Genomic DNA, 56725 nt, shown 5'->3' on the forward strand with positions numbered 1-56725 from the left:
AGTGATGTGAAGATTACGAGTTGTGAAGCAGCTGAAAAAAATGTCGTTGGCTCGATCCGGATTTCAGAAGAGCTTTCGAAAGAAGCATTGGATCAGTTGGAGGAAAGACGCGAATCGTTGAAAGTAAACGGGCGTGTCACTGAAACATACCGCCGTATTGAAGTAGTAGAAGCTTTGCATATGCTTACTGAAAATACGGAACCAGGTGCAACGACACGCAGTTATTTTGCCTTGCTGGAGATGGAAGAAGAGATGGAAGTTTGATCATATCCCCGGATAAAGAAGAAGACTAAGCAACTCTCTTAACTTAAATTTTTAACCATTAATTACAGAATATTATGAATAATAATAGATATATAGTGAATTTAGTTTCATAAAAACAGCTGAGGAGTGGAGAATAATGACAGTTAACAACACAACAATCGATAAAGCAAAAGTAGCAACAGAAGGTATTATGCAAATTCCAACTTGGTGGACGTGCCCGCCAGGATATGAAGAATTGCAAGCAAAGGCACATGAAATTGGGAAAAATGAGCTGCTTCCAAGAGCTGCTATCTCGGATCAAGAAAGCCGTTATCCTCGTGAAAGTTTAACAAAAATTGCCGAAGCAGGATTTGGAGCAGCTACTTTACCGGCTGAGCTTGGCGGTGTTGGCAGAGGGCTTACTGGTTTTGCTGTATTAGCTGAAAGTTTTGCTCAATATTGTGCTTCTGCAACGATGTGCTGGGTTATGCATACAGCAGCAACGCAATTAATGTATGTAGCAGGAAATGAAGAACAGCATAAGCGTTTTATCCCTGATGTGCTTAAAGGAAAAGTGGGCGCTTTAGCTTTCAGTGAACCAGCAACGGGAAGTCACTTTTGGAATGTTGTTAGTACAGCACCGCGCAGTGGAAATGGTTATTTATTGAATGCAGATAAATCTTTTGTTACGAGCGCTGGAGAAGCCGATTGGTATATCGTGGCAACTACGTATCCAGAAAGTACAAATGATGATAAGTTAATGTTTTTAGTTACAGATAATAATCAAGACGGCATTACACAATACCCATACAATGCAATGGGACTACGTGGAAATTCCAGCGGTCCAATGAAGTTTAGAGACGTTTATGTTCCTGCGGAAAACCGTCTAGGCACTGAAGGCGGAATGAATTTCCACAATGATAATACACTTGATCCGTTGTTCTTATTAGGAACGGCTGCATGTTGGACTGGAATTGCACAAGGTGCTCTTAATGCAGCGATTGACGGTGCGAAGAAGAAAGTCCATGCAGATACTGGGAAATCTGTTGCTGGATACCAAGTCATTCGTCATGAATTGGCAAAAGCTCAAATTACGATCGACAGTGCAAGAAGTATGCTATATCGTACAGCTGAAGGTCTAGATCAAGCGATTGCAAATGGTACGCCGCTAGAGGAATGCCTTTTCCCGATTTGGCAATTAAAAACGCATGCTGCTGACATTGTTATTCAAGTAACAAACCAAGCGCTGCAAGTTTCAGGTGGTAGAGGTTATTTGACAGGTCAAGTAGAAAAATTCTTACGTGATGGCCGTGCCGGTGCGGTTATGGGACCAACTAACGAAATTTTACGTGAATGGATTGGTAAATCATTAATCGATGTTCCTTGGTTCGAGTAAAAAATTGATCCAATGGAGTTTAAGGTGAGACCTCTATATCGGAACCGAAGTATGCTGGTTCCGATATAGGTTTCAATTGAACAAATTTTCATCGTAAGAAGCTGTTTCTATAAGGAGGATATATAGATATGAAGTTACTGGGTATATCAGGAACGATTACAGGCATAAAACCATTTATTGTCGTTCAAAAAATATTGGATGAAGTAAAGCAAAACCATCCGGAAATTGAAGTCGAATTACTTAATTTAAGAGATTATGATATTCAGTTCTGTGATGGGCGTGATCCGTCAACATATACGGGCGATACGAAGAAAGTGATTGATATCGTTTCTTCAGCAGACTTTTACATTATCGGTACACCTATTTTCCAAGGATCGATCACAGGTGCACTGAAAAACTTGTTCGATTTAATTCATCCGAAAGATCTACGCAATAAAGTAATGGGGTTTATTGCTACAGGTGGAACGTATCAGCACTATTTAGTCATTGAAAATCAATTGAATCCAATTGCAGGATATTTCCGTGCTTACGTTGCACCGGGATTTGTGTATCTGCAGAATGATCATTTCAATCGTCAAAATGAGATCATTGATGAAGACGTGTTACAGCGTTTGACGGCTTTAGGCGAAGAAGTTGTTTTTATGCAAAAAGCATTAAAAGCGCCCAAGAGCGATTATCAGCCTACAGTATAAAGACACGATAAGCAGTTTGCAGAATAACCTCTTTTTCTAACAATTCAGCTGAGAAAAAGAGTGTTTTTCTTTTAGTTTTATGAAAGATATTCGGATTTGTTACTAAATGAAAACGTTTTAGTGAATAGGATTTTTCTGTACGCAGCCATAGGAGGAAATAGGATTTATATATTCTTAGAATTGGGTAAAGCTTAGTGGCAATGAAGAACTGTAGCAAACTCAAAAAAAGAAAAAAGTGAAACATCCATAAGCAGGAGGATAGACCCGCAGGATGTGGGTCTTACAGATGTTGTTCGTCTGTGTTCCTCTGTCCCTCACTCACCAAAGAGGAGCTTAGGTAAAAAGTGCCGCATCCTGCGACAAAAATTAAAACGATTTCATTTAGGAGGGCAATTAGTTTATGAGTTCATTGGCAACTGCAAAAAAGAAACATGGAGAAAAGACAGTACGTTGGGGGTTTATGTGGGCTTTATGGACAGCCGTCTTATGGGGGGCATGGTATATACCTGGATCAGCGATCTGGTATGAATTCCCTTTCGGTTCTATGGCTATGGCGACAAATGAAGAGTTTCTAACAGTCGCCGCTGTCATATCTGGTTTAAATGCCACGGCTGTTTTACTGTTTATGTTTATATGGCTTGGCGTGTTAGGGAAGTGGAAAGATTACGGTCGCACGATTGTTCATTTTAATAAAGTGACGAAATGGTACTTTATCGCTGCCATTTTCGGAGGATTGATGGCCATTTTCGGCAGCTTCTTGGCCATCGGCTTTATTGGTGGTGTGTTTGCGGCTGTTGCAGGGTTGATGTATCCGATTGTAGGCTCTATCTTAGCGAACAGATGGTACGGTGAAAAGATATCGCGGAGAGCGGCGATCGGCATCGGACTTATTGTGGTCGGGGGACTTGCCGTATTTGCTCCGGGTATTGTGGGAGAAATACAAAATAGTTCAGGTGCCTGGTTAGGCTATTTAGGCGGTTTAATGGCTGCAATTGGCTGGGGAGTGGAAGGAGCGATCGCTGGACGGGCGCTAGACGTTACAGATCCGGATGTCGGCTTAACACTTCGGTTTACAGGTGAAGTTTTCTGGTGGATAGCAGTCGTTTTACCTTTGTTTCTAATATTTGGAGATGTGCCTATTCTGACGATTATTGGCCAAACATTGACGTCGGGAGCGGCGCTAATCTGGCTGCTTTTAGCGGGTATCACGTTTGGTTTCTGCTATGTGTCATGGTACAAATCGTTCCCATTGATTGGTGTTGGAAGAGGACAAGCAATTGGCGACTTGTATGGGATTTTTTCAATCATTTTCATCAGTATTTTCACACTGACGATGCCAGAATGGAATTTCATTATAGGCGCATTGGTTGTTATTACTGGCGGGTTTGTTATGTTTACTGAAAAGCGGGACGATCTGGAAGTCCTTCGCGCAGTTCCTTCAGATAAGAGAGAGAAAGAGGAGGCGATCTAAATGCCTAAAATGCATCTTAAAGGAAAAATATTGCAAATCATACGTGATAACACCATGGGGAAATCGGAAAAAGGTATATGGGATTATGAGATAGCCAAACAAGTTCTGACAGAGTACGAGCTACAGGGAGCCTATGCGATGGGCAGCGTCCGGATCGCGCTAACGGATTTATTTTCAGGAGCGTTGATTGAAACGAGTGAAGAAAAGTTAGATAATGGTGAACACTTTGGTAAAGATAAAGTATTATTTAAATATTCACTTACAAGCTTTGGGGAAGATCGGATGAAGGATGCGGGAATCATTTAAGGTCAAATAAAAAAAGGAGTGGGTTATGTGCTAGAAATGAATGAATTTTGGGGCTTTGCCTCGGCTCCCTATTTAGCGATTATCGGAATAACTGTAATATCAGTCATATGTCTAGTTATAGCGAGGATATATGTGACTAAAATATAAGTCGTTGTTTGCTGATTGAGTAGAATAGGATAAAAGCCGTCTTAAAGAGAAATTTCTTAAGGCGGCTTTTTCTTATTTTTAAGAATTTGTTTAAGCTTTCTGAAAATAATAGAATAGGAAAGAGGAGAGAGCGTTCAAAAAGCGGAACCTGAAATAATTATGACTGTTGAGAAAGCGAGATAAGGGAGAGAGCAGTAGAATGAATCATAACGAAAAGACGATCTCGTCCATTGAAGCGGAGTGGCACTCACAATTAACGAGAATAGAAACGGCAACATTTGGCATGGGCTGCTTTTGGGGACCGGATGCACGATTCGGGCATTTGCCAGGGATTATCAGGACGCGTGTCGGCTTTGCAGGCGGCACAAAAGAAAGCCCGACGTATCGGAGCATGGGTGATCATACGGAAACCATTGAAGTAGATTTTAATCCGGAAATGCTTTCTTTTGAAGAGATTTTACATGTGTTTTGGAACAATCATACGTCAACGAACAGAGTGAATTATAAAGAGCGGCAATATATGTCTATTTTGTTTTATCATGATGAACAGCAGAAAGAAGCTATTTTGAACGTGAAAAAAGAGTTGGAAGACGAGCGAAAGGAAACGATCGAAACAGAAGTTGTCCCATATTCTGGTTTTGCATTGGCAGAAGCGCACCATCAAAAGTATTATTTAAAACGGTTTTCCATTGCGATTGATCTATTGAATACTCATTATCCATCTGTGGATGCATTTACTCATTCTACATTAATTGCCCGATTAAATGGATTCGTGAGAGAATTTGGCACGTTGAATGACATTAAAAACGAAGTCAGCGAGTGGAACATACGTGAAGATTCCCGGGAGATTGTGCTAAATATATTGAAGAACATCCGCTGGTAGAGAGGCACATGTAAAGGAGAGCGGCTTGCGCGAGGCAGGCCGCTTTTAGTTATGAATGATATTTTGGATAGACAGATAAAGTTATGATCGAATACGCCTTGGGACTTAGTTTGAAATATGGCTCTAGCTCATTACGAAACGTTTCAATCCCCGGTAAGATGAATGTAAGGTAACCGAGGAGGTGGAGAAAGTGAAAAGATGTTTGTTATTCGTTGTTGGATTGATTGCGTTCATTGTGTTACTAGCAATGATAGGTCCCATGATTTTATTGGGTGTCGGCGTTTTATTGTTGTATGTCATTTTTAAGCAGTTCATGAAAAGTGAATCGACTGCAGGGAAAATTGGTTGGGTAATTACGGCTCTGCTGCTTCTTAGTACGGTTGTGGCATCCAACATTTATGCGGTTATTGGTCTTGTAGCTGCTTATGCCTTGTATGTTGTGATCTCAAAGTGGAGAAATAATGATCATGTGTTAGAAGGGAAAATAGGAGAAGACGATGATCCGTTTACTAATTTTGAACGGCAATGGGCGGAACTGAATAAATAATAGACAGGAGATCTATCTAGATGAATCTATTTACGCGTATTAAACAATCGATTTCAGCGGACCTTCACCATATGTTAGACCGAAAAGAACAACAAAATCCAATTGCAGCATTGAACCATTATTTGCGCCAAAGTGAGCAAGAGAAGGATAAGGTAAGAACATTGATTGATCGACAGTATCGGCTGAAGGAAGAGTTTGCGAGGGAATATCGTCATGCAAAGGAGCTCGCGGATAAGCGTCTTGAACAAGCAAGTATCGCTAAAAAAGCGGGCGAAGAGGAATTGCATACATTTGCAATGAAAGAGTATGAAGATTATCAATCAAGGACAGAAAGAATGAAAGTGTTAGTAGAAGAGTCTGCACAGCAGTTAGAAGCATTAGAAGGAAAATATGAAGAAATGAAACATAAGTTAAAAGATATGCACGTGCGGCGAATGGAACTGATGGGGCGTGAGAACGTAGCACGCACGACCTATCGGCTTAACAAGGTGATCGCAGATGGATCAGGCAAACAATCTTCTCGATTTACTGAAATGGAACAATATATTGACGGGTTAGAGAGAAACGTAAATCAATCTTATGAGCACCATACATTTGACAGCAAAATGGCCAAGTTTGATAAAGATAGGCCAGTAGATGATCAAGCTGAGGCTTACTAACACATACCTTAACAGTTACGTTTACATGATGATCGATATATCCAAAGAGGGATAAATGTTATACTGAACAGACATAGTATGTAGTGTCTGTTCGATTACATATAGAAAGGGGATCTCCTCCATGTTTCAGCGATTGACGACGAATATGTTCAATTGGATCATGATTTTTGGGGTGATCCTCTTTATTATTGAAATTGTTTTTTTTGATGGCGGGATTCTTTTTTCCGCTTTGTTTTTTAGTGTAGTAACGTATGCTGGCTGGAAGAAATTAAGTCGCTTATGGGGAAAATGTTTCTTTTGGGGAGGCCTTATCAGTTTAATTATCGCTATTTTGAACATGATCGCTGTACGCTTCCTTTTTGTTATTGGCATTATTTTATTTCTTGTCCATTATGTGAAAACGAAAAAAGAAGCGGATCGAATTGGGCCGATGTTTCGTATACGAGAGGTAGAAGCGGCGGCAGAGACGATGATTCAACTAAAACCGTTATTTGATCATAAACTTTTTGATGATCAGAAAACGGAAAATACGGCTTATCAGTGGCGGGATGTGAATATACATGGAGGGTTTGGAGATCGGGTCATTGATCTAAGCAACACCGTTCTTCCGGAAGATACAGCTGTTATTTCAATCCGTCACATTATTGGAAACATCGAAATTTACGTCCCTTATGAAGTAGAAGTGAGCATTCATCACAGTTCTATTTTTGGCCGCGCCTATCTATTTGGAAACCATCATGAGAATTTAATGAATCAGTCCCTTCTATATCAGACAGAAAACTATCATTCAACCTATCCACGGGTTAAAATCATTACTTCTTTACTATCCGGGGACATCGAGGTAAAACGAATATGAGCATCATGATGCGTCATATGATCACTGCCGCTTTGTTCAGTCTATTCCTTTCGTTTATGATGATTAGTGTCACACTAGCCGCTTTTCCACCGAAAGATTGGTCGATCCTTTTCAAACACAAAATAGCGGATGTTTCTTTTTTATTTGTCATTTTTATCCTCCCCATTATTGCAGGAATAGTCATAGGGATATCCGCGGGTTGGTATTGGCGGCAGCGGCTGCATCGGATCGATCGACAGCTGGATGAACTAGTGAAAGGTCAAACGTATTCAACAAATGACGAACGATGCAAAGAATTGAAAGACATTCAACAACGGATGGAACAAGTGCAGGAGAAGTTTAGAAGCCAGGCAGAACATGCGCAGCGTTTGGCGACGGAACGAGCCATCGAACGGGAAAAAAGTCTGCAAGAAATCGTTATCCAGGAAAGGAACCGCCTCGCGCGGGAATTACATGATTCTGTTAGTCAGCAATTGTTCGCTGCATCGATGATGATGTCGGCCATTAATGAAACAGGCCTTCCAGAAAAGTCTCCCATTTATCGACAGCTGCAAATGGTCGAAACGATGATTCATCAGTCACAGCTTGAAATGCGGGCGTTATTGCTTCATTTAAGGCCAGTCGCACTAAAAGGAAAATCATTGCAAGAAGGTATGGAAGAACTGTTAGTGGAACTGACCGAAAAAGTACCGATGGAAGTGGATTGGAAGGTCGAAATATTCCCGATTGAAAAAGGAATAGAAGATCAGTTATTTCGAATTTTGCAAGAGTCTGTGTCAAATACGCTTAGACATGCGAAAGCAACGTCACTTCAAGTTATGCTGATTGAACGGGATAATACGGTTATTTTAAGAGTCATCGATGATGGAAAAGGATTTGACGTAGAAAATGTTCGATCAGGTTCGTATGGTCTTCAAAATATGCGTGAACGTGCCTATGAAGTAGGAGGAACATGTAAACTCATCAGTATACCAAATGAAGGAACACGGTTGGAAGTCAAAATTCCACGACTGAAAAAAGAAGGTGAGAATCATCATTAAAATAGTATTTGCAGATGATCATGAAATGGTCCGAATCGGTGTATCTGCTTATCTATCTTCACAGCCTGATATGGAAGTCATCGCTGAAGCAGACGATGGCGGAGAGGCTGTCCAACTCGCTTTATCCTTAAAACCAGATATCATATTAATGGATCTTGTGATGGAGAAAATGGATGGAATTGAAGCAACGAGACAAATTATTGACAAATGGCCTGAAGCAAAAATCATTATCGTGACAAGCTTTCTTGATGATGAAAAAGTCTATCCAGCCCTTGAAGCCGGTGCGACAAGTTATATGCTAAAAACATCAAAAGCGAGTGAAATTGCCAAAGCGATACGCGCCACTTATGAAGGACAATCTGTACTAGAACCAGAAGTGACAGGGAAAATCATGACACGAATGCGGGAAAAGCCGATGGAACAAATGCATGATCACTTAACCGATCGAGAAATGGAAGTTTTGCTGCTTGTCGCACAAGGGAAAACGAATCAAGAAATCGCTGATCAGTTATATATCGCGTTAAAAACAGTCAAAGTTCACGTCAGTAACATGTTAGGAAAACTTGACGTACAAGATCGAACGCAGGCCGTTATTTACGCCTTCAAGCATGATCTAATCCAATAAACATCGAGTTCCCTATATTTTGAAGGCTTCTAGTTCATAACTTGAAGCTTTTTCTTTTGCTGTCAAAACAATCTCTTCTATCTATTTAATAAAGAAAACGTGATGAATAGAAAAGCATGTAATGGGGAATAGATTGAAACATTACCGATGCAATCTAGGACCATCACTGGTTTCCATATTATGCCCCCCGCTTAATTATTGACAGATGTAAGAAAAGGTTATATAAGGAAAGCATCGTTCATTAAATAGTAAAGATACAATAAATGGAGGGATACGAGATGAAAAGGGTTAAAATTGCCGGTCTTTTTACGGATAAAAGTAGAATCATCGAATTTTTTTTAATCAAACATAACGGCCGGCATATTGCTGCACTTCCAGAAATGCATGTCTCATTTTATGTTGGGGATGGACGCGAAGCCGCGTTAAACGTGTTAACGGGACCGTTGTCTGCAGGAGATGCAGAAAAAATGTATGACACCATTTTGGACTATGTTTGTACTCATGGGACTGAGGAAATGGGTTTTGTCAGTTGGTTTGAAGAAAAATATGGACTCCCATGGTATACATTTAACGAGGGGATGCGAAAAGTGGGAGCGACGTTACGGGAAAGGGATCAGGCATTTAATCATGCCGTATCCAGGTACTACAAAGAAAAAAAGCTAGAAGATAAACGTCAGCCTGATTTAAGTAAATAAGAGTGGAAAGGGTACGGAAATATAAGCCCTCCCACAAAAAATCAAACAGTATCCATTTAGTTGTGTAAAGGGTACTTTTATTAGTGGGGATTCTAGCCCGTTATTATTTATTCCGAAAAGCCATTCTGCCGTTTAATATTTGATTAGGGCTTTTCAGCTGGAACATACCGGCGTCTGTGGAATAATCGATTTTTACTTTTTCATCATAAAAGACCAATTTTGGTTTTTCAACAAGAATGGGCATGTCATTCGTTTCAAGTAACACATCATGATCCTCGTCAGGCGCGTCCACATACCATAGCGTTGGGATACCGTTCAGCACACAGCCATTTCCTTCTGTGTCCCATTTTAATTTTAAAAAACCATCCTCTCGATTTTGTAACGCACGTATTTTTTCAGCTGCAGCTGACGTAATTGTAATCTCCATCGTTCTCCACCTTTTTTTCTTCAGTATACCACATTCATTTTTATCGCGGCCCAGTAGAGAGAGCCTTCCCGTATTTAAATCGGAAAGGCTTTTATGATGTGACGTTCTGTTTTCTCAATTAGCCATATGTTTTTTGATATCATCCTCTTTTCTCCTGAAAAATCATATGTATCCGAGCAGAATTGTCTGCCCGCTTCAAAAAAAGGACGATCCGGATGGGTATTCGGATCGTCTAAGTGTACACAATGAATCGGTGGGGTAAATAAATACAATAATGAAAATGATTATCATTATTGATTACATTTATTATCATAAACATCATTAGCGAATCTGTCAACAGTTAAATGAAAATGATTTTCAAAGTTATTGACGAGAGGCATATGTCATTTTACAATCAAAAGAAAATGTGATGGAGCTCTTTAGAGGAGTAATGGTGATAAGGAGATGGACATGAGATGAAAGAAAAAAAATCACTCATTGACACGCTGCTGAACGATACACCGCCTGACGATTATTTAAAGCAAGAAGCACATCAATTAAAGGAAATAGACGTGGGTGTGCAATCAGAAAAAGAAGAGTTGAAAAAGCCGTTTCTGCCGCCTGAAATGATGACTGTGGCTATCGTAACAGGGTTGGTCGGTGGCATGATGCTGGTCGTATATTCACTTATTTTTTTGGTTTTTTGATCAGAAGTAGAAAAGCCGCTTCCGTATCAAATTGGAAAGCGGCTATTTTCATAAAATGGGTGAGAGAAGCCGGGCAAGTGATTCGCCAATTCGTTTTGGCAATGTGCGGTGTTCATACCGCTCTCGGCTGATGGGAACGGAATCGGCAAAATCCTTTAAAAAATCCACTTCGACTTTTTCAACAGCCGGTGTCCGGTTGTATAAAAACGTCATAAGTTCATGATTAAGTCGGAAGCTGCGAACGTCGAAGTTAGCGGTACCAACGATGGCATGCAATCCATCAATCAGCAGTACTTTTGAATGAATAAATGAATCATCACGGTACGCAAATACTTTGACACCGGCACTTAATAAATCTTGAAAATAGGAATTCGTGCCGTAAAATGAAATTGCGCGGTCGCCTTTGCCTGGAACGATGACGCGCACGTCTTTTCCGCTGCGGGCAGCGACCCGTACAGCAGCGAGTGCTTCATCGTCCGGCACGAAATACGGAGATGCGATCCAAATGGACTTTTCTGCGGATTGAATCATTTCCAACATCGCATCGCGCACGTCACGTTCTGCGTTATAAGGCCCGCCATATACAGTTTGGACCATTTCATCCGCTTCGTGTGATTCAGACGGGAAATACCCTTCAAATCGAAAATCTTCTTTTAATTCATCAAGCAACGACGTTTTCGCGCTCGTCGCATGAATCCAGTCGGTAATAAACGATTCTTGCAGCTGCCGTACAGCCGGGCCTTTCATTCTCAAATGTGTATCACGCCACACTTCAAATTGCGGTGTGTTGCTGCGATACTCTTCGCCGACGTTTAATCCGCCAGTGAAGCCGGTATGTCCGTCGACGATGACCATTTTGCGGTGATTACGCAAATTAGCGGTGCGTGTAAACCAGGGCGACACGATCGGATCGAATGCATACGCTTCACCGCCTGCTTCTTTTAAAGGGCTCAAAAAAGATTCGGATAATCCAGATGAACCGAGTCCATCATATAAAAAGCGGACATGTACATTCGCTTCGGCCCGTTCAACAAGTGCATCACGTACGTTTGTTGAAATGTCATCTTCTCGGAAAATATAATATTGAATATGAATGTGGTGTTCCGCATGGCGGATTGTCTCCAAAATGGCGGGGAATGTTTCATCGCCGTTCGTTAAAATATCGACTTTATTGCCGGCAAGTGCTTCAAAACCGGTCATATTTTGAATGTTTTTTGCCTGAGGAACGAGAGCGGATATATCCCATTTTTCTCCGTGAAACCGCATGGATGTAATAAACTTCGTCGATTCTATAATAACCGATTTAGGAAGCCGCCGATTGCGGGGATCCCGTCCGAATACGGAATAGACAACCGCACCTGCGAGTGGAAAAACGAGCACAATCGCAATCCAGGCTACTTTTGAGTTCGTACCGCGTGAATCGAATAAAAGCAAATTGAATACGACAAAAATGGAAATGATTCCGGCAAGATATGTAAACGCGACGGACAATTCATTTGAAAAGTAACGGAGTCCCAAATAGATGAACGCAACAATGCTAATTAATACGATAAGCTGCACCGTTTTTTCTCTCATGGCCGAACACACTCCTCTCAACTTACTACTCAGTTTACCCTCTTTTTTTCAAAAGTGACAGTTGAAACTTTAAAAAAGGTACGGTATAGTGAAGAAGAATAAATGAATGAATATTCATTCAAAGGAGGACGTGAACGTGGTTCAGCACATTCAAAAAGCAGCGGTTATTGGATCTGGCGTGATGGGTTTGGGTATTGCCGCACATTTGGCGAACGTTGGTATTCCTTCTATTTTACTTGATATTGTCCCAGAAAATGCTGAAAATCGAAATGTTCTTTCTGAAAGCGCCATCCAAAAATTAGTGAACCAAAAGCCTGCACCACTTGCGTCCAAACAGAACGCGGCTCTTATAACAGCCGGCAATTTAGAAGATGATCTCACGCATTTAGCGGAAGCAGACTGGATTATTGAAGTGGTTGTAGAAAATTTGGACGTTAAGAAGACAGTGTTTGAAGCAGTAGACAGTTATCGAAAGCCAGGCAGTATCATTTCTTCCAACACTTCAGGCATTTCCGTTGAAGCGATGAAAGAAGGCCGGAGCGATGATTTCAAAAAGCATTTTCTCGGCACGCACTTTTTCAATCCACCGCGCTATTTGAAGCTGCTTGAACTGATTCCAACGTCACATACGTTACGAGAAGTCGTTGATTATATGAAAACGTTCAGTGAAGATGTTCTTGGAAAAGGTGTCGTACTTGCGAAAGATACACCGAACTTTATCGCCAATCGGATCGGCACGTACGGATTGCTTCACACGATGCACATGATGACCGAAATGAAGTTGTCCCCGGGTGAAGTTGATTCGATCACAGGACCACTCATCGGCCGTCCGAAAAGCGCCACATTCCGGACGCTGGATGTCGTCGGACTGGATACATTCATTCACGTGGCGAAAAATGTATATGACCAAGTAGATGGGGAAGAAAAAGCGGTCTTTGACGTACCGGATGTGCTCCTCCAAATGCGTGACAAAGGCTGGATCGGTGCGAAAGCGGGGCAGGGCTTTTTTAAAAAGGATGGACAGACGATTCTCGAATTAGATCCAAATTCAATGAACTATATAGAACGAAAAAAAATGAAAGCGGATTCAATGGAGAGAGCGAAACAACAAAAAGGATCAGCAAGATGGAAAACGCTTGCTTATGCAAATGACGAAGCCGGCCAGTTTATTTGGAAGATGCTCGCCCCAATGCTTCTCTATTCTGCTGAGTTAACCGGTGAAATTGCGGATGATATTGTGTCGATTGACCGGGCGATGAAATGGGGATTTGGCTGGAATGAAGGTCCATTTGAAATATGGGATCAACTTGGTGTCCAAGAAGCCCTTCAAAAAATGGAATCAGAAGGACGAATTATTCCAGAATGGGTAAAAGACATGCCAGGCCATTTTTATCAAAATGGTCAGTATTACGATCCTGCAGCAAAATCATATAAACCGATTGACAGACAAGTAAAAGTGATCGATTTAAAACAGTTGAAAAAAGAAGGAAACATCATGAAGCAAAACAGCGGGGCGAACTTAATGGATATCGGTGACGGTGTAGCGCTTTTAGAATTCACATCACCAAATAATGCAATTGGCCTAGACATCATACACATGATCAATGCGGCTGTTGAGGAAGTGGAGAAACATTTTAAAGGGCTTGTCATCGGCAACCAGGGGAAAAATTTTTGTGTCGGTGCGAATCTCGCAATGATTTTAATGGCTGCGGGCGATGAGGACCTATGGGAAATTGACATGGTCGTTAAACGATTCCAGCAGGCGATGATGAAAATCAAATACAGCACAAAACCAGTCGTCGCCGCACCGTTTGCGATGACGCTTGGCGGCGGGACAGAAGTATGTTTGCCAGCCGCGCATATTCAAGCATCGATGGAAACGTATATGGGACTCGTGGAAACGGGTGTCGGTCTTATTCCAGGTGGGGGCGGCAATAAAGAGCTGTACATTCGTCACCTTGAACAAATGCCAACAGGTGTAACAGTTGATTTACAGGCGGTTGCGAACAACGTATTTGAAACGATTGCGATGGCGAAAGTGTCCACGTCCGCATTAGAAGCACGTGAACATAACTTTTTGTACCAGGCAGATGGCATTAGCATAAATGGCGATCATCTTTTATATGATGCTAAACAGACAGCGATCTCTTTATATGAAAAAGGCTATACAGCACCGATCCGCAAAAAAGTACCGGTCACGGGTGAAACAGGTTATGCGGCGTTATTGCTCGGCGCCCAGTCCATGTACGCTTCTGGATTTATTTCCGATCATGATTTGACGATTGCGAAAAAGCTTGCCTGGGTCATTGCAGGGGGCAATGTACCGTTTGGAACAGAAGTGGATGAACAGTATTTGCTTGATTTGGAGCGGGAAGCATTTTTACAGCTTGTCGCCATGCCGAAAACGCAGCAGCGCATGCAGCATATGCTTATGAAAGGGAAACCACTTCGGAATTAAAGGGGGGAACAGAAATGAAGGAAGCGGTCATTGTCGCTGGTGCGCGTACACCTGTCGGCCGAGCGAAAAAGGGAACACTCCGTTACACACGTCCGGATGATCTGGGGGCACTTGTCGTAAAAGAAACGCTGAACCGAGCAGGAAAATATGAAGGGAACATTGATGATCTCATTATCGGATGTGCGATGCCGGAAGCAGAGCAAGGGATGAACATGGCACGAAACATCGGTGCTCTCGCTGGACTTTCATATGACGTGCCGGCTGTTACGATTAATCGGTACTGCTCATCGGGTTTGCAGTCCATTGCGTATGCGGCAGAACGGATTATGATTGGGTACGCAGATACGATTATCGCTGGGGGAGCGGAATCGATGAGTTTAGTGCCCATGATGGGCCACGTTGTTCGTCCGAACGTACGCATTGTAGAAAGGATGCCAGGCTATTACATGTCGATGGGACATACGGCGGAAGAAGTGGCGAAAAAATATAACATTTCACGCGAAGATCAGGACGCGTTTGCGGTACGCAGTCATGAACGGGCAGCACGTGCAATTTTAGAGGGGAAATTTGTGGATGAAATTGTGCCGGTGGATGTAACATTCAGACAAGTCAGTGCAGATCACAAATTGATAGAAGAACAGGTCTCGTTTTCGATGGATGAAGGGGTGCGACAAGGAACGACGGTCGATATATTGGCGAAATTACGCCCGGCCTTTTCTTTGAGTGGAACCGTGACAGCAGGCAATGCATCGCAAACGTCAGACGGTGCCGCAGCGGTCCTCGTAATGGAGCAAGAAAAAGCAGCATCGCTCGGATTGAAGCCAATTGCCAAGCTGCGCTCCTTTGCGGTCGGAGGAGTGCCGCCAGAAGTGATGGGCGTTGGCCCGGTCGTCGCCGTGCCAAAAGCGTTGAAACTGGCAGGGCTTGAATTATCACATATTGATTTGTTTGAGCTAAATGAAGCCTTTGCATCACAGTCGATCCAAGTGATCCGCGAGCTCGGGCTGAATGAAGACATTGTCAACGTAAACGGGGGGGCGATCGCACTCGGTCACCCGCTTGGCTGTACAGGGACCAAATTGACGTTATCGCTTCTTCATGAATTGAAACGGCGCAACAAGCAGTTCGGAGTCGTGACAATGTGTATTGGCGGCGGAATGGGAGCCGCTGGTGTCTTTGAAATGATGTAACAAAGGGGGAATGAATCATGGCAGCAAGAGGCGGTTCCTTTTTGATAGAAGAAGTGGCGTATCACTCGATATTTACACCGGAAGATTTTTCAGAAGAACAGAAAATGATTGCAAAAACAACAGAAGACTATGTATCAGGCAGCGTTTTGCCGCAATTGTCCTATCTGGAGAAGCATGAATTTGACCGATCGGTGAAACTATTGCAAGAAGCGGGTGAACTTGGACTGCTTGCTGCAGATGTGCCGGAAGAATATGGCGGATTGAATCTGGATAAAGTCAGTTCTGCGCTTATTGGTGAAAAAATGGCGGTCGCCGGCGGCTTTTCCCTTTCACATGGGGCGCACGTTGGCATTGGCACATTACCGATTGTGTTATTCGGAAATGAAGAACAGAGGCAGGCGTATTTGCCGGACCTGGCGATGGGGAAACGATTCGCGGCGTATGCATTGACGGAGCCTGGTTCCGGTTCAGATGCGCTTGGCGCGAAAACGACCGCACGCTTGAATGAAGCGGGAACACATTACGTGTTAAACGGGGAAAAACAGTGGATCACGAATTCAGCCTTTGCGGACGTGTTCATCGTGTACGCGAAAATCGATTCAGAACAATTTTCAGCGTTTATTGTAGAAAAAGGCTATCCGGGTGTATCTACTGGTGCAGAAGAAGAAAAAATGGGCATTAAAAGTTCATCGACGAGGACACTCATTTTGTCCGACGCACAGGTGCCGGTGAACAATTTGCTGGGCGAAGCAGGCCGAGGTCATGTGATTGCGTTTAATATTTTGAACATCGGCCGTTATAAATTAGGCGCTGGCACGGTTGGGAGTGCAAAGCGGGCGCTCGATATCTCTTTGAAATACGCCAATGAACGCCAACAGTTTAAAACGAAGATTGCGCATTTTAATTTGATGAAAGAAAAATTTGGTACGATGTCTTCAAAAGTATATGCAGCAGAAAGTGCCATTTATCGCACGGTCGGCTACTTTGAAGAACGAATGAGTGCATTGTCTGAAGAGGAACGAAAAGATGGTAAGAAGGTTGCATCGTCGGTTGCCGAATATGCGATTGAGTGTTCACTTTGTAAATTTTTTGGAACGGAAGTGCTCGATTACGTTGTCGATGAAGGCGTCCAAATTCATGGCGGTTATGGTTTCATGGACGAATATGAAATTTCAAGAATGTACCGCGATTCACGCATTAACCGTATTTTTGAGGGAACTAATGAAATTAACCGCTTGCTTGTACCGGGTACATTTGTAAAAAAAGCACTCAAAGGCGAGCTTCCATTGTTTGAAAAAGCACGGGCTCTGCAAGATGAGTTGATGATGCTTATGCCGGAAGAGCCGGGCAACGTGGTACTTGCACAGGAAAAAATGCTCGTGAAAAATGCAAAAAAAATAGCGCTTCTTGCGGCAGGATTAGCCGTTCAAACATATGGCAAAACGCTCGAAGCTGAACAAGAAGTGCTCGTCAACATCGCTGATCTCGTGAACTTCGTATACACAATGGAATCGACCGTTCTTCGTACAGAAAAAGCGATTGAAAAATTTGGTGAAGAGAAAAGCAGCCAGAAAGTCTTATACACACAAATTTTTTGCCAGGAAGCATTTAATGAAGTCGAAGCGCATGCGAAAGAAACACTTGTTGCGGTGGAGTCTGGCGACAGCTTGCGTATTATGCTGTCAGCTTTGCGTAAACTATGCCGCCATACACCAGTTAACGTCATCGCTAAAAAAAGGGAAGCGGCAGATAAACTAAACAATGCATTGAAATATGTCGTCTAACAGGAGAAAAGACAGCCGGAGTATCATCTCCCGGCTGTCTTTTCATTCTTTCATCTGATCAAGCATTGAAATCGTATCAACAAGATGATTGTTAAAGATTTGCTTCGCCACAGACAGCAGTTCAACAATCATTGGGTCACGAAGCGAATAAATGACCCGGTTTCCATCTTTTGTGCCCGTCACAATGTTTTTTCCACGTAAAATGGTTAATTGTTGAGAAACAGCGGAACCTTCACTGCCAGCAAGGCTTTGAAGTTCATTGACGCTTTTCTCACCTTCAGCCAGCAGTTCAAGAATTTTAATGCGCAGTGGATGAGCAAGCGCTTTAAAAAAGTCCGCTTTAAATTGTTGCATATTAAGATTCAATCGGTATTTCCTCCTTTTCACAAATAGGTTGTTGTCCCTTAGAAAAGGCTTCACATTCTCTAAAGGCAAAATGTCGGCAGCCAAGACATGTATCTTTATTTAAATGTAACAGAGCGGCGTTGATCGCGTCACCTGTATGAGCGAAAAAATGATCGTTGCCAATCGATTCGTATAAGCCTGTTTTCTTTAATACGCTTTCAGGCTGAGGATTTAATCCGGATATGAAAACGATTCCATGCTTTGAAAAGCTTTTGACAATACTAGACAAATAGGATTCTCCGGTCGTATCCATAAAAGGCACTTTCCCCATTCGAAGCAGCAGCACCTCTGGTTGATAGTTAACGGTCTTCATAATTGATTGCTGAAACGTTTGCGCTGCCCCAAAGAAAAGCGGCCCTTCGATATTGTATATACTAATTTGCGGGCAGTCATGCGAATCGCTCACGACATGGCTGGCCACTTTCTCACGTTTGTCGAGAGGATTAGGCAATGCTTTTTCTGCCACCATCGTATCACTCATTCGTTTCGTAAAGATCATGACAGCCAGTATGAGGCCGACTTCCACCGCAACGGTTAAATCCATAAAGACAGTTAATAAAAACGTGACGACTAATACGAGTGAATCGGTTGTTTTCGTCTTTACTAAATGAATAAAAATATGCCGCTCACTCATATTCCAGGCGACGATCATTAAAATAGGCGCCATGCTGGCTAATGGAATTTTGGATGCGTATGGCGCAAAAAGCAATAAAATGATCAACACAACGAGTCCATGTACAATACCGGACACGGGTGAAACAGCGCCATTTTTAATATTGGTTGCTGTTCTCGCAATGGCGCCTGTCGCCGGAATGCCGCCGAACAAAGGTGTTACGATGTTGGCAATGCCCTGTCCAACTAATTCCCTATTGCTATTATGTTTGCTATTGGTCATCCCATCTGCCACAACAGCCGATAAAAGCGATTCAATGGCGCCAAGGATCGCAATAACAAAAGCAGGTTGAATCATCTGCTGCACCTTTTCAAACGTAATCTCGGGCATATGAAACCGCGGGAGTGCACCAGAAATGGTGCCATATGTCGAACCAATGGTGGCCACTTCACCTGGATATAAACAAATGGCCATCAAGGTGGAAAAAACAAGAGCGATAAGTGGTCCCGGTATTTTTGGAGATAACGTTGGTGTATACATAACGGTTAGTAAACAAATGACCGCTGTTAGGACGCTGTATCCGTTCACAGTATGAATATTTAAAACGACCTCTATCATATTATCAATAAATGCTTCATGTTTTTCTACACCTGTCAAACCGAGAAAATTCGGAATTTGCCCGGTAAAGATTATAACGGCAATTCCAGACGTAAAACCGATGGTAACCGGACGCGGGATAAAGGTAATGAGCGAACCTAATTTAAAGAGGCCCATCAAGACTAAAAGAATCCCAGCTAGGAAACCAGCAATTAATAAATTTTCAAACCCGTATGTCATGACGATGCTGAATAAAATAGGGATAAATGCCCCAGTCGGTCCACCAATTTGAAAGCGTGAACCGCCAAATAACGAAATAAGGATGCCGGCGATGATCGTCGTATAAATGCCGTATTCAGGCTTCACACCGGACGCAATGGCAAACGCCATCCCTAAAGGAATCGCAATAATCCCGACAACGAGTCCAGATAAAAGATCTTTTTGAAATGCTTGCAGGGAGTACGGTTTATATCTACCGGTAAAAAACCATTGCCGCATATAAATCATCCTTTTTATATTTATATATTTGATTATTTGAATATATATAAATTACGCCGATTTTTATAGAATGTCAATTGAATGTTTAGAAAGAAGGATATCTGCAAATGCTGTCGAAATTTAATATTGATGAGGTGAAAAGAATGAAATTTTATTGGTATCCGAAATGTGGAACGTGCCGCAATGCGAAAAAGTGGCTTGATGAGAAAGGTGTTACGTATGACGCGATTCATATTGTCGAAGCCCCTCCTTCAAAAGAAGAATTGAAACAGGCATATGAAAAAAGCGGACTGCCGCTGAAGAAATTTTTCAATACAAGCGGGCAAAAATATCGTGAGTTTGGGTTAAAGGATCAAGTAGCCACTGCATCTGATGACGAATTGCTTGCTATTCTTGCATCAGATGGCATGCTGATCAAGCGTCCGCTCGCGATTGGCGATGAAGCGGTAACGGTTGGCTTTAAAGAAGAGGAATACAATACGAAGTGGACGTGATGCTCTCTTGCATTCTGCCTGATGAATGAGTAAAGTGTAGAGTATAATTCTTTTAATCGGGAGGGATAAACAAATGAATGTACCTAAAGAGCTGCGTTATTCTGAGGAACATGAATGGGTAAAACAAGAAGAAGGGAACGTGCGCATCGGGATTACTGATTTTGCGCAATCGGAACTAGGTGATATCGTATTTGTTGAGCTGCCAGCTGTTGGTGATGAAATTAAAGCTGACGAGCCGTTCGGAAGCGTAGAATCTGTTAAAACCGTGTCAGAGTTATATGCACCGATCAGCGGAAAAGTGATTGAAATCAACGAAGAGCTTGAAGACAGCCCTGAGTTCGTGAATGAATCTGCTTACGATAAAGCATGGATGATTTTAGTTGAGCCGTCTGATGCGTCACAAATTGATAAATTAATGACAGCAGAGCAGTACGAAGAAAGAGTAAAAGAAGATTAATTGACAGGCCGGCCCAATGCCGGTCTTTTTTTACTTTGCTTTTTTCTCGGAAACGAGTGAAAATAGAGTTAACAATGTGCAGTGGGGTGATGGTGATGATTTTGGAAAAAACAATTATCGTCGAAGGATTATCGGATCGTAAGCGAGTGGCTGAAATTGTGAAAGAACCGGTAGACATCATTTGTACGAATGGGACGATTAGCATATCGCGTCTAGATGAACTTGTAGAGGAATTGTTCGAGCAGGATGTGTACATTTTAGTCGATGCAGATGCATCAGGTGATAAGCTGCGCCGCCAGTTTAAACGTGAGCTGCCCCATGCTCGTCATCTCTATATTGACCGCAAATATAAAGAAGTCGCTGCTGCCCCTCACCGCTACCTTGCGTCTATTTTAATGGCAGCGAATATTGATGTGCGAGGGGAATTTTTACAGAAAGAAGGATGACCTTAATAATGGAAACAACACAGTCAATTGACGATTTTTTAGCCGGTCCGAAAGCGGCTTTATATGTATATACGCCGATGTGTGGCACATGCCAGGTTGCCGGCAAAATGCTCGATGTGGTTGAAGCGATGAATATCGATTTGCCGCTGGAGCGGGTTAATTTAAATTATCATGAAGACCTTGCCCGTGAGTTTGGGGTTGAAAGCGTCCCTTGTTTGCTTTTAATATCAGAGGGAAAGCTTAAAAAGAAAGTTTACGCTTTTCAGTCGGTTCCTTATATATATGAAGAAATGATTTCTCATTTTTAAATTTGATAAATTTTGTAAAAATTATACAAATTTTCCGTTGACATAGACGCCATTCCGGTGATAAAATCCATTCATATTTATAGTAACTCTTATCAAGAGAGGCTGAGGGATGTGCCCGATGAAGCCCGGCAACCATCTTTTTTAGAAAAGGTGCCAAATCACGCAAAGCAATGTGCTTTGAGAGATGAGAGAAAGGGAACTTTACGTACTGCCTTTCTGTTCTTATCTGCAGACAGGCTTTTTTTGTGAAAAGGAGTTAACATCATGATTTTAATTGAACAGGCAAAGAAAATATTTCAAACGAAAAATGGCCCAGTTACGGCCGTTGATGATATAGATCTTTCCATTTTAGAAGGCGAGATTTTCGGTATGATCGGCTACAGCGGTGCAGGTAAAAGTACGCTCATTCGCATGTTGAACGGCCTTGAGACACCAACAGAAGGATCTGTAACCGTTGCAGGGCGGACGGTCTCCGAAATTAAAGGCGTCGAACTACGGAAAGCACGCCAAGAAATCGGTATGATTTTTCAACACTTCAATTTACTTTGGTCTCGTACAGTGCGCGACAATATTGCCTTTCCGCTTGAAATTGCGGGAGTATCGAAAGCGGAACGAGACAAACGCGTGAATGAATTGATCGAGCTTGTCGGTCTTGATGGACGCGGAGACTCTTATCCTGCGCAGCTGTCAGGCGGTCAAAAGCAGCGTGTCGGCATCGCTCGGGCACTCGCAAATAACCCGAAAGTATTATTATGTGATGAAGCAACATCAGCACTTGACCCGCAGACGACGGATTCCATTTTAGAATTGCTCGTTGATATTAATGAGCGCCTCGGACTGACGATCGTGCTCATTACGCATGAAATGCACGTCATACGCAAAATTTGTCATCGTGTTGCGGTGATGGAAGCGGGTAAGATCGTGGAAATGGGCCCAGTACTTGACGTATTCCGCCGTCCGGAACAGCCCATTACAAAACGATTTGTCCAGCAGGTGACGGAGCCGGAAGAGTCGAAAGAAACAATCCGGCATTTAGTAGAAGCACACCCTGAAGGGAAAATTGTTAAATTGACGTTCGTCGGTGTATCAGCTGAGCAGCCGGTAATTACAGACATTATTCGACGCTTTGAGGTGGCGGTCAACATTTTGCAAGGGAAAATTTCACAGACGCAAAATGGCGCATATGGCACATTGTTCGTTCATGTAACCGGTAATGCTTCTGAAGTCGACAAAGCAGTAGCGTTTTTAGATGCGCAGCAAGTAGATTCGGAGGTTATTACATATGATTGAACAATGGTTTCCAAATGTAGACTGGGGAAAAATGTGGGAAGCGACCCTTCAGACGCTTTATATGACGAGCATTTCCGTCGTCATCACATTCATTCTTGGCCTTTTGCTCGGATTATTGCTCTTTTTAACATCGAAAGGACAGCTGTGGGAAAATAAAGCGGTCTATGGCATCACGGCCGTTATTGTCAATGTCTTCCGCTCCATTCCATTTATCATTTTAATTGTCCTGCTTATTCCGTTTACGAAAGCGATTATCGGCACGATTATCGGTGAAAATGCGGCGTTGCCGGCACTGATTATCGGAGCGGCCCCGTTTTATGCACGCATGGTTGAAATTGCACTGCGTGAAATTGATAAAGGTGTTATTGAAGCGGCAAGAGCAATGGGCGCATCCACAAGCACGATTATTCGAAAAGTGCTCATCCCGGAATCGTTGCCAGCACTCGTTTCAGGACTCACCGTTACAGCCATTGCCCTTGTCAGTTACACAGCGATGGCGGGTGTCATTGGGGCAGGGGGACTAGGAAATCTAGCCTTTTTAGACGGATTTCAGCGCAGCCGTAATGATGTGACACTGATGGCGACAATCGTTATACTCATTATTGTGTTTATCATTCAGTTTATCGGGGACACGTTCACACGAAAACTGGATAAACGATAAGATCAACTACTTTTAGGAGGAATGACAGGATGAAAAAATGGCTTATCGGTTTTTTAACAGCCACAATCGTGCTCGCTTTAGCAGCGTGCGGAAGCGGGGAAGAATCAACAGATAAAGAAAAAGCAGATTCTGGTTCATCAGAAGAGGACAAAACAATTGTTGTAGCGGCAAGTCCGGTACCTCATACAGCTATTTTAGAAGAGGCAAAAGCGGCATTAAAGGAAAAAGGATATACACTTGAAGTAAAAACATTTCAAGACTATGTTCTGCCGAATAAAGTGTTAGATGAAGGGGAAGTGGATGCGAATTACTTCCAACATGTTCCTTACCTTGAAGCTCAAAAAAAAGAACAGGGCTATGACTTCGTAAACGCTGGCGGTATTCATGTTGAACCTATCGGTGTTTATTCGAAAAAATACAAAAGTTTAAAAGAACTTCCAGAAGGTGCGAAAGTTATTTTAAGTTCATCTGTTGCCGATCATGGCCGTCTTTTAGCTCTTTTTGAAGAAGAAGGGTTAATTACATTGAAAGACGGTGTGGTGAAAGAATCAGCGACACTGGATGATATTGCTGAAAACAAAAAGAATTTGAAATTCGATTATGATTATGAGCCTGCTCTACTTCCGCAAATTTACAATAATGATGAAGGTGATGCCGTCATGATTAATTCAAACTATGCGGTAGACGCTGGCTTAAATCCACTCGAAGATGCAATTGCTCTTGAAGGAACAGACTCACCATATGTAAATATTATCGCTGTACGTTCCGGCGATGAAGATAAAGAAAAAATTAAAGCACTTGTTGATGTTCTTCACTCTAAGGAAATTCAAGACTTTATGTTGGAAGAGTGGGGCGGGGCATTCGTACCGGTCAATAAATAAAGTGAAACTTCATTCAATGGGGGGCGTCATCCCCTACTGAATAAACAGGAACTCAGGTAAAGAACGCCGCGTCCTGCGGCAATACCTGAGTGACCAGGCTCTGCCTAGCCCGAACCAATCGGGCTTTTACGGGCAGTTCATCCTCCGCTTATCCTTCTTAGGGATCTTACTGCCCGTTAATGCGGGATAAAGTGATAGAAACGTCTGGCTATGAGTCAGACGTTTTTTTTATGCTAAATTTTCAAAAAATTGTGAATTCGGGAGGATGTGGTTTATATTTTACGAATGGGTAAATATAGAAGAGTATGCCGGGTCTCACAACTTGTGAGAGAGACTGAGCCGGGCTCACGGCTTTTGCATGTCGTACCTGCATCCTGCTAATATAAATACTGGAGGAACATTTGGTACGGAGTGAAATGACTCTAAGCTAGGATCACTTTTTGCTCATAAATGAGCGGAGCATGCCTCCCAAAAAAACGAAAAGGATTGATTCCCTATTAGTAACTCACTGAAGATGAAGTACACAGAAGGCATGGAAAAAGCAATGCATGCATCCCACGGCGTAGGCTACGCGGTGTACAGTCAGAAGCATGAAGTGAGAATTGACGTCGAGCAGCAGCGTGAAGAAGAATATGTTACAAGCAGACGCATCGTTGCCGACTTTAACAGCAAACTTACTAACCACTTATCATAACAACAAAACGTGGAGAGAAGCCGGTGTAAAAAGCCGGTTTTTTTCATTTTATTTGATAATACTAATTATAAGCAACATCAACTGTTGAATATAAATGCGATTTGTTATAAGATTGTAATGAGAATAAATTGAGAATAGAAACAATCGGTTATTAAAGCCGATGAATACGGAGGGTAAATCATGTCACAATCAACGTTAACAGTTAAAGATCTTCACGTCTCAATTGACGGGAAAGAAATTTTAAAAGGTGTGAACCTAGAAATTAAAGGCGGCGAATTCCATGCGGTTATGGGACCGAATGGAACAGGTAAGTCGACTCTTTCTTCTGCGATTATGGGTCACCCTAAATATGAAGTTACACAAGGAACTATTACGCTGGACGGTGAAGACGTTCTGGAAATGGAAGTAGATGAGCGCGCACGTGCAGGTCTATTCCTAGGTATGCAGTACCCAAGCGAAATTACAGGAGTAACAAATGCTGAATTCCTTCGTTCCGCTGTGAATGCACGACGTGAAGAAGGCGATGAAATTTCATTGATGAAATTTATCCGCCAAATGGACAGCAATATGGACATTCTTGAAATGGATCAAGATATGGCACAGCGTTATTTAAACGAAGGTTTCTCCGGCGGTGAGAAAAAACGCAATGAAATTCTTCAATTGATGACAATTAAACCCAAAATTGCGATTCTCGATGAAATTGACTCTGGTCTTGACATTGATGCTTTGAAAGTTGTTTCACAAGGGATCAACCAAATGCGTGATGAGAACTTTGGCTGCCTGATTATTACTCATTACCAGCGTCTGCTTGATTACATCACACCTGACCATGTTCATGTCATGATGCAAGGCCGTGTCGTTAAGTCTGGTGGACCGGAACTAGCGCACCGCCTCGAAGCAGAAGGATATGACTGGATTAAACAGGAACTTGGCATCGAAGACGAAACGGTACAGTAATCGGAAGGGGCAGGAGGATAATTATGACTGAAACAAAATGGTTGGTTGATGAGTCAGTAATCCGCGACTTTTCAGCTGCAAACAACGAACCTGAATGGCTGTTAAATGCTCGTCTTGATGCGTTTAACAAAGCGGAAGACTTGCCGCTTCCAAAACCGGATAAAACGAAAATTGATAAATGGAATTTCACACAATTTGGTGCCCACAATGTAAACAGTACGCCGTATGCGTCGATTGCGGATCTTCCTGAAAAGGCAAAAGTAGTTGTCGGCGAGGAGAACACGGCGCAAAACGTGTACGTTCAACGAAATGGTGTGCCGTCTATTTTAAATCTATCAGCTGAATTGAAAGAAGCAGGCGTTATTTTTACGGATTTTGCAACCGCAGTGAAAGAACATAGCGACCTCGTTCAAAAGTATTTTATGACGCAAGTAGTTAAAGCAGATGAGCATAAATTGACAGCTCTTCATGCAGCACTTGTGAACGGCGGCGTCTTTTTATACGTCCCGAAAAACGTGGAAATTAAAGAACCAGTGCAAGCAGTGTTTATTCAGGACGACAAAAACGCGGCGATTTTTAACCACGTTATCGTCGTAGCGGAAGCAAACAGCTCCGTCACATATGTAGAAAACTACATTTCTACAGTGGAAACAGAGCAAGGCGTTGCGAACATCATCACAGAAGTAATCGCAGGTGACAATGCCCGTGTTTCATACGGAGCAGTTGATACGCTTGCTGAAAACATAACAGTATACGTAAATCGACGCGGTGTGACGGCACCTCATGCACATATCGAATGGTCACTTGGAAGCATGAACGACGGCAATATAGTTTCTGAGAATGTAACGAATTTAATCGGCGATGGATCGTATGCAGATACGAAAATGGTCGTTGTAGGCAGCGGCAAGCAGTCGATGAACTTTACAACGAAAGTCGTTCATTTTGGCAAACATACAGAGGGTTACATTTTGAAGCATGGCGTCATGAAAGATGAAGCGAAGGCAATCTTTAATGGAATCGGTAAAATTGAACACGGTGCTTCGAAATCAAATGCGGAGCAAGAATCACGTATTCTGATGTTAAGCGAAAAAGCACGCGGTGATGCAAACCCGATTTTGCTCATTGATGAAGATGATGTAACGGCAGGACACGCTGCTTCTGTTGGCCGTGTCGACCCGCTGCAGCTATACTATTTGATGAGCCGCGGTATTACAAAGCAGGAAGCAGAACGTCTCGTCATTCACGGATTCCTTGCGCCAGTTGTTAACAAATTGCCAATCGAGAATGTGAAGAAACAACTAAAAGGTATTATCGAAGGGAAAGTTCGCCAATGAATGCGAAAGAACTGAAAAAGTACTTTCCCATTTTAGATCAAGAAGTAAATGGTCATCCACTCGTTTATCTTGACAGTGCGGCAACATCTCAAAAACCGGTCCAAGTTATTGAAGCAATTAATAGCTATTACCGAACGTCGAATGCGAATGTCCATCGTGGCGTTCATACGCTCGGCAACCGGGCAACGGATTTATATGAAGGTGCGCGTGATAAAGTACGCCGCTTCATCAATTCGGGATCAACGAAAGAAATCATCTTTTTGCGCGGGACAACGACGGCACTTAACCTCGTTGCAGAAAGTTATGGACGTGCTAATGTAGGAGAAGGCGATGAAATCGTTATTACTTATATGGAGCATCATTCAAATATTATTCCGTGGCAGCAACTGGCGAAATATACAGGTGCTACGTTGAAATATATACCGATGCAAGAAGACGGAACGATTTCATTAGAAGACGTGCGGGCAACTGTTACGTCCAACACGAAAATTGTTTCCGTCATGATGGTATCAAATGTACTTGGTACGATTAATCCGATTGCGGACATTGCGAAAATAGCCCATGAAAATGGAGCTGTAATGGTTGTAGATGCAGCACAGGCTGCGCCGCATATTCAAATTGATGTACAAAAGCTAGATTGTGACTTCCTTGCTTTTTCAGGCCATAAAATGTGCGGACCGACTGGAATTGGCGTATTATACGGGAAAGAACAGTTGCTCAATAACATGGAGCCGATCGAATTTGGCGGCGAAATGATTGACTTTGTTGGTCTTTATGAATCGACATGGAAAGAACTACCATGGAAATTTGAAGGCGGGACACCCATTATTGCAGGCGCAATCGGTCTTGGTGCAGCCATCGATTTTTTAAATGAAATTGGTATCGATGCTATTGAGCAGCATGAACATATACTAGCGTCATACGCCCTTGACAAATTGTCGGAAATTCCGGATTTGACTATTTTTGGCCCGAAAAGCGGCCAAGATCGTGCCGGCGTTGTGACGTTTAATTTAGGTGACGTTCATCCACACGATGTGGCGACGGTTCTCGACGCAGAAGGCATTGCTGTACGTGCCGGTCATCACTGTGCACAGCCACTGATGAAATGGTGTGAAGTATCGTCTACAGCACGCGCAAGCTTTTATTTGTACAATACAGAAGAAGATATCGACAGACTTGCCGCCAGTTTGTTAAAAACGAAGGAGTATTTCTCAGATGTCTTTTAATAATTTAGACCAACTATATCGTCAAGTGATTATGGATCATTACAAGAATCCTCGTAATAAAGGATCAATTGAAGATGGAAGCGTCACAGTTGACATGAATAATCCAACGTGCGGTGACCGTATTCATTTGACGATTAATGTAGAAGATGGGCTTGTCACGGATGCGAAATTTGACGGAGAAGGCTGCTCGATTTCGATGTCTTCTGCGTCGATGATGACGCAAGCGATTAAAGGAAAAAAGATCGATGAAGCGGTTCGTCTAGCAAATGTTTTTTCAGATATGATGCTCGGCAAGGACTATCCAGAAGACTTAGATCTTGGTGATATTGAAGCACTGCAAGGTGTTGCTAAATTCCCGGCTCGCATTAAATGTGCGACGCTGTCGTGGAAAGCAATGGAAAAAGGGCTTCAGCAAGAGAAGTGAAATTGACAGGAGGAATGCAACATGGCAAAAAAAGCCCCTGAAATTGGAGATTACAAGTATGGTTTCCATGACCGTGACGTATCATTATTCCGTTCAGAACGCGGTTTGACGCCGGAAATTGTGAAAGAAATTTCAAAAATGAAAGAAGAACCAGAGTGGATGCTTGATTTCCGTTTGAAATCATTGGATCATTTTTATACAATGCCCATGCCGCAATGGGGTGGGGATATGTCTTCTTTGAATTTCGATGAAATTACGTATTATGTAAAGCCATCTGAAAAATCAGAGCGTTCATGGGATGAAGTACCGGAAGAAATCAAGCAAACGTTTGATAAACTCGGTATTCCAGAAGCAGAGCAAAAGTATCTTGCCGGTGTATCTGCTCAGTATGAATCAGAAGTGGTGTATCACAATATGAAAGAGGATCTGGAAGACTTGGGGATCGTCTTTAAAGATACGGATTCTGCTTTGAAAGAAGACGAAGAAATTTTCCGCAAGTACTGGGCAAAGCTTATTCCACCGACAGATAATAAGTTTGCTGCGTTAAATTCAGCTGTATGGTCCGGCGGCTCGTTCATTTATGTTCCGCCAGGCGTAAAAGTGGATACACCGCTTCAAGCGTACTTCCGTATTAACTCAGAAAACATGGGTCAGTTCGAACGGACGCTCATTATCGTTGATAAAGAAGCAAGCGTGCATTACGTAGAAGGATGTACAGCACCGGTTTATACAACGAACTCACTTCACTCGGCTGTCGTTGAGATTTTCGTTGAAGAAGGCGGATACTGCCGCTATACAACGATTCAAAACTGGGCAAACAATGTGTATAACCTTGTAACGAAACGTGCGATATGCGAAGCAAATGCGACAATGGAATGGGTCGATGGCAACATCGGATCAAAATTAACGATGAAATATCCGGCTGTTATTTTAAAAGGTGAAGGTGCACGAGGCATGACATTATCCATTGCCCTAGCCGGTAAAGGACAGCATCAAGATGCCGGTGCGAAAATGACCCATTTAGCACCAAATACATCATCAACGATCGTATCAAAATCAATCTCGAAACAAGGTGGTAAAGTAACGTACCGCGGAATTGTTCACTTCGGACGTAAAGCGGACGGTGCACGCTCAAACATCGAGTGCGATACGTTGATCATGGATAATAAATCAACATCTGATACGATTCCATATAACGAAATTTTGAACGATAATATTTCACTTGAGCATGAAGCGAAAGTGTCAAAAGTATCTGAAGAGCAGCTATTCTACTTGATGAGCCGCGGTATTTCAGAAGAAGAAGCAACTGAAATGATCGTAATGGGCTTCATCGAGCCGTTCACAAAAGAACTGCCAATGGAATATGCCGTTGAAATGAACCGTCTGATTAAGTTCGAAATGGAAGGTTCGATCGGTTAATATAAAAAAGTCCCCTTTCACGAGGGGATTTTTTTGATAGAAAAAAGTCTATTTCTTACTCAATAGACATGGCTATTTGACTTCTTCAATAATGGCGAACTGTTCGTCAGCCATTGAGACATCTTCAATATGGCTATGGTGTGTGCCTATATTTGTGATATCTTCTTGAATGCTAGCAAGCTGTTCATCGACTATTCGGGCATCTTCAATGTGTTGTGTAATCGTGTTTGTAATGTCATGGAAATAGCTGCTCGTATTTTCGATGAGGTAAATGGCATCATCGCTCAACTTTTTCTGGCTGTTCATGCCATTCAGTGAAGCTCGGGCATTGTCGCCAACCTCGTTTGAAATTTGTGCCATCTCAGCCATCATCGACATGACCTGGCTATTAATGCTCATAGCCATTTTCAGCACATCTTGGTTGCTGTATGTTGCTTTTTCAGCATCTTCAATTTTTGCTTGGATCGTTGTCGTCACTTCTTCAATATGTTTTGTACTCTCAGCTGTGCTTTCAGCTAGTTTCCGTACTTCTGCTGCGACAACGGCAAAGCCTTTCCCATGTTCACCGGCACGTGCGGCTTCAATGGAGGCATTAAGTGCAAGTAAATTTGTTTGGCTGGCGATCGAGCTGATGACTTGGACGATGTCTTTAATTGTTTTCGAATGTTCGCCGAGCTCTTTCATACTTTCTGCTGTGTCATTCATTTGACGCTCTAAACTATGGACAAGCCGTGTGTTTTCATTCATCATTTTTTCATGTTCGGTTGTTTTTTGAGACAGTGCACCGGATGAATCAAGCAATAATTGGCCGGTATCGACAAGTTGATGAGAGTTGTTGCTCGTTTGTTCACCAAGTGTTTTTACTTCATCGAACTGGCGTTGAATTTGCACAATAAGTTCTTCGAGATCATAATGCTGTTGATTGATTTGCTGATGCTGTCCAATGGTGTTTAGCACTGTATTTTCAACTTGTTCGAAAAATTGAGCGTGTGTTTCTTGAAGACGTGTATTTTCCTGTTCTAATTGTGCAATACGTTCGTTTGCTTCCTTTAATTCTATATTCAGATGCGTTCTTTGTTTTGATTTCCCCCAGGCCATGATACTTCCTCCTCATTTTGTTACCATTAGTGTAACAGACTTTTTAACTGATAGGTGAAAAGTCTTATGTGTATTTTCAAAATTAACATCAGCTTAATAATTATGCTACACTCTTTATATGAGGTGATCACGTATGATTTACACAGGTGTAACAGGATGGGGGGATCACGATACACTTTATACACAAGGTACGCGGTCCCGTGATAAATTAACGGAATATGCAGCTCATTTTCCGACAGTTGAAGTCGATTCGAGCTTTTATGCGGTACAACCGGAGCGGAATATGCGCAAGTGGACCGATGAAACGCCAGAGGGTTTCCGTTTCGTCGTAAAAGCATATCAAGGAATGACTGGACATGAGCGGGGAGACATTCCATTTGAATCAAAAGAAGAGATGTTTCATGCATTTCAATTGTCATTGATGCCGATGATTGAATCTAATAAGCTGGCGATGGTTTTGTTTCAATTTCCTCCATGGTTTGACTGTACACGTAAAAATGTCACGTATCTTAGGTATTGTAAAGAAAAAATGGGCGACGTGCCGCTTGCGATTGAATTCCGTAATCAAACGTGGTACAAAGCTGCTTTTATCGATAAAACACTGGCCTTTTTAGAACAGGAAAATTGGATTCATACAGTATGTGATGAACCGCAGGCTGGTGACGGATCGATTCCGATTGTACTTCAGGCAACCCATAAAGAGAAAACATTGATCCGTATGCACGGACGCAACCGGGCCGGATGGCAGAAAAATGCTAATAAAAACTGGCGGGAAGTACGCTATTTGTACCGCTACAATGAACATGAACTAAGGCAATGGGTTCACTATACAAACGAACTTAAGATGCAGTCTAAAGACGTATATATACTATTTAACAATAATTCCGGCGGAGATGCGGCAGACAATGCAAAGCAGTTTCTCGAGCTCTCTGGTATCCATTATGACAATCTGGCATCACGTCAGCTCGATCTTTTTTAGGAGGAACACCACACTATGGAATGGCTTATTTTACTCGCGATCGGGCTTATTGCCGCAGCGGTTGGTGCACTCGTCGGCCTTGGCGGCGGCATCATTATCGTGCCGGCGTTGCTGTTTCTCGGCGGCACGTCGATGCTCGATCCGGTTTCACCGCAAATCGCAGTCGGCACGTCATCCGTTATTTTAATTATTACCGGCTTGTCGTCAACACTCGCCTACATGAAGCAAAAAAAGGTGGATTATAAACTCGGATTTATTCTTTTTATCGGCAGTGCGCCCGGCAGCATCATCGGCGCGTATGCGAACAAAGGACTCGACATGAGTCAATTTAGCCTTTACTTTGGTTTATTTATGGTTTTCATGTCCTTTGTTCTTATGTTTAAAAATCGTGCGAAACCGATCCTTGGCACAGGCGGCATGACCCGAACGTTTACGGATAACGAAGGTACGCATACCTATTCAATCGAGCCGATTATTGGAACAATAGCCTCGTTTATTGTCGGCTTTTTTGGCGGCCTGTTCGGCATTGGCGGCGGCTCACTAATGGTGCCCGCGATGATTATGTTATTTGCCGTTCCGCCGCACGTCGCGGTGGCGACATCAATGCTCCTGATCTTCTTATCAGCAGGTGTCTCAAGCATGACGCATATATCGCTCGGCAATGTGGAATGGCTGTACGCCGCGGCACTTATCCCGGGTGCGTGGTTTGGTGCTAAACTTGGCGCTTGGCTGAACGCACGAATCGCCTCGAAAACGGTTGTGCTTCTGCTTCGTCTCGTTCTTATTTTTGTCGGTGTCCGTCTCATCTGGCAGGGCATCATGTAAAAGGTGGAATTATTTATGGAAAAAACGATACACATTTACCATACAAACGATTTACACAGTCATTTTGAAAATTGGCCGCGCATTGCTCTTTTTTTAAAGGAAAGAAGACACATTCATGAAGAAGCGGGAGAATACACATTTACGTTTGATATCGGGGATCATGTAGACCGCGCGCATCCTTTAACAGAAGGAACGCTTGGGTCTTTCAATGTGGGGTTATTAAATAAGTCAAAATATGATGCGGTCGCTATTGGCAATAATGAAGGCATTACATTACCGAAAGAAGGGTTAAACCGATTATATGAACAGGCGAGGTTTCCGGTCATTTGCGCGAATATTTTTAACCAAAATGGTACACGCCCAGAATGGGCATTGCCGTACACTTTCTTTCAGGCGGGAGATGTGACGATTGCGGTGACATCTGCAACGGCGCAGTATACCGCTTTTTATGAAGAGATTGGCTGGGAGATTAAAGATCCGCTAGATGAGTTGAAAAAGCAAATTAAAGCACTTAAAAAACGAGCAGATCTCGTTATTGTGCTGTCTCATTTAGGTATGTATGATGATGAAAAAATGGCGCAGGAAACAGAGGCAGACGTTATTCTCGGTGGACATACGCATCATTTATTCCACGAAGGAAAAGAAGTAAATGGTACTTTGCTTGCGGCGGCTGGGAAATATGGGTATTTCACCGGTCATGTGGAAATTGATATTAATGAAGAGACGCGTACTATTTGTGCAAAACGGGCACGTGTATATGAAACGAATCAGTCACTAAAAGCGCCAGACGATGAAAAAGAACAGCAGAAATCTTTTCTAGAACGAGGGAAAAAGGTGTTGTCTATACCGGTTGTGCATCTTGAAAAGACGTTAACGAGCGATTGGTTTAAGCCATCTATATTACCGCAAATGCTGGCAGAAGCGCTGACGGAATGGTGCAGCGCAGACTGTTCGTTTTTAAATGCAGGTGTTGTACTCGGAAACTTATCGGCCGGCACCGTAACAAAATACGATATTCACAGTCTGCTTCCTCATCCCATTAATCCGTGTATGATTGAACTGACAGGAGCGGAATTATCGGAAGTACTGCGTCAGACGCGTGATGAAAAGTGGCCGCATTTACAAATTAAAGGGCTCGGTTTTCGTGGGAAAGTGATGGGTCGATTCGTCTATGATCAGATTGAGATGGACGGCCCGGCTTTTTTCATCGGTGGACATGTACTTGATATGCAAAAAACGTACAAACTGGCAACACTCGACATGTTCACATACGGTCATTATTTTGTGGGACTTCACCGGGCACGTATGAAAACATATTATATGCCGGAATTTTTACGTGACGTATTAGAATGGAAATTGTTGAAGTTATGATGCCTCTTCCCGCATACAATGCGGAAAGGGGGTTTTTTTATGCGACGACGACGGCGAAGAAAATGGCAAGGCAAGTCGCAGTTGTCCATGCGCCATCGTGTTATGATGACTGTCCTTTTATTTATTATTGGCCTTTTATTTATATTCTGGCTGATTAACCGAAACCTTCAGCCACTTCTTTTAAATTATGCAGACGCGCAGACAGAAAAAATTGCTTCCATGGTGTTACAAAAAGCAATAAGTAAAGAAATTACCGACAATCTTGATATAAAAGACATTATGATTACAGATAAAGGAGAAGGAGGCGCAACAACTTTTAACGCACAAGTGATTAATAAAGTGCTTGCTGAAGTGACCGAGCTTGCGGAGGCAAATTTAGATGAAGCAGAGGCAGGGGATTTGAAAGAACTGGAGAAAATGTCGGGTGTTGATATTGATGCAAAACGGACGGCACAAGGAGATGGAATTGCCTACAGCATTCCACTCGGACAAATTACGAACAACGCGATACTTGGCAACCTCGGACCACGAATACCAATCCGATTTCATGCGATTGGAGATGTGACGTCCAATGTGAAAACGAAAGTGGAACCGTTCGGCATCAATTCAGCGTATGTCGAAGTATACATTGAACTCGAAGTAAATGTGAAAGTCATTGTACCGTTTGCATCTGATATGAAGATAGTCAAGCAAACACTGCCTGTGGCGATGGGGCTCGTACATGGCAAGGTGCCGAATTACTACAACCCTGATTCGGTCGGTATTCCAGCAAAATAAATGTGGTGGTAAATGTTCGTGTTTTCTGATAAGATGAAAACGAAATTAAACGCATGAGCAATGAATGCATTCTCTCATTGCTCTTTTTGCATGCTTATGTAGAGGAGAACGAGTATGGAAAATACAATCTTTTCCCTGTTACCACCACTACTGGCGATTATTATGGTGGTCGTAACGCGCCGTGTGCTTTTGTCACTTGGCATCGGCATTATCGCAGCAGCATTATTGCTAGCGGAGTTTAGCATTGGCAAAACGGCTTCCATCGTATGGTCTGCTTTTTCAGCTAATATCTATACGGTGACAGAGGGCGTTTTTGAATGGAGTATGTGGAATGTATATATCATTTGCTTTTTACTCATTCTCGGTATGATTACCGCATTTATTAACATTTCTGGCGGCAGCCGTGCATTTGGCGAATGGGCAGTAACACGTGTGAAATCACGTATGAGCGCGCAGGTGATGACGGCGTTGCTTGGTATTCTCATTTTTATCGATGATTACTTCAATGCGCTAGCGGTCGGACAAGTCTCACGTCCAATTACAGACCGTCATCGAATTTCCCGTGTAAAACTTGCCTATATTATTGATTCAACGTCTGCACCGGTTTGTGTAGTTGCACCGGTTTCCAGCTGGGGTGCCTATATTATTGGCTTAATTGGGACCATATTAACAGCTCATCAAGTGGCAGATTTAACAGCATTTTCAGCATTTATGCAAATGATGCCGATGAATTATTACGTCTGGGTGTCACTCGGTATGGTGTTTGTTGTGGCACTGTTGAACGCAGATTTTGGTCCGATGAAAAAGCATGAAGATCACGCGATTCAAACAGGTGAGGTCGTTTTTCAAGGACGGGATATTCCCGGTGAAATGAAAGAGGAGCTGCCTGTAAGTGATCGTGGGACAGTCGGGGGTCTTGTGTGGCCGATTGCCGCCTTGATAATGGGTACAGTTGCGGCGATGTTTTACACGGGCACTCAGGCTGCTGGAACAGGTGCGGATCTTCTCGCGATTTTCGAAAACACAGATGTGGCAAAATCATTGTTCTGGGGCGGTCTTGTCGGCTTCTCTGTTGCCATTCTTGTATTTGCCCGTCAAGCATCCGTTTTCTTAGAAGGAGCTCGTTCTGTTTTCGGCAAGGGTGTTTTAGAAGGATTAAAAGCGATGCTTCCTGCTGTGTATATTTTGTTATTTGCATGGACGATTGTCGCATTGATTGGTGAGCTCGGAACGGGTACCTATTTGGCTGGACTCGTTGAACAGTCGAACATGAATGTTGGCTTTTTGCCCGTTATTCTATTTGCGGTTGGGGGTATTATGGCCTTTTCAACGGGAACAAGCTGGGGAGCATTTGGTATTTTGCTACCAATTGCCGGTGAAATTGCTGCAGCAACGGATATGTCATTGCTGCTTCCGGCAATGGCTGCTGTACTGGCAGGTTCGGTATTCGGAGACCATTGCTCACCGATTTCCGACACAACCATTTTATCCTCCACGGGTGCTGGCAGTAACCATATTGATCACGTAATGACGCAAATCCCCTACGCACTTCTTTCAGCGGTCATAGCAATGATTGGCTATCTTGTGCTTGGTTTTACAGGTAGCACATTTGCAGGGCTGATCGTCTCACTTGCCTTGCTTAGTACGGCTGCACTCGTCTTAAAGAAGAAAAAAACAGCTATTCAGTAATATATTTTCTGCCCGTTTATATCATATAAATGAGGCTTATGAACGAAAAAAGCCGGAGCTGCCTGCTATGGGCAGTTCGGCTTTTATTTAGTTCATAATTGTGATAAAGTTAGCTTTATATTGTTCAATGATTGGAGATGGAACAAATGAGCACGAAAGAAGAACATTTGCGTAAACCGGAATGGTTAAAAATAAAGTTGAATACGAACGAAAACTATACAGGTTTGAAGAAAATGATGCGTGAAAAGAAATTACATACCGTTTGTGAAGAAGCAAAATGCCCAAATATTCATGAATGCTGGGCAGTTCGCCGTACCGCAACCTTTATGATTCTCGGTAGTGTTTGCACGCGCGCATGCCGTTTTTGTGCCGTGAAAACAGGCCTGCCAACGGAACTTGACTTAGAAGAACCAGAACGCGTAGCGGATTCTGTTGTGCAAATGAACTTGAAGCACGTGGTCGTAACAGCGGTTGCCCGTGATGACTTAAAAGACGGCGGCGCTTACGTATTCGCGGAAACTGTTCGAGCGATTCGTCGGAAAAATCCGTTTACGTCGATAGAAGTCTTGCCATCTGACATGGGAGGCATGGAAGAAAACCTGCAAATGCTTATGGACGCAAAACCGGATATTTTAAATCATAATATCGAAACAGTGCGCCGTTTAACACCGAGAGTTCGTGCACGCGCGAAGTATGACCGCTCGCTCGAATTTCTGCGCAGAGCGAAAGAAATGCAGCCAGAGATCCCAACAAAATCAAGCTTAATGATTGGTCTGGGCGAAACAAAAGAAGAAATTATTGAAGTAATGGATGATCTACGTGCGAACAATGTGGATATTATGACGATTGGTCAATACTTACAGCCGTCGAAAAAACATTTGAAAGTTATAAAATATTATCATCCGGACGAATTTGCAGAGTTGCGTGAAATTGCGATGACAAAAGGATTCAGCCACTGTGAAGCGGGACCAATGGTGCGTTCTTCTTACCATGCTGATGAACAAGTGAATGCAGCAGCAAAAGCGAGACATGAAAAAGGCGAGGCGCAGGCAGCAAAATGATCACCATTCAAAATGATTGCTATGACCTTATCGAAGAGCGGATGGACGGTTTCAATGAAGAAGCCTTCCGCGCCCGCTATAGTGATATTTTATCGAAATATGATTTTATTGTCGGTGACTGGGGCTACGGCCAACTGCGGCTGAAAGGGTTCTTTGACGACGACAGCAAAAAAGCGTCATACGATAATAAATATTCAACTGTACGAGATTATTTACTCGAATACTGCAACTTTGGCTGCGGCTATTTTATTTTAAAAAAGCTGCCTGCCCCAAGTGCAAAATGAAAACCGGCCTATTCAGCCGGTTTTTTTGTGTACAAAAGTGCGAATATACGCGAATCTATGAAAATAGCTGCAAAGCAAGAAAAAGACCCTGTTCGCAACGAACAGAACTCCATCATTAAATGACTTCATACAAAAATTCTTTTAATTCAGCTGCTTCTTCCTCGCTCAAATCAAAAGCATACTCAATATAGCCAGGCTCGTCTAAATCATCGCGGCCAATAATCGCATACTTGTTTCCTTGCAAATTCATCACGATCCGCTTTCCATAGTAGCGATCCGTCTGCATCAAGGCAAGATCATATCTCGCATGGTCACCGGCAAAACTGACGAAACGTGTCGTCGTCTTGTCCATTTCATCATAAAGAAAAAAACGTTCACTCATCCGTGGTCCTCCACTCGTTCATTTTCAACTATTGTATCACATGTTACAATAAGAGCGGAAAGGAAGGATGCTTGTGTATTTTATTGATCGAAAAAAAATGGAAGCAACACTCCGCTTTATGGAAGAGCAATTAACCCTTTTAGAACAACAGTCAGCATGGATAACACCGCTTGAACAGGCGGCGCTTGAACGCATTGCGCAAAGAATTGTGGAATCGATCATCGATGTCGGCAACGCGATGATCGATGGTTTTATTATGCGTGACCCCGGCAGCTACGACGATATCATTGATATTATGGAAGATGAAAAAGTCATTGTGCCAGAGCAGGCTGTACCACTTAAAGATGTGATCGGTCTTCGCAAAACGCTTGTCCGCGATTACACCGATATTTCGCACGATGAAATGGCAGCGCTATTAATCGCAAATAAAAAAGAATTGATTGATTTTCCAAAACGAGTCCGCACGTATCTAGAAAACGAACTCGGGCCTGTTTCTGCATTTTTACCTGAGTGAGGAGAGAGAGAATATTGACAAAATATAAAGGGTATTTAATTGATTTGGATGGAACGATGTATCTCGGTACGGATATTATTCCGGGTGCCCCGGAGTTTATTGATCGGTTAAATGCGGCGAACATTCCGTATTTGTTCGTTACGAATAACTCATCACGCACACCGAAACAGGTGGCGGACAAGCTTGTGAAAATGGGTATTCATACGACACCGGAAAATGTGTTTACAACATCACGGGCGACAGCTCAGTTTATTCACGATGAAAAACCAGGCGCATCCGTCTATGTGATCGGTGAAGATGGAATTCTTGAGGCACTTACAGATAAAGGATTAGAGGTTGTTACCCATGAAAACCCGGATTACGTTGTGACGGGTATTGACAGAGGCATTACATACGAAAAACTGGCAGGTGCATGTCTGTCTGTCCGAAACGGTGCTCGCTTCATATCCACAAACGGTGATATCGCCATTCCAACAGAGCGCGGCTTCCTGCCTGGCAACGGCTCGCTTACATCTGTTGTGACGGTCTCAACTGAAACTCAGCCTGTCTTCATTGGCAAACCGGAACCTGTTATTATGGAGCAGGCACTCGCTGTTCTCGGTACAACGAAAGAAGAAACGATTATGGTTGGCGATTATTATGACACGGATATACGTGCAGGTATTGGCATCGGCATTGACACATTGCTCGTCTACACAGGTGTTACGCAGCCAGACCACCTTGACCGCTACGAAATCAAGCCAACTCACACGAGTCAAAATTTAAATGAATGGCCTATTTAAGAAACAGCGATTAATCGCTGTTTCTTTTTTACGGGATAAAGTTGGACAAATGGGGGCATACAGATAGCATGACCACTAAATAGGAGGGTATTTATGCAACTCCCAAAACAATCAAAGTCGTACTGGAAAGATCATAGGAAACTACTGTCTTTTGCACCGCTAACTAAAAATATAACAGTGGATGTGACAGTCGTGGGTGGAGGAATGACAGGAATTATCTCTGCTTGGCTTTTAGCGAAAGAAGGAAAAAAGGTTGCTTTACTTGAATCGAGAAAGTTGACAGATGGGACGACGGGGTTTACAACGGCGAAAGTAACAGCACAGCACGGCCTTATTTATGATGAATTGATCCATACGATCGGTGAAGAAAAAGCTAGGTTATATTATGAAGCACAAGAAGAAGCGATCGCATTTTTAAAAAAGACGACGAAACAAATGTCCATTGATTGTGATTTTACAACCCAGGATGCCTATGTATATGCGGAAACGAAAGAAGCCGTTTCGCAAATTGAAAAAGAGCTCGATGCGTATGAAATTCTCGGGATAAACGGGGGACTTGCTGGAATGGAAGCAAGGATGAAGCTGCCGTTTAAAGTGGAAGAAGCAATTGTCATGCGCGATCAGGCACAGTTTCATCCAATCAAATTTTTGGAAGCACTCGTCCGAGACATGGCAGACGAAGTGCTGATATTTGAAGAAACTCGGGCGGAGTTAATAGAAAATAATAAAGTTCATACAACAGATGGATATGAAGTGACAAGCGAAAAGATCATTGTCTCCTCGCATTTTCCATTCAATGATTTTGACGGACTTTATTTTTCAAAGCTGCATGTCGAACGGTCTTATGCGATCGGTGTGAAAAGTGGCAGGGAACTCGAAGAAGGAATGTATATCAGCGTAGAGAAACCTTCGCGGTCATTGCGTTACGCAACGATGAAAAATGGGGAAAAACTGTTGATTGTCGGCGGTGAGAATCATCCGACAGGACGCAGTGAACAGGAAACGATGCACCACTATGAAAAATTAAAAGACTTTACGGAGCTTCATTTTGGTGTCAAAGACATTTTGTATCGGTGGTCGGCACAAGATTTAATCACATTGGACCGTGTGCCGTATATCGGTTTTGGTGCTGAAAACATTCTCGTCGCCACAGGGTATGCAAAGTGGGGAATGACAAACGGTGCAACAGCTGCTCGTATAATGACCGATCTCGTCATGGGGCGGGAAAATCGATTTACGGAACTGTTTGATCCGAAACGGATAAAATTGAAACAAGTCGATGTGAAAACATTTGTGACTGAAAATGCAAAAGTCGCCAAAGAATTAATCGGGGGGAAGCTGAAAGGATCAGAGAAAACGGTCGATGACTTGCAGCCGGATGAAGGTGGGGTGGTCGTCGTGGACGGCAAAAAGGCCGGTGCATATAAAGATGAACAAGGGAACTGTCATCTCGTCAATACGACGTGCACACATATGGGCTGTGAAACAGAATGGAATAACGCCGAACGTTCATGGGACTGCCCATGCCATGGCTCGCGCTATTCCTATGACGGCGAAGTGCTCGAAGGCCCGGCGCTTCAACCACTTGCCCCATTTGACAGAGAGAGATGAGTGAAAAGCTAGGAAATAGAGTAAATCTTTCAGAGAATGAATAAGGAGCTATCCATTATGAGATAGCTCCTTTCATCATTTATCGAAGATTAACGGGCAGTAAGACCCTTACTTTAAGACTTGGAAAAATCGAAAAAGAATGATTGGGGACAAATTGCCCGTAAAGGCCCGATTAGTTCGGCCCGGCTGAAACCGGTCACTCAGGTGTTGCTGCAGGATGTGGCGCTCTTTACTTGAGTGCCTTTTTAAATAACCCCTGCTGATGGAAGATTCACTTTATTCTGTATGCGCTGCGCGGTGGGCTAACCTGCTTGCTGCAGCCGCTGCAATGGCACCGACAATGTCATCTAAAAATGTATGCACCTGACCAGTTGACTTATCGTTTAGAAATTGCAAAATACCGGGTTTTTGTTTATCAATATATCCATAGCTTGTTAATCCAATTGTTCCGTATACGTTCACGATTGCCGTTGCAATTGTTTCATCAATGCCGTACAAGCTTTCATCCGTTTCAATAATTGATTGAAGCGGCTCTTGAAGCATTTTTTTCTCGGCTAGCATATCAAGTTGGATCCCAGTTAACACTGCATTTTGTACTTCGCGTTTTCGCAAAACAGCTTCCACATGTACAACGGCTTCTTCTAGCAGTAAATTTGGATGATAGGGCTGTTGCAAGTAAACGACGAGCTCTGCAATATCTTCTACTTTCACACCGCGTTCTGCAATCAAGCGACGTGCTGTTTTTTCTGACATACTCATTACGTGTTTTTCTTCTAGAGACAAATGAATCACACCTTTTTTCGTCATTATATTTTTATATACTATATTCATACCCATATCTATTGTGTCATACTCGTCATGAAAATGGTACAATAAAATAGAATAATCTGAAAAGAGGTGCACAGATGAAACCATTTGTGTATGTGACGAGACAAGTGCCAGACGCGATTTACAAAAGACTAGCCGCTAAGTATGACGTAGAGATGTGGAAGGAAGCGGATAAAGCCGTTCCACGAGAGATTCTTCTAGATAAGGTATCAAAAGCGGATGCGTTGTTGACAGTCATTACAGATGTGGTGGATGAAGAATTATTTTCACGAGCCAGCTCATTAAAAGTCGTTGCAAATATGGCGGTTGGCATTGATAATATTGATCTTGATGCAGCAAGCAGGTATGGTGTATCGATTTGTAATACGCCGGATGTACTTACAGATACGACAGCAGATCTAACATTTACCCTTCTTCTGGCTACCGCCCGCCGAGTAACCGAAGCAGCGGAATTTGTGAAAGAAGGAAAGTGGACGAGTTGGGCGCCGATGATGCTCGTCGGAACGGATGTCCATCATAAAAAAATTGGCATCGTTGGTATGGGTAAAATTGGAACAGCTGTGGCGAAAAGAGCAGCGGGCTTTGATATGGATATTTTGTATCATAACAGGAACCGTCATGAAGTGGCGGAAGAAATGCTGGGTGCACAGTATCGTTCACTTGACGGATTGCTGGAAGAAGCAGACTTTATCGTCTGTTTGGCGCCGCTCAATGATGATACACGTGGGTTATTTCAACGAGAACATTTTCAAAAAATGAAAAAGGAAGCGATCTTTATTAACGCAAGCCGTGGGCCTATTATAAACGAGCAGGCGTTAATTGAAGCACTTGAAGCAAAAGAAATTGCAGCAGCGGGTCTTGATGTTTTTGACAAAGAACCTATTCATACGGACCATCCTTTTTTAACGATGAAAAATGTTGTCTCACTTCCGCATATTGGGAGCGCGACGAAAGAGACACGCATGGCGATGATGAGGACGTGTTGCGAAAATATTGAAGCTGTTATTGACGACGGTCATCCGAGGACACTCGTAAATAAAGAAGTACTGCACTTCGATTAGAAAAGAGCTGATCCGTATAAGATCAGCTCCTTCTTTATTAAAAAACTTGTTCCACTTCAACGACGCCAGGCACTTCTTCGAGCAGTGCGCGCTCGATCCCAGCTTTCAATGTAATCGTGGAGCTAGGGCAGCTGCCGCATGCACCGAGCAGACGAAGTTTTACGATCCCGTCTTCAACATCAACGAGTTCACAGTCGCCACCGTCGCGAAGCAGAAATGGGCGTAATTTATCAAGGACTACTTGTACTTCAGCAAACATTTCTTGTTCTTGTACTTGCATGGATAATCGTCTCCTTTCCAATCAATACACATATTATAATGATTTTAAATAAAAAATGCAATTTATCACCGTAAAAAGAGGGGAAATGGTGATAAAGAAGCAATCAATTTTTGTTGATGAAACAGAAAAAATCTACGCAGACCGCGTGAGTTTATTGTCCTTAAAAGATACATATATAGCTCAAGCCGTTGTAACGTGCAAATTACCTGATCTTTCTTTTCTAATAAAATACAATGATGCTTTCTCACCGTCAAAGGATGAATTGAAAAAGAATATGGCGAGTATGCAGTAAAATAGAAAGGGGATCACTTCTGGCTAAGGTGAGCTTTTTTATTGATCGATCAGAAATCATTGTGAGTGGTCACAATATCAATTGAACAGTCAAAATCAACAAAAAAGCCGGTAACAAGCGCCCGGCTTCAAAGTAGTTATCCATTATGATATTTATACATCCATAATACACCGGATTTCAAAAATCGTGCGACACGTCCTGTAATGGCGCGATCTGCTACAAATCCGAAGCCCTGCTTTTTACCGAGTGAACCAAGTACGCCTTTTAGTTTCATTTCTGGCATTTTCTCAGGAAGCGGTTCACCTTTCCAGCGTTTTTGCAAAACGTCGACGATTTGCTCTGCTTGTTCCTCAGCCAGCTGTGCGCTCGGTGCATGGGGCAAACTTGCACAGTCACCGACAACATATACATGCTCATTGCCTGGCACATTATGATGAGGCGTCAAGATAACACGGTCGGATTTGTCTTTTTCAACGTTCATTTCACGTACGACATGGCTAGGTTGAATACCGGCTGTCCAAACGATTGCATCCATTGGATACACATCTTCACGATCGTAAAGGTGATTCGGCTCCACACGTGTGATGTTTGCATTGCTGATGACATCAACACCGTGATCAGTAAACCATTTTTCAATGTAGCGGCTCAATCTTTGCGGGAAGTCTTTCAAAATACGCGAACTGCGGTCAAACAATTTAATGTCAAGATCCGGGCGGCTTTCTCGCAGCTCGCTAGCCAGTTCGATACCAGAAAGGCCAGCGCCGACAATGCCGATTTTGGAACCTGCGGGCATGTTATTAAGTGTTTGGTACGTTTCACGCGACTTATGAATGGTTTGGATGCTGTGTGTATGCTCAGCAGCACCAGGCACGTTATGAAATTTATCTTCACAGCCTAGGCCGACAACAAGATCATCGTAGGCAAGCGTACCGTTCGTTTCTAATACAATCTCTTTGTTATCAACATCAATTGCTGCAATTTCATCATAAATAAGCTTTAACCTATCGTGATCTGGAAATGGTACACGTACTTCATGATCGGATGCAGTTCCAGCCGCCAGCGCATAATATTCTGTTTTTAAACAGTGATAGGGTACTCTGTCAACGAGTGTAATTGTGACATCATCGGGCAAATGATTCGGCAACAGTCTGAGAAGCACACGCATATTTCCATAGCCTCCCCCTAGCAAAACTAAATTCTTCATAAAATATGACCCCTTTATTCAATGATATATGTATATAAGCCTGTTTGTTTATTCAAACCAAGTATAACGAAATTAGTGTGTTTATACAACCGACACAGGGGGAACTTACGGCTTTTTTCAAAATGAATTTGGTAGTACAATGAAATGGAAGAGGTGAATTTATAGTATGAAACCAATCATCGAATTTTGCGTCAGCAATTTAGCAAACGGATCACAAAAAGCGTTTGAACAATTAGAACGTGATTCTAATCTTGATGTGATTGAATACGGCTGTCTCAGCTACTGTACCAGATGTTCGGAATCGCCATTCGCACTCGTCAACGGAGAAGTTGTCGGTGGGGAGACGCCGGACGAGCTTGTTGCTAATATATATACATTTATAGACGAAACTTGGCTGTTTTAACTGTTAAAAAACCAGGGTGTATTTATAGTGCACCCTGGTTTTTCTTAGGCTGATTGTCCCTGTGTTTTCATATGCTTGCGAAGCTCCTGCCAGCGATCACGCGCCATTTCAATAATTTGCTTTTCATTCGAGTTGCGCTGCTGCTCAATAACTTTCGAGAAAAAAGACACAGATTTGTCATACTTGCCGAGCTTGCGGTTTAACTCTCCAAGCAAATACAATACTTTGATTTCAGACATTTTCGCAGAAATATCTTCTTTAGAAAATGCTTCTTCATATTCCCGGGCTGCGATGGACATAAATCGTTTTTCTTCTTTTTTTCGTTCGAGATCACGGTAAATCCACGCGATTCTAAGTGCAAGTCCTGCAAGTGTCAGATGCTTTTCCTTTTTCAAAACACCTGAGTATAAAGCGAGTTTAAAGCTTTTGATCGCTTTTGAAGCTGTTCGTTTCCCGCTGTAATCTTGTTCCACCCAATGGTCGGATATAGAGGCGCGCAGCACGTCGGCTGTTCCGGGGGCGAAATAAGGCGTAAAATCTTCGGTAAAGGAATAGCCACAATGACGACAGACAGACACGTTGTAAAAGGAGGGGTTCATTTGAACATCTTCATAAAGTGGTTTTAAATCTGTGTCATGCCCGGCAACTTTAATGGTGCTTTTACGTACTTTCGTCGTATTGAATGTTTGCTGACACAGTGGACATTTCGTTTCTTTGTGATAAATTGGGGGGGTATTTGACATTAGTTAGCCCTCCTGTCGATTGATATAAGGTCTTTGTGCTTATTTTTATTATACATGCAAACAAGGTAAAAGGAATTAATTTTCTGAAGAAATTCAGCAAACCGTTCAGTTGAGGATTCCGTTGATACACCGTATACTAGAAGAAAAAGAAAGGGGAGATTTCGTTTGTCTGAACAACAAATTGTAACCATTACGGAAGCGGCGGCTTTTCAAATAAAAGACATGATGAAACAAAATGAAGAAGAAGGTGCAAACTTACGTGTTGCAGTGCATGGCGGCGGGTGCAGCGGTCTTTCATACGGAATGGGCTTTACGCCTGATGTGGAAGAAACGGATCTCGAACTTGACCAGTATGGCATTCATATTGTCGTTGCAAAAGAAAGTGTACCGATTTTAAATGGTACGGTCGTTGATTATAAAGAATCGCTTATGGGGGGCGGCTTTACCATTGAGAACCCGAACGCCATCGCATCATGCGGCTGCGGGTCCTCATTCCGAACAGCAACTGTTGCCGGTACGCCAGAGGAATGCTAATGCTGGGTCGCTAATCACCACGTGAGATAGGTGTGAACGGCTTGTCTTAGTCGAGTAAAAACAACCGCAAATATTGCGGTTTAGGCTTATTTATCCCACATTAACGGGCAGTATAAGCCCCCCTTCTTCAAGACTTCGAAAAGAAAAGAAGGATAAGCAGGGGATCAACTGCCCGTAAAAGCCCGATTAGTTCGGGCCGGATGAAGCCGGTCACTCAGATATTGCCGCAGGACGCGGCGCCCTTTACCTGAGTTCCTGTTTATTCAGTGGGGGATGAAGAAAACCCCCACTGAATGAAGTTTCACTTTATAACGATCTTCTTTAACGGTTTATTCGTAATCCGTTGAGGGAGGTCGTTTTTTTATAGAGTTAAACAAGAAACGTTTGCGTGTTGTTCGGACGGATATCCCATCGAAGAACTATCCGAAGCTGACACTACAAAACGTAGTCGATATGGTTGTATCAGGAAAACGGGTGTAAGGAGTCCCAGGTTAAATGCTGAGGGACTAGCTGAATATGTGCCGGTACTTTACCGACTGGCTTACCGAGCATTATAACGTTACGAATGTCAGCCAAATAAATGGCGAGATGTTCCGTAATTACATGAAATACGATAAACGTCGATATGGTAATCATCCGTTCATTAATGCCGAATACACCCACCCAACAGAAAAAGCAGAGTAAATAAACACGCGTGATTGAATGGCAGCTGAATGAAAAAAATAGACGCAAACAGTCGTAGCCTCAACACCTGGTGAATATCTTGTAAGGACCGGCATGTCCAGCTTAGACGCAGCATTGGAAGTGGGGCATGTTCAGCCGGAATTCGAAAGTGTGGAAGGAGGGCTGAGGCATGAAACAACGGTGGAGAAGCTACGGATTGTGGATCGCATTGGCGGCGCTTGTCGGTATGGTGCTACAGGATTTTGGTGTAATGGTCCCACCGGAAAGGTACGATGCTTACGTAGACATCTTGTTAACGATCGCAGTGCTGGGGGGCATCATCAACAAATCTAGTGGATTCAGGAGCGAAGGGAAATGACGAGCGGCCTCCGGGCCACTCTTTTTTATTTAACAAGGTGAGGCTTACGCATTCAAATTGCGGGGCATTTGTAAGGCCAGCGACTTAACTATACCGAGTTATTAATTTCACGCTTCTTGACGTATTTAACGATACGTTGGGAGGTTTTTTTATCTAAAATAGGCGAGAATACCCCCATTGTCAAATACGAGAAGGACATAGCTCAGTATTAAGTGGAGAATGAATCGCCTTCGGACAAAGGATCGCTTTAGCGGTCTCAATCGAACACATGACGTTATTTCACCGGAAGCTGAGTAAAGCAGCTTACAAAGCAGACAAAAAACCGGCAGGAGCCGGTTTTCATCACAATCGTTTTAACGCCTCATTTAATCTAAATGCTTTCCCCGCATTAAAGGATTTAAAACAAGGAAGTGCTGTGAAGCGGTTGTACTTTCGCTGACGGATCAATGTATGATTTCGCATTATTAACGGCGGTCGGAGCTTCTCCAAAACCGGTCGCAATCAATTTGACTTTCCCATCATAGGTAGCGATATCACCTGCTGCATAAACGCCTTCTATATTCGTTTCCATTCGTGTATTGACGGGAATTTGATTTTTAACGATATTTAGACCCCAATTTTTCATCGGGCCAAGAGAGGAAATAAATCCGTAATTTACAACTAAATCATCAATTTCCAGCAATTCAGTCCGATCCCCTTTTACTTCTTCAAGACGAAGCATTGTTCCGTCAAATGAAACCGGTATAAACGGGGTCACAACCTGCACGCTTGATTTATTCAGCAGTTCGACGCTATGTTCATGGGCGCGGAATTTGTCGCGGCGGTGGATAATCGTCACTTCTTTCGCAACAGGTTCAAGCATCATCGCCCAATCTACCGCTGAATCACCGCCACCTAAAACGGCGACACGACGTCCGGAAAATTTCGTTAAATCGGTTACGAAATAGTGGATATTCGGTAAATGATTAGTCCCTTCAATCTCAAGAAGACGTGGCTGAAATGCTCCGTTTCCAGCAGTAATAATAACGGCTTTTGTAACATGTTCTCCTTTATCCGTTAGAAGGCGTATGCTGCCGTCTGCTTGTTTCTCTAATACTTCAACAGATTCTTCTAGACAAATTTCGACTGGAAATCGATTCATCTGTTCGACGAGCCGATCAACGAGCTCCTGCGCCCGCACAGTTGGAAAACCGGCCACATCATAAATAAATTTTTCTGGGTAAAGGGCCGAGAGCTGTCCGCCCATATGCGGCAGACTATCCATCAACTTAACAGATGCCCCGCGCATTCCAGCGTAAAATGCAGCAAACAGACCAGTAGGGCCGGCGCCAATAATTGTAATATCTGTCATTTATTCATCACTCCTTTTTCTTATCATACAAAACTTTTCACCTCTTGTCGCGTCGGAAAAATCTTGATGAAATAGCTTGAAAAAAGGAATGAAAACGACTATGATTAAAATAGATTTGCAAATATAAACAATTTGTGACAAATGAAAGATGTTTTTTTACATTCATACGTGAAGAACATCACATTCTTTATAATAATATTTTAAATAGAGGTGGATAAATATGACAGTGAGAAAGCCGAAAATTGTAGTATTAGGCGCGGGTTACGGTGGTCTCGTTACGGTAACACGTCTTCAAAAAGCGTTATCCGTTGACGAAGCAAACATCGTACTTATAAACAAAAATGATTACCATTATGAAACGACATGGCTTCATGAAGCATCGGCAGGTACATTGCATCACGATCGTGTACGTTACGATGTTGACTCGGTTATTAACCGCAGTAAAGTAGAATTTATCCGTGCAGAAGTACAGGATATTAAAATTGATGAAAAGAAAGTCATTTTAAATACAGGTGAAGTGGAATACGATTACCTCGTTGTCGCACTTGGCGGTGAATCGGAAACATTTGGAATTGAAGGATTAAAAGAACATGCTTTCACGATTTCAAACGTCAACACGGCACGTCAGCTGCGGGATCATATTGATTATCAATTTGCTACATATGCACTGGAAGAAGATAAAAAAGATGAACGCTTAACGATTGTTGTCGGTGGTGCTGGTTTTACAGGCATTGAATTCTTAGGTGAGCTTGCGAATCGCGTCCCTGAGCTTTGCAAAGAATACGACATTGATTATTCAAAAGTGCGCATTTATTGCGTAGAAGCTGCGCCAATGGTTCTTCCTGGTTTCGACCCCGAACTTGTGAAGTATGCGGTTGCATTGCTTGAGAAAAAAGGTGTTGAATTCAAAATCGGTACACCGATTAAAGGAGCCACTCCAGAAGGCATTATCGTTGCAAAAGGCGAAACAGAAACGGAAGTAATTAAAGCTGGTACTGTTGTATGGGCTGCAGGTGTTCGCGGAAGCAGCATTATCGAAAAATCGGGCATCGAAAACATGCGTGCTCGTGTAAAAGTAAATCCTGATCTTCGCGCGCCAAATCAAGAAGATATTTTCGTCCTTGGTGATTGTTCATTGATGATTAATGAAGAAATTAATCGTCCGTACCCGCCAACAGCGCAAATTGCGATGCAACAAGGTGAAACAGTTGCCCGCAACGTTGTGAAATTGGTTAAAGGCGAAGAAGGGGATCTTGAAACATTCGTTCCAGACCTTAAAGGCACTGTATGTTCACTTGGTGATGACGATGCGATCGGTGTTGTGTTCGACAAGAAACTGACTGGTACAAAAGCGTCATTCATGAAGAAAATGATTGATAACCGTGCGCTCTTCATGATCGGTGGACCATCTCTTGTATTGAAAAAAGGTAAATTTAACGTACTTTAATAAACAGAGGGCCCCGATGTCAATTCGGGGCCTTTTTTTATTTTCAGAAAGGAAGAGATCACGTGAAGAGGGGAAAAGTATGGTTAGCAGCAGCAGGGGTTGTCATTGACAGCAGAGAACGCTGGCTTGTTGTGAAAAAATCATATGGCGGATTAAAAGGGCAGTGGTCATTGCCGGCGGGGTTCGTTGATGCAGGGGAGCGTGCGGATGAAGCGGCCGTGCGTGAAGTGAAAGAAGAGACGAACATTGATGCCGTTGTATGCGGTGTAGCAGGCATTCGGTCTGGAGTCATTAAAAGCGATATAAGCGATACGATGATCATTTTTCATATGACACCTAAGGAAGAGATAGAACCGACTGCACATGCGGGAGAGCTGCTTGCTGCGCGTTGGATGACGGTAAAAGAACTGGAAGGAAGTGCGGACACATCGGTTTTGCTCCGCAATATCGTTACTTTATTCGAAACAGCAGGTCTCGGTTGTGTAGAAATTCCCGACCCTGGTCCGCAATTTGGCTATACGTCATACCGGTGTTTTATTTGAAATGTACAATAATGGAATTTTTGATTGATCAAAAAAGTAAGCCTGGAATAAAAGAGAAGAAATTGGATATGCTATTTAGGAAGAAGTTTATTTCCGCCTTCGCTCAAAGAAGAAAAGGAAATGCTTTTGTAAAGCATCGGCTGCGATTCCCCCTCGTTGCCGGTGTTTTTTGTCACATTTTCGTTGATTGACCTTTTTTGTATCGTTCAGTAAACTAGGAAGTAATGAGTTTAGGGGGAATCGTTTCATGCATATAGCAACCGTACTCGTGTCGTCACTACTCTTTTTCGTACTCTTTTTCGGCATTGGGTTTATTTTAAACATGCTGCTGCGCATGACATGGGTCATGGCGGTTATTTATCCACTTGTGACAATTGCCATTGTTGATAACATTAGCACGTTTGACTACATATTTAAGACGAATGAATCATTTGGTATTTTAGGCGAAAGAATCGTTGGACTGCAGCCTGTTGACATTACCATCTTATCCATCGGTTTTCTCGGTGCTGTTACGAGCGGATTTATTATGCGTCTTTTGCGTGCAAAAGGATATCAAATGTTTTAAGACGATCCTGCTTAGGGTCGTTTTTTTATCCCGCATTAACGGGCAGTAAGACCCCCGCTTCAAGACGTCGAAAAGACAAGAAGGATAAGTGGGGGATCAACTGCCCGTAGAAGCCCGATTGGTTCGGGCCAGGCAGAGCCTGGTCACTCAGGTATTGCCGCAGGACGCGGCGTTCTTTACCTGAGTTCCTGTTTATTCAGTGGGGGATGAAGAAAACCCCCACTGAATGAAGTTTCACTTTATTTCCCATTTAATACGTTGTCTAATTGTTCAAGCCCGACAAGTAGCTGCGGCGACGGACGACAAAAGTATTTTTCTTCCATCACATAAATAGGCACACCCTCATATCCTGATCGTTTTTTCACAACCTCAGTGTTCACTTTGTCTGTCATCACGCCAACCCATGCAAGCAGCAGGATATCGGGCTTTTTCGATACAACCGTTTCCCAGTCTGTTTGTACACTTGCTTCTTCATGATCTGCAAACACGTTTTCAGCTCCGCACAACGCGCTCATTTCTGTCAGCCAGTTCGCACGTCCAGGTGTAAACACCGGCTTCGGCCACCATTCCCAGTACACACGCACGAGACGATTCCAATTACGCGAACGATACATGTCAAGCGACTGCTGCCACCGCTGCTTCGCTTCTGATCCATTTACACCGCAAGCCTCGCCAATCTGCATGATCGACATTCCAATATCATCAAGTGAATTTGGATTCGTCACAATATGCGGAATCCCTCGGCGCTCAAGCTCCGCTACATTTTTCTCCATCCCGGGTACACTTAATGACGCCAGCACGATATCGGGTTTCACAGCTTCCAGTTTCTCCATATCAATCGATAAATCCGGCCCAAGTCGCACCCGCTCTAAATCGGAATAATCATCGACTCCGACAATCTGATCTTCAATACCTAAGTACTCACACACTTCCGTATTGCTCGGACAAATAGACACAATCCTCATTCAAAATTCCCCCTTTAATACCTTCATTGTATAATAATATGGAGGTGATAAACATGTTTACCATTAAAAACGGATCATTCACAGAAACGAAGTCAGATGCACTCCTCGTTGGACTATTTGATAAGCCATTGAAATTTGAAGGCGTTTTAAGAACGCTCGATGACTCCTTTAACGGAAACCTTACGGAGCTTGTCAAAAATGGTGATCTTTCTGCCAAAAAAGGACAGGGGGCCGTTATTCCGACGATTGGTCAAATTCAAACGAAGCGCATTGTGTTTGCAGGGATTGGCAAAGAAAAAGAAGCGGATTTTCATGCGATTCACGAAGCGGTGACGAATGCGGCGAAGCAGTCAAAGAAATATGGACTCGACTCCATTGCTGTTGTACTTGATTCATTTGTAACAGAAAACGTGACGGCTGTTGAAGCAGCTGAAGCGATTTTTGAAGCATTTTTCATGGCATGGTTTCAATATACGGGCTATCGGACACCGGGAAACGAACCGGAGAAATTCTTGAAATCGATCGACGTATGGACAGAAGCGGATGCTGTCGAAGTGATGGCGGCGTGCGTTGTCGGCAAAGCGATGGCAGATGGGACGAATACGGCAAGACGTCTCACGGCAACGCCACCGAATATGATGACAGCTACTGATCTTGCGGCTCACGCGCAAAAACTCGCAGATCAATATGGGTTTGAGATTGAAATTTTAGAGCGAACGGATATGGAGAAAATTGGCATGGGGTCCTTCCTTGCTGTCGCACAAGGTTCTGCCTCACCGCCGAAAATGATTACGCTTAAATATAAGCCGAACGATGAATGGCAAGACGTGCTTACCTTTGTCGGCAAAGGCGTCACGTTTGATACAGGCGGCTATTCGATTAAATCCAAAGACGGCATTGTCGGCATGAAAACAGATATGGCGGGTGCAGCCGCTGTTCTTGGCGCGATGGAAATCATCGGCGAACTGCGCCCGGATCAGTCCGTAATGGCCGTGATTCCGGCAACAGACAATGTTATTAGCGGCCATGCATTTAAGCCCGATGATGTGATCACATCGCTGTCAGGCAAAACGATTGAAGTAAAAAATACGGATGCAGAAGGACGTCTCGTGCTGGCAGATGCGATCACATATGCGAAACAGCAGCGGGCGGGCCGGATTGTTGATGTTGCGACATTGACTGGGGGTGTGATTATTGCGCTTGGCAAAGACAAAACGGGGGCATTGACAAACAATGAACCGTTTTTTGAACAGGTGCTCGAAGCATCACACGAAGCGGGGGAATTTATTTGGCAGCTGCCGCTCACCGAATTTGATAAAAAAAGAATTCGGCGCAGTGACGTTGCAGATTTAAACAATTCACCGGGGCGTGATGGACACGCCATTATGGGGGGAGGTTTTATTGGTGAATTTGCGGAGAATACCCCATGGGTTCATCTTGATATTGCCGGAAGCGCGGAAATGTCACCGGGTGTCATGACGCGTACATTGGCAATTCTTGCATTATCGTAAAATGCATTGACAAGGGAGCAGACGGTTTGTTATTGTGTAATACGGCATTTTAGTCTATTAGCACAGTAAAGGAAAAGAGGTATATGTTAATGAATGCAGTTGTTATTGCCGTTATCATTATGCTCGTACTCAGTCTGCTCCGTATCAATGTCGTGTTTTCGCTTATTACCGGTGCGCTTTTCGGTGGATTGATCGGTGGGCTCGGAATGGATGGAACGGTCACTGCTTTTTCAGAAGGTGTGGGTGGCGGTGCGAACGTAGCACTTAGTTATGCGATGCTCGGCGGGTTTGCTGTCGCGGTTTCAAGCACGGGATTGCCGGAAGCGCTCGTTGATTTCATTTTAAAAATGATTGGCAAGAAAGAAGAAGCACGTTCGCAAAAATTGCCGAAAGCACTTATTCTACTTGTCATTTTAGTAATGGCTTGTTTTTCTCAAAATGTGGTGCCGGTGCACATTGCGTTTATTCCGCTGCTCATTCCGCCGCTTCTTGGCATCATGAATGAACTTCGAATTGACCGGCGATTGATCGCTAGTATTTTAACGTTTGGACTTGTGACACCATATATGCTTTTGCCGGTTGGTTTTGGGCAGATTTTCCAAGGGATAATTGCGACGAATATGACGGCAAGCGGGCTTGAAGTAACATTGGAGCAAGTGCCGAAAGCAATGTTACTACCTGCTGCTGGCATGTTGACTGGATTATTGATTGCAGTGTTTTTTACATATCGGAAGCCGCGCGATTACAAGGAATTGCATTTGGCAGTTCCAGTTGAATCTGAAACGCGTGCAAGGTATACAACAGTTGGTTTGATTGTAGCTGTGGTGGCTATTGTGGTCGCGCTTGTTGCACAAATTTGGACCGAATCCATGGTGTTCGGAGCGCTTGCTGGGATTGTTGTGCTATATGTACTCCGTGCTGTACGCTTTAGTGAGGCGGATCAGTTGCACACGAACGGTATGCGCATGATGGCCTTTATTGGATTTGTCATGATTGCCGCATCTGGTTTTGCAAACGTGATGGGGGTGACAGGCGATGTTGAAACACTCGTTGAAAATGCAGCGGCGGCCATTGGTGGAAATAAGGCGCTCGGTGCATTTCTCATGCTTCTCGTTGGCCTTCTTGTGACGATTGGAATTGGTTCTTCCTTTTCTACGATCCCGATTATTGCAACGATTTTTGTTCCGCTCGCTCTTGAACTCGGTTTTAGCCCGATGGCCGTCATTGCGCTTGTCGGAACAGCCGGTGCACTTGGGGATGCTGGATCGCCTGCATCAGACAGCACACTGGGGCCGACGTCCGGATTAAATGCGGACGAACAGCATGATCATATTAGGGATTCAGTTATCCCAACATTTTTACATTATAATATTCCAGTCATCATTTTTGGCTGGATTGCAGCGATGGTGTTGTAATCGAAGTGCCAGCTCTTTTAGAGACTGGCACTTTCACTATTTAAAAGGAGCGGATAAACATGAAAATAGACATGGAAGGAACATTAATGGAAGCACTCGGTATAGAGTTGGTTAAGATGACGAAAGGGCGAGTTGTCATGACCATGCCGGTAGATGAACGGACACGTCAGCCGTTTGGCTATTTACATGGCGGAGCATCGGTTGCACTTGCTGAAACAGCGGCAAGTTTAGGCGCCGCCGCACTGATTGACCCCGAAACGGAATTAAGTTTCGGACTGGAAATAAACGCGAATCATATGAAATCAAAGCGTGAAGGGATCGTAACGGCAACGGCTGAAATTGAGCATCATGGCCGGACGACGATGGTATGGACGATTAACATTAGAGATGAAGAGGGAGCATTGATCTGCTTGTCACGCTGTACAATGGCCGTTGTGAAAAAAAGATAGGGTTTACTTCACAGTCAGCAAGGAAGTATTTAGATGAAAGAGGGATTTCTCAAGCCTAAGAAAAAGCTGCCAGGAAAAATCACTTTCCCGGCAGCCTTTTTCTTATTAATTCTTATCTTTTAAAGCATTCTGGCCACATTTTCACCCCGGAATTGTAGGCAACGCGGCTAATTAAGTGGCCATTAGGGGTGATAATAAAGAAAAAGAGCCCCATCAGAAGGTGATGTAACGAGCGTCGCGGGAGACATGGGGAAGTTTGGTGTTTATTCGTTCAATGGCAATAAAATCATTACGACATCTAATGGCGGAATGCTAGTATCAGATGACGAAGCGGCC

At 43.1% G+C, this 56725-nt stretch carries 62 protein-coding genes, 2 pseudogenes and 1 riboswitch (1 of these 65 cut by a window edge); of the genes and pseudogenes, 52 read left to right on the top strand and 12 right to left on the bottom strand.

All coding sequences use genetic code 11. The features are described 5' to 3' along the window. The 12 genes and pseudogenes from BLL40_RS03225 to BLL40_RS03280 all read left to right on the top strand — a co-directional run. A pseudogene (locus tag BLL40_RS03225) lies at positions 1–264 on the top strand (hypothetical protein); the annotation flags it as partial. Between the two features lie 136 nt (positions 265–400). Further along, on the top strand, positions 401–1639 hold the full coding sequence (locus tag BLL40_RS03230) for an acyl-CoA dehydrogenase family protein (RefSeq protein WP_073710493.1): 1239 nt from the start codon (positions 401–403) through the stop codon (positions 1637–1639). Positions 1640–1767: 128 nt separating this feature from the next. After that, entirely contained in the window at positions 1768–2331 is a 564-nt protein-coding gene (locus tag BLL40_RS03235) for an NADPH-dependent FMN reductase (RefSeq protein WP_073710494.1), read from the top strand. Positions 2332–2731: 400 nt separating this feature from the next. After that, the gene (locus BLL40_RS03240; RefSeq protein WP_073710495.1) at positions 2732–3802 is read left to right on the top strand and encodes a DMT family transporter; all 1071 of its coding nucleotides are present in this window, start codon (positions 2732–2734) and stop codon (positions 3800–3802) included. Beyond that, entirely contained in the window at positions 3803–4108 is a 306-nt protein-coding gene (locus tag BLL40_RS03245; RefSeq protein WP_073710496.1) for a hypothetical protein, read from the top strand. 346 nt (positions 4109–4454) lie between these two features. After that, positions 4455–5138, top strand: coding sequence for a peptide-methionine (S)-S-oxide reductase MsrA (gene msrA, locus BLL40_RS03250; RefSeq protein WP_073710497.1), 684 nt, complete (start codon positions 4455–4457; stop codon positions 5136–5138). 190 nt (positions 5139–5328) lie between these two features. After that, on the top strand, positions 5329–5685 hold the full coding sequence (locus BLL40_RS03255; RefSeq protein WP_073710498.1) for a lmo0954 family membrane protein: 357 nt from the start codon (positions 5329–5331) through the stop codon (positions 5683–5685). 20 nt (positions 5686–5705) lie between these two features. After that, entirely contained in the window at positions 5706–6344 is a 639-nt protein-coding gene (locus tag BLL40_RS03260) for a PspA/IM30 family protein (RefSeq protein WP_073710499.1), read from the top strand. Positions 6345–6465: 121 nt separating this feature from the next. After that, a complete protein-coding gene (liaF, locus tag BLL40_RS03265) occupies positions 6466–7200 on the top strand; it encodes a cell wall-active antibiotics response protein LiaF (RefSeq protein ID WP_073710500.1) in 735 nt (244 codons plus the stop codon). Beyond that, on the top strand, positions 7197–8240 hold the full coding sequence (locus BLL40_RS03270) for a sensor histidine kinase (protein ID WP_073710501.1): 1044 nt from the start codon (positions 7197–7199) through the stop codon (positions 8238–8240). The genes liaF and BLL40_RS03270 overlap by 4 nt, the downstream gene beginning before the upstream one ends. Continuing rightward, positions 8233–8865, top strand: coding sequence for a response regulator transcription factor (locus BLL40_RS03275; RefSeq protein ID WP_073710550.1), 633 nt, complete (start codon positions 8233–8235; stop codon positions 8863–8865). Before BLL40_RS03270 ends, BLL40_RS03275 begins: the two co-directional genes overlap by 8 nt. A gap of 278 nt (positions 8866–9143) precedes the next feature. After that, complete coding sequence (locus BLL40_RS03280; RefSeq protein WP_073710502.1) at positions 9144–9560, top strand: hypothetical protein; 417 nt, start codon at positions 9144–9146, stop codon at positions 9558–9560. A gap of 103 nt (positions 9561–9663) precedes the next feature. On the opposite strand, the gene BLL40_RS03285 is transcribed toward BLL40_RS03280, so the two are convergent. Further along, a complete protein-coding gene (locus BLL40_RS03285) occupies positions 9664–9987 on the bottom strand; it encodes an iron-sulfur cluster biosynthesis family protein (RefSeq protein ID WP_073710503.1) in 324 nt (107 codons plus the stop codon). Positions 9988–10442: 455 nt separating this feature from the next. Here BLL40_RS03285 and BLL40_RS03290 point away from each other — a divergent pair, with 455 nt between their 5' ends. Then, on the top strand, positions 10443–10673 hold the full coding sequence (locus BLL40_RS03290) for a hypothetical protein (RefSeq protein WP_073710504.1): 231 nt from the start codon (positions 10443–10445) through the stop codon (positions 10671–10673). 48 nt (positions 10674–10721) lie between these two features. Here BLL40_RS03290 and cls read toward each other — a convergent pair whose 3' ends face one another. After that, the gene (gene cls, locus BLL40_RS03295) at positions 10722–12248 is read right to left on the bottom strand and encodes a cardiolipin synthase (RefSeq protein WP_073710505.1); all 1527 of its coding nucleotides are present in this window, start codon (positions 12246–12248) and stop codon (positions 10722–10724) included. A 136-nt stretch (positions 12249–12384) separates the two neighbouring features. Between cls and BLL40_RS03300 the strand changes: the two genes are divergently transcribed. The 3 genes from BLL40_RS03300 to BLL40_RS03310 are packed head-to-tail and all read left to right on the top strand — an operon-like array spanning position 12385 to position 17680. Further along, the gene (locus BLL40_RS03300) at positions 12385–14706 is read left to right on the top strand and encodes a 3-hydroxyacyl-CoA dehydrogenase/enoyl-CoA hydratase family protein (protein WP_073710506.1); all 2322 of its coding nucleotides are present in this window, start codon (positions 12385–12387) and stop codon (positions 14704–14706) included. Between the two features lie 14 nt (positions 14707–14720). Continuing rightward, a complete protein-coding gene (locus BLL40_RS03305; protein ID WP_073710507.1) occupies positions 14721–15896 on the top strand; it encodes an acetyl-CoA C-acetyltransferase in 1176 nt (391 codons plus the stop codon). A 17-nt stretch (positions 15897–15913) separates the two neighbouring features. Next, positions 15914–17680: an acyl-CoA dehydrogenase family protein gene (locus tag BLL40_RS03310; protein ID WP_073710508.1), complete on the top strand. Its 1767-nt coding sequence runs from the start codon at positions 15914–15916 to the stop codon at positions 17678–17680. 42 nt (positions 17681–17722) lie between these two features. Here BLL40_RS03310 and BLL40_RS03315 read toward each other — a convergent pair whose 3' ends face one another. Both BLL40_RS03315 and BLL40_RS03320 read right to left on the bottom strand, forming a co-directional pair. Continuing rightward, the gene (locus tag BLL40_RS03315) at positions 17723–18046 is read right to left on the bottom strand and encodes an ArsR/SmtB family transcription factor (RefSeq protein ID WP_073710509.1); all 324 of its coding nucleotides are present in this window, start codon (positions 18044–18046) and stop codon (positions 17723–17725) included. Continuing rightward, positions 18036–19793 carry a SulP family inorganic anion transporter gene (locus BLL40_RS03320; RefSeq protein ID WP_073710510.1) on the bottom strand — a complete coding sequence of 586 codons (1758 nt, stop codon included), beginning with the start codon at positions 19791–19793 and terminating at the stop codon, positions 18036–18038. Before BLL40_RS03320 ends, BLL40_RS03315 begins: the two co-directional genes overlap by 11 nt. 143 nt (positions 19794–19936) lie before the next feature. Between BLL40_RS03320 and BLL40_RS03325 the strand changes: the two genes are divergently transcribed. From BLL40_RS03325 to sufB, 13 genes are all read left to right on the top strand, one after another. Further along, a complete protein-coding gene (locus tag BLL40_RS03325; RefSeq protein WP_073710551.1) occupies positions 19937–20287 on the top strand; it encodes an arsenate reductase family protein in 351 nt (116 codons plus the stop codon). A gap of 73 nt (positions 20288–20360) precedes the next feature. Beyond that, positions 20361–20744 carry a glycine cleavage system protein GcvH gene (gene gcvH / locus BLL40_RS03330; RefSeq protein WP_073710511.1) on the top strand — a complete coding sequence of 128 codons (384 nt, stop codon included), beginning with the start codon at positions 20361–20363 and terminating at the stop codon, positions 20742–20744. Positions 20745–20839: 95 nt separating this feature from the next. Next, positions 20840–21190 carry a toprim domain-containing protein gene (locus BLL40_RS03335; protein WP_173799886.1) on the top strand — a complete coding sequence of 117 codons (351 nt, stop codon included), beginning with the start codon at positions 20840–20842 and terminating at the stop codon, positions 21188–21190. Positions 21191–21198: 8 nt separating this feature from the next. Then, positions 21199–21498, top strand: a complete 300-nt coding sequence (locus BLL40_RS03340; protein ID WP_073710512.1) for a thioredoxin family protein — start codon at positions 21199–21201, stop codon at positions 21496–21498. Positions 21499–21584: 86 nt separating this feature from the next. After that, positions 21585–21689, top strand: a riboswitch (SAM riboswitch). A 73-nt stretch (positions 21690–21762) separates the two neighbouring features. After that, positions 21763–22788 carry a methionine ABC transporter ATP-binding protein gene (locus BLL40_RS03345; RefSeq protein WP_073710513.1) on the top strand — a complete coding sequence of 342 codons (1026 nt, stop codon included), beginning with the start codon at positions 21763–21765 and terminating at the stop codon, positions 22786–22788. Continuing rightward, positions 22781–23449: a methionine ABC transporter permease gene (locus BLL40_RS03350; RefSeq protein WP_073710514.1), complete on the top strand. Its 669-nt coding sequence runs from the start codon at positions 22781–22783 to the stop codon at positions 23447–23449. Before BLL40_RS03345 ends, BLL40_RS03350 begins: the two co-directional genes overlap by 8 nt. Positions 23450–23478: 29 nt before the next feature. Continuing rightward, positions 23479–24330: a MetQ/NlpA family ABC transporter substrate-binding protein gene (locus tag BLL40_RS03355; RefSeq protein WP_073710515.1), complete on the top strand. Its 852-nt coding sequence runs from the start codon at positions 23479–23481 to the stop codon at positions 24328–24330. A gap of 514 nt (positions 24331–24844) precedes the next feature. After that, positions 24845–25024, top strand: coding sequence for a YuzK family famiily protein (locus BLL40_RS03360; protein WP_073710516.1), 180 nt, complete (start codon positions 24845–24847; stop codon positions 25022–25024). Between the two features lie 180 nt (positions 25025–25204). After that, the gene (gene sufC, locus BLL40_RS03365; RefSeq protein ID WP_073710517.1) at positions 25205–25981 is read left to right on the top strand and encodes a Fe-S cluster assembly ATPase SufC; all 777 of its coding nucleotides are present in this window, start codon (positions 25205–25207) and stop codon (positions 25979–25981) included. Positions 25982–26001: 20 nt separating this feature from the next. Beyond that, positions 26002–27315, top strand: coding sequence for a Fe-S cluster assembly protein SufD (gene sufD / locus BLL40_RS03370; RefSeq protein WP_095532814.1), 1314 nt, complete (start codon positions 26002–26004; stop codon positions 27313–27315). After that, positions 27312–28541: a cysteine desulfurase gene (locus BLL40_RS03375; RefSeq protein ID WP_073710519.1), complete on the top strand. Its 1230-nt coding sequence runs from the start codon at positions 27312–27314 to the stop codon at positions 28539–28541. The genes sufD and BLL40_RS03375 overlap by 4 nt, the downstream gene beginning before the upstream one ends. Then, complete coding sequence (gene sufU / locus BLL40_RS03380; protein ID WP_073710520.1) at positions 28531–28965, top strand: Fe-S cluster assembly sulfur transfer protein SufU; 435 nt, start codon at positions 28531–28533, stop codon at positions 28963–28965. Before BLL40_RS03375 ends, sufU begins: the two co-directional genes overlap by 11 nt. Before the next feature lie 21 nt (positions 28966–28986). Beyond that, positions 28987–30384, top strand: a complete 1398-nt coding sequence (sufB, locus tag BLL40_RS03385) for a Fe-S cluster assembly protein SufB (protein ID WP_073710521.1) — start codon at positions 28987–28989, stop codon at positions 30382–30384. A gap of 72 nt (positions 30385–30456) precedes the next feature. Here sufB and BLL40_RS03390 read toward each other — a convergent pair whose 3' ends face one another. Beyond that, positions 30457–31482, bottom strand: a complete 1026-nt coding sequence (locus BLL40_RS03390) for a methyl-accepting chemotaxis protein (RefSeq protein WP_073710522.1) — start codon at positions 31480–31482, stop codon at positions 30457–30459. 133 nt (positions 31483–31615) lie between these two features. Between BLL40_RS03390 and BLL40_RS03395 the strand changes: the two genes are divergently transcribed. The 7 genes from BLL40_RS03395 to BLL40_RS03425 all read left to right on the top strand — a co-directional run bounded on the left by BLL40_RS03395 (position 31616) and on the right by BLL40_RS03425 (position 38468). Further along, positions 31616–32461 carry a DUF72 domain-containing protein gene (locus BLL40_RS03395; RefSeq protein WP_073710523.1) on the top strand — a complete coding sequence of 282 codons (846 nt, stop codon included), beginning with the start codon at positions 31616–31618 and terminating at the stop codon, positions 32459–32461. A 15-nt stretch (positions 32462–32476) separates the two neighbouring features. Further along, positions 32477–33286 carry a sulfite exporter TauE/SafE family protein gene (locus BLL40_RS03400; protein WP_073710524.1) on the top strand — a complete coding sequence of 270 codons (810 nt, stop codon included), beginning with the start codon at positions 32477–32479 and terminating at the stop codon, positions 33284–33286. A gap of 15 nt (positions 33287–33301) precedes the next feature. Next, complete coding sequence (locus tag BLL40_RS03405) at positions 33302–34657, top strand: bifunctional metallophosphatase/5'-nucleotidase (RefSeq protein ID WP_073710525.1); 1356 nt, start codon at positions 33302–33304, stop codon at positions 34655–34657. Between the two features lie 39 nt (positions 34658–34696). Then, complete coding sequence (yunB, locus tag BLL40_RS03410) at positions 34697–35434, top strand: sporulation protein YunB (RefSeq protein ID WP_073710526.1); 738 nt, start codon at positions 34697–34699, stop codon at positions 35432–35434. Between the two features lie 114 nt (positions 35435–35548). Then, positions 35549–37123 (top strand): Na+/H+ antiporter NhaC family protein, encoded by a 1575-nt coding sequence (locus tag BLL40_RS03415; protein WP_073710527.1) that lies wholly within the window; start codon positions 35549–35551, stop codon positions 37121–37123. A 146-nt stretch (positions 37124–37269) separates the two neighbouring features. Continuing rightward, positions 37270–38184 carry a lipoyl synthase gene (gene lipA / locus BLL40_RS03420; protein ID WP_073710528.1) on the top strand — a complete coding sequence of 305 codons (915 nt, stop codon included), beginning with the start codon at positions 37270–37272 and terminating at the stop codon, positions 38182–38184. Beyond that, on the top strand, positions 38181–38468 hold the full coding sequence (locus BLL40_RS03425; RefSeq protein WP_073710529.1) for a YutD family protein: 288 nt from the start codon (positions 38181–38183) through the stop codon (positions 38466–38468). The genes lipA and BLL40_RS03425 overlap by 4 nt, the downstream gene beginning before the upstream one ends. A 115-nt stretch (positions 38469–38583) precedes the next feature. On the opposite strand, the gene BLL40_RS03430 is transcribed toward BLL40_RS03425, so the two are convergent. Then, positions 38584–38850 (bottom strand): DUF3055 domain-containing protein, encoded by a 267-nt coding sequence (locus BLL40_RS03430; protein ID WP_073710530.1) that lies wholly within the window; start codon positions 38848–38850, stop codon positions 38584–38586. 73 nt (positions 38851–38923) lie between these two features. On the opposite strand from BLL40_RS03430, the gene BLL40_RS03435 reads away from it, so the two are divergent. The 3 genes from BLL40_RS03435 (at position 38924) to BLL40_RS03445 (ending at position 41757) form a co-directional block, all read left to right on the top strand. Continuing rightward, a complete protein-coding gene (locus BLL40_RS03435) occupies positions 38924–39364 on the top strand; it encodes a DUF86 domain-containing protein (protein WP_073710531.1) in 441 nt (146 codons plus the stop codon). Between the two features lie 14 nt (positions 39365–39378). Continuing rightward, positions 39379–40146 (top strand): TIGR01457 family HAD-type hydrolase, encoded by a 768-nt coding sequence (locus BLL40_RS03440; RefSeq protein ID WP_095532815.1) that lies wholly within the window; start codon positions 39379–39381, stop codon positions 40144–40146. 93 nt (positions 40147–40239) lie between these two features. Continuing rightward, positions 40240–41757, top strand: a complete 1518-nt coding sequence (locus BLL40_RS03445; RefSeq protein WP_073710532.1) for an FAD-dependent oxidoreductase — start codon at positions 40240–40242, stop codon at positions 41755–41757. Between the two features lie 276 nt (positions 41758–42033). On the opposite strand, the gene BLL40_RS03450 is transcribed toward BLL40_RS03445, so the two are convergent. Further along, complete coding sequence (locus tag BLL40_RS03450; protein ID WP_083566246.1) at positions 42034–42540, bottom strand: phosphatidylglycerophosphatase A family protein; 507 nt, start codon at positions 42538–42540, stop codon at positions 42034–42036. Between the two features lie 122 nt (positions 42541–42662). On the opposite strand from BLL40_RS03450, the gene BLL40_RS03455 reads away from it, so the two are divergent. Next, positions 42663–43646, top strand: coding sequence for a 2-hydroxyacid dehydrogenase (locus BLL40_RS03455; RefSeq protein ID WP_073710533.1), 984 nt, complete (start codon positions 42663–42665; stop codon positions 43644–43646). A gap of 37 nt (positions 43647–43683) precedes the next feature. On the opposite strand, the gene BLL40_RS03460 is transcribed toward BLL40_RS03455, so the two are convergent. Further along, positions 43684–43926, bottom strand: a complete 243-nt coding sequence (locus tag BLL40_RS03460; protein WP_073710534.1) for a NifU family protein — start codon at positions 43924–43926, stop codon at positions 43684–43686. An 85-nt stretch (positions 43927–44011) separates the two neighbouring features. Here BLL40_RS03460 and BLL40_RS03465 point away from each other — a divergent pair, with 85 nt between their 5' ends. Continuing rightward, entirely contained in the window at positions 44012–44218 is a 207-nt protein-coding gene (locus BLL40_RS03465) for a hypothetical protein (protein WP_073710535.1), read from the top strand. A gap of 136 nt (positions 44219–44354) precedes the next feature. On the opposite strand, the gene BLL40_RS03470 is transcribed toward BLL40_RS03465, so the two are convergent. Continuing rightward, positions 44355–45422, bottom strand: coding sequence for an NAD(P)/FAD-dependent oxidoreductase (locus BLL40_RS03470; RefSeq protein WP_073710536.1), 1068 nt, complete (start codon positions 45420–45422; stop codon positions 44355–44357). Between the two features lie 166 nt (positions 45423–45588). Between BLL40_RS03470 and BLL40_RS03475 the strand changes: the two genes are divergently transcribed. Then, the gene (locus tag BLL40_RS03475; protein ID WP_018394283.1) at positions 45589–45825 is read left to right on the top strand and encodes a YuzB family protein; all 237 of its coding nucleotides are present in this window, start codon (positions 45589–45591) and stop codon (positions 45823–45825) included. 44 nt (positions 45826–45869) lie between these two features. Here the strand turns inward: BLL40_RS03475 and BLL40_RS03480 are convergent, their stop codons facing one another. Then, positions 45870–46568 (bottom strand): DUF2225 domain-containing protein, encoded by a 699-nt coding sequence (locus tag BLL40_RS03480; protein ID WP_073710537.1) that lies wholly within the window; start codon positions 46566–46568, stop codon positions 45870–45872. Positions 46569–46733: 165 nt separating this feature from the next. Between BLL40_RS03480 and BLL40_RS03485 the strand changes: the two genes are divergently transcribed. The 3 genes from BLL40_RS03485 (at position 46734) to BLL40_RS03490 (ending at position 48144) form a co-directional block, all read left to right on the top strand. Then, positions 46734–47102 (top strand): HesB/IscA family protein, encoded by a 369-nt coding sequence (locus BLL40_RS03485; RefSeq protein WP_073710538.1) that lies wholly within the window; start codon positions 46734–46736, stop codon positions 47100–47102. Between the two features lie 516 nt (positions 47103–47618). Next, positions 47619–47786, top strand: coding sequence for a hypothetical protein (locus BLL40_RS17315; protein WP_159434185.1), 168 nt, complete (start codon positions 47619–47621; stop codon positions 47784–47786). 169 nt (positions 47787–47955) lie between these two features. After that, positions 47956–48144, top strand: a complete 189-nt coding sequence (locus tag BLL40_RS03490) for a holin (RefSeq protein ID WP_073710539.1) — start codon at positions 47956–47958, stop codon at positions 48142–48144. A 397-nt stretch (positions 48145–48541) separates the two neighbouring features. Here the strand turns inward: BLL40_RS03490 and BLL40_RS03495 are convergent, their stop codons facing one another. Continuing rightward, positions 48542–49495 carry an NAD(P)/FAD-dependent oxidoreductase gene (locus BLL40_RS03495; RefSeq protein ID WP_073710540.1) on the bottom strand — a complete coding sequence of 318 codons (954 nt, stop codon included), beginning with the start codon at positions 49493–49495 and terminating at the stop codon, positions 48542–48544. Between the two features lie 226 nt (positions 49496–49721). Here BLL40_RS03495 and BLL40_RS03500 point away from each other — a divergent pair, with 226 nt between their 5' ends. The 3 genes from BLL40_RS03500 (at position 49722) to BLL40_RS03515 (ending at position 52049) form a co-directional block, all read left to right on the top strand. Continuing rightward, a complete protein-coding gene (locus tag BLL40_RS03500) occupies positions 49722–50942 on the top strand; it encodes an NAD(P)/FAD-dependent oxidoreductase (RefSeq protein WP_073710555.1) in 1221 nt (406 codons plus the stop codon). 62 nt (positions 50943–51004) lie between these two features. Continuing rightward, entirely contained in the window at positions 51005–51484 is a 480-nt protein-coding gene (locus BLL40_RS03505; protein ID WP_073710541.1) for an NUDIX domain-containing protein, read from the top strand. A 247-nt stretch (positions 51485–51731) separates the two neighbouring features. Beyond that, positions 51732–52049: a YuiB family protein gene (locus BLL40_RS03515; RefSeq protein ID WP_073710543.1), complete on the top strand. Its 318-nt coding sequence runs from the start codon at positions 51732–51734 to the stop codon at positions 52047–52049. 239 nt (positions 52050–52288) lie between these two features. On the opposite strand, the gene BLL40_RS03520 is transcribed toward BLL40_RS03515, so the two are convergent. Further along, positions 52289–53014, bottom strand: a complete 726-nt coding sequence (locus BLL40_RS03520) for a cobalamin-binding protein (protein ID WP_073710544.1) — start codon at positions 53012–53014, stop codon at positions 52289–52291. Between the two features lie 53 nt (positions 53015–53067). Between BLL40_RS03520 and BLL40_RS03525 the strand changes: the two genes are divergently transcribed. The 4 genes and pseudogenes from BLL40_RS03525 to BLL40_RS16745 form a co-directional block, all read left to right on the top strand. Continuing rightward, positions 53068–54525 carry a leucyl aminopeptidase gene (locus BLL40_RS03525; protein WP_073710545.1) on the top strand — a complete coding sequence of 486 codons (1458 nt, stop codon included), beginning with the start codon at positions 53068–53070 and terminating at the stop codon, positions 54523–54525. Positions 54526–54614: 89 nt separating this feature from the next. After that, positions 54615–55940, top strand: a complete 1326-nt coding sequence (locus tag BLL40_RS03530) for a Na+/H+ antiporter family protein (RefSeq protein WP_073710546.1) — start codon at positions 54615–54617, stop codon at positions 55938–55940. Between the two features lie 59 nt (positions 55941–55999). Then, positions 56000–56389, top strand: coding sequence for a hotdog fold thioesterase (locus BLL40_RS03535; RefSeq protein ID WP_173799887.1), 390 nt, complete (start codon positions 56000–56002; stop codon positions 56387–56389). 237 nt (positions 56390–56626) lie between these two features. Continuing rightward, positions 56627–56725 (top strand): annotated as a pseudogene (locus BLL40_RS16745) (DegT/DnrJ/EryC1/StrS family aminotransferase) (its annotated part continues 132 nt past the right edge of the window); the annotation flags it as partial.

The sequence above is a fragment of the Domibacillus mangrovi genome, assembly GCF_001906925.1.
Lineage (GTDB): Bacteria > Bacillota > Bacilli > Bacillales > Domibacillaceae > Domibacillus > Domibacillus mangrovi.

What these genes read in the sequence shown, in the direction of transcription:
- BLL40_RS03340 (WP_073710512.1), top strand. Translation starts at nt 21,199, where the DNA reads ATGGAAACAACACAGTCAATTGACGATTTTTTAGCCGGTCCGAAAGCG.
- BLL40_RS03395 (WP_073710523.1), top strand. Translation starts at nt 31,616, where the DNA reads ATGATTTACACAGGTGTAACAGGATGGGGGGATCACGATACACTTTAT.
- BLL40_RS03230 (WP_073710493.1), top strand. Translation starts at nt 401, where the DNA reads ATGACAGTTAACAACACAACAATCGATAAAGCAAAAGTAGCAACAGAA.
- BLL40_RS03460 (WP_073710534.1), bottom strand. Translation starts at nt 43,926, where the DNA reads ATGCAAGTACAAGAACAAGAAATGTTTGCTGAAGTACAAGTAGTCCTT.
- BLL40_RS03480 (WP_073710537.1), bottom strand. Translation starts at nt 46,568, where the DNA reads ATGTCAAATACCCCCCCAATTTATCACAAAGAAACGAAATGTCCACTG.
- BLL40_RS03495 (WP_073710540.1), bottom strand. Translation starts at nt 49,495, where the DNA reads ATGACAGATATTACAATTATTGGCGCCGGCCCTACTGGTCTGTTTGCT.
- BLL40_RS03235 (WP_073710494.1), top strand. Translation starts at nt 1,768, where the DNA reads ATGAAGTTACTGGGTATATCAGGAACGATTACAGGCATAAAACCATTT.
- BLL40_RS03535 (WP_173799887.1), top strand. Translation starts at nt 56,000, where the DNA reads ATGAAAATAGACATGGAAGGAACATTAATGGAAGCACTCGGTATAGAG.
- BLL40_RS03320 (WP_073710510.1), bottom strand. Translation starts at nt 19,793, where the DNA reads ATGCGGCAATGGTTTTTTACCGGTAGATATAAACCGTACTCCCTGCAA.
- BLL40_RS03430 (WP_073710530.1), bottom strand. Translation starts at nt 38,850, where the DNA reads ATGAGTGAACGTTTTTTTCTTTATGATGAAATGGACAAGACGACGACA.
- BLL40_RS03280 (WP_073710502.1), top strand. Translation starts at nt 9,144, where the DNA reads ATGAAAAGGGTTAAAATTGCCGGTCTTTTTACGGATAAAAGTAGAATC.
- BLL40_RS03475 (WP_018394283.1), top strand. Translation starts at nt 45,589, where the DNA reads ATGAAACCAATCATCGAATTTTGCGTCAGCAATTTAGCAAACGGATCA.
- BLL40_RS03515 (WP_073710543.1), top strand. Translation starts at nt 51,732, where the DNA reads ATGCATATAGCAACCGTACTCGTGTCGTCACTACTCTTTTTCGTACTC.
- BLL40_RS03355 (WP_073710515.1), top strand. Translation starts at nt 23,479, where the DNA reads ATGAAAAAATGGCTTATCGGTTTTTTAACAGCCACAATCGTGCTCGCT.
- BLL40_RS03360 (WP_073710516.1), top strand. Translation starts at nt 24,845, where the DNA reads ATGAAGTACACAGAAGGCATGGAAAAAGCAATGCATGCATCCCACGGC.
- BLL40_RS03245 (WP_073710496.1), top strand. Translation starts at nt 3,803, where the DNA reads ATGCCTAAAATGCATCTTAAAGGAAAAATATTGCAAATCATACGTGAT.
- BLL40_RS03445 (WP_073710532.1), top strand. Translation starts at nt 40,240, where the DNA reads ATGCAACTCCCAAAACAATCAAAGTCGTACTGGAAAGATCATAGGAAA.
- BLL40_RS03530 (WP_073710546.1), top strand. Translation starts at nt 54,615, where the DNA reads ATGAATGCAGTTGTTATTGCCGTTATCATTATGCTCGTACTCAGTCTG.
- BLL40_RS03335 (WP_173799886.1), top strand. Translation starts at nt 20,840, where the DNA reads ATGATTTTGGAAAAAACAATTATCGTCGAAGGATTATCGGATCGTAAG.
- BLL40_RS03455 (WP_073710533.1), top strand. Translation starts at nt 42,663, where the DNA reads ATGAAACCATTTGTGTATGTGACGAGACAAGTGCCAGACGCGATTTAC.
- BLL40_RS03310 (WP_073710508.1), top strand. Translation starts at nt 15,914, where the DNA reads ATGGCAGCAAGAGGCGGTTCCTTTTTGATAGAAGAAGTGGCGTATCAC.
- sufC (WP_073710517.1), top strand. Translation starts at nt 25,205, where the DNA reads ATGTCACAATCAACGTTAACAGTTAAAGATCTTCACGTCTCAATTGAC.
- gcvH (WP_073710511.1), top strand. Translation starts at nt 20,361, where the DNA reads ATGAATGTACCTAAAGAGCTGCGTTATTCTGAGGAACATGAATGGGTA.
- BLL40_RS03290 (WP_073710504.1), top strand. Translation starts at nt 10,443, where the DNA reads ATGAAAGAAAAAAAATCACTCATTGACACGCTGCTGAACGATACACCG.
- BLL40_RS03260 (WP_073710499.1), top strand. Translation starts at nt 5,706, where the DNA reads ATGAATCTATTTACGCGTATTAAACAATCGATTTCAGCGGACCTTCAC.
- sufB (WP_073710521.1), top strand. Translation starts at nt 28,987, where the DNA reads ATGGCAAAAAAAGCCCCTGAAATTGGAGATTACAAGTATGGTTTCCAT.
- BLL40_RS03490 (WP_073710539.1), top strand. Translation starts at nt 47,956, where the DNA reads ATGAAACAACGGTGGAGAAGCTACGGATTGTGGATCGCATTGGCGGCG.
- BLL40_RS17315 (WP_159434185.1), top strand. Translation starts at nt 47,619, where the DNA reads ATGTGCCGGTACTTTACCGACTGGCTTACCGAGCATTATAACGTTACG.
- BLL40_RS03375 (WP_073710519.1), top strand. Translation starts at nt 27,312, where the DNA reads ATGAATGCGAAAGAACTGAAAAAGTACTTTCCCATTTTAGATCAAGAA.
- sufU (WP_073710520.1), top strand. Translation starts at nt 28,531, where the DNA reads ATGTCTTTTAATAATTTAGACCAACTATATCGTCAAGTGATTATGGAT.
- BLL40_RS03400 (WP_073710524.1), top strand. Translation starts at nt 32,477, where the DNA reads ATGGAATGGCTTATTTTACTCGCGATCGGGCTTATTGCCGCAGCGGTT.
- liaF (WP_073710500.1), top strand. Translation starts at nt 6,466, where the DNA reads ATGTTTCAGCGATTGACGACGAATATGTTCAATTGGATCATGATTTTT.
- BLL40_RS03520 (WP_073710544.1), bottom strand. Translation starts at nt 53,014, where the DNA reads ATGAGGATTGTGTCTATTTGTCCGAGCAATACGGAAGTGTGTGAGTAC.
- BLL40_RS03325 (WP_073710551.1), top strand. Translation starts at nt 19,937, where the DNA reads ATGAAATTTTATTGGTATCCGAAATGTGGAACGTGCCGCAATGCGAAA.
- lipA (WP_073710528.1), top strand. Translation starts at nt 37,270, where the DNA reads ATGAGCACGAAAGAAGAACATTTGCGTAAACCGGAATGGTTAAAAATA.
- BLL40_RS03305 (WP_073710507.1), top strand. Translation starts at nt 14,721, where the DNA reads ATGAAGGAAGCGGTCATTGTCGCTGGTGCGCGTACACCTGTCGGCCGA.
- yunB (WP_073710526.1), top strand. Translation starts at nt 34,697, where the DNA reads ATGCGACGACGACGGCGAAGAAAATGGCAAGGCAAGTCGCAGTTGTCC.
- BLL40_RS03415 (WP_073710527.1), top strand. Translation starts at nt 35,549, where the DNA reads ATGGAAAATACAATCTTTTCCCTGTTACCACCACTACTGGCGATTATT.
- BLL40_RS03390 (WP_073710522.1), bottom strand. Translation starts at nt 31,482, where the DNA reads ATGGCCTGGGGGAAATCAAAACAAAGAACGCATCTGAATATAGAATTA.
- cls (WP_073710505.1), bottom strand. Translation starts at nt 12,248, where the DNA reads ATGAGAGAAAAAACGGTGCAGCTTATCGTATTAATTAGCATTGTTGCG.
- BLL40_RS03525 (WP_073710545.1), top strand. Translation starts at nt 53,068, where the DNA reads ATGTTTACCATTAAAAACGGATCATTCACAGAAACGAAGTCAGATGCA.
- BLL40_RS03425 (WP_073710529.1), top strand. Translation starts at nt 38,181, where the DNA reads ATGATCACCATTCAAAATGATTGCTATGACCTTATCGAAGAGCGGATG.
- BLL40_RS03285 (WP_073710503.1), bottom strand. Translation starts at nt 9,987, where the DNA reads ATGGAGATTACAATTACGTCAGCTGCAGCTGAAAAAATACGTGCGTTA.
- BLL40_RS03270 (WP_073710501.1), top strand. Translation starts at nt 7,197, where the DNA reads ATGAGCATCATGATGCGTCATATGATCACTGCCGCTTTGTTCAGTCTA.
- msrA (WP_073710497.1), top strand. Translation starts at nt 4,455, where the DNA reads ATGAATCATAACGAAAAGACGATCTCGTCCATTGAAGCGGAGTGGCAC.
- BLL40_RS03345 (WP_073710513.1), top strand. Translation starts at nt 21,763, where the DNA reads ATGATTTTAATTGAACAGGCAAAGAAAATATTTCAAACGAAAAATGGC.
- BLL40_RS03465 (WP_073710535.1), top strand. Translation starts at nt 44,012, where the DNA reads ATGGTGATAAAGAAGCAATCAATTTTTGTTGATGAAACAGAAAAAATC.
- BLL40_RS03240 (WP_073710495.1), top strand. Translation starts at nt 2,732, where the DNA reads ATGAGTTCATTGGCAACTGCAAAAAAGAAACATGGAGAAAAGACAGTA.
- BLL40_RS03350 (WP_073710514.1), top strand. Translation starts at nt 22,781, where the DNA reads ATGATTGAACAATGGTTTCCAAATGTAGACTGGGGAAAAATGTGGGAA.
- BLL40_RS03405 (WP_073710525.1), top strand. Translation starts at nt 33,302, where the DNA reads ATGGAAAAAACGATACACATTTACCATACAAACGATTTACACAGTCAT.
- BLL40_RS03470 (WP_073710536.1), bottom strand. Translation starts at nt 45,422, where the DNA reads ATGAAGAATTTAGTTTTGCTAGGGGGAGGCTATGGAAATATGCGTGTG.